The sequence below is a fragment of the Synechococcus sp. OH20 genome (assembly GCF_047502685.1).
Taxonomy (GTDB): Bacteria; Cyanobacteriota; Cyanobacteriia; order Thermostichales; family Thermostichaceae; genus Thermostichus.
In genome coordinates, this window is record NZ_JANSIQ010000014.1 from 1 (window position 1) to 55245 (window position 55245).

General features: G+C 60.5%; 48 protein-coding genes. 20 read left to right on the forward strand and 28 right to left on the reverse strand.

The window, feature by feature from the left end:
- Window positions 1-210: 210 nt before the first annotated feature.
- The 3 genes from NW826_RS03690 to NW826_RS03700 all read right to left on the reverse strand — a co-directional run bounded on the left by NW826_RS03690 (window position 211) and on the right by NW826_RS03700 (window position 4165).
- Window positions 211-1500, reverse strand: a complete 1290-nt coding sequence (locus NW826_RS03690; protein WP_414509467.1) for a M16 family metallopeptidase — start codon at window positions 1498-1500, stop codon at window positions 211-213.
- A gap of 61 nt (window positions 1501-1561) precedes the next feature.
- The gene (locus NW826_RS03695) at window positions 1562-2866 is read right to left on the reverse strand and encodes a M16 family metallopeptidase (RefSeq protein ID WP_414509468.1); all 1305 of its coding nucleotides are present in this window, start codon (window positions 2864-2866) and stop codon (window positions 1562-1564) included.
- Between the two features lie 84 nt (window positions 2867-2950).
- Window positions 2951-4165 (reverse strand): site-2 protease family protein, encoded by a 1215-nt coding sequence (locus NW826_RS03700; protein WP_414335773.1) that lies wholly within the window; start codon window positions 4163-4165, stop codon window positions 2951-2953.
- Window positions 4166-4489: 324 nt separating this feature from the next.
- On the opposite strand from NW826_RS03700, the gene nrdJ reads away from it, so the two are divergent.
- Together nrdJ and pheS are read left to right on the forward strand one after the other, a co-directional pair.
- Window positions 4490-8077 (forward strand): ribonucleoside-triphosphate reductase, adenosylcobalamin-dependent, encoded by a 3588-nt coding sequence (gene nrdJ / locus NW826_RS03705; protein WP_414509469.1) that lies wholly within the window; start codon window positions 4490-4492, stop codon window positions 8075-8077.
- A gap of 412 nt (window positions 8078-8489) precedes the next feature.
- Window positions 8490-9491 carry a phenylalanine--tRNA ligase subunit alpha gene (gene pheS / locus NW826_RS03710; protein WP_414509470.1) on the forward strand — a complete coding sequence of 334 codons (1002 nt, stop codon included), beginning with the start codon at window positions 8490-8492 and terminating at the stop codon, window positions 9489-9491.
- Window positions 9492-9703: 212 nt separating this feature from the next.
- Here pheS and NW826_RS03715 read toward each other — a convergent pair whose 3' ends face one another.
- From NW826_RS03715 to NW826_RS03775, 13 genes are all read right to left on the reverse strand, one after another.
- Complete coding sequence (locus tag NW826_RS03715; protein ID WP_414335729.1) at window positions 9704-10000, reverse strand: PipX family protein; 297 nt, start codon at window positions 9998-10000, stop codon at window positions 9704-9706.
- 197 nt (window positions 10001-10197) lie between these two features.
- Complete coding sequence (locus NW826_RS03720; RefSeq protein ID WP_414509471.1) at window positions 10198-10773, reverse strand: TIGR04376 family protein; 576 nt, start codon at window positions 10771-10773, stop codon at window positions 10198-10200.
- A gap of 82 nt (window positions 10774-10855) precedes the next feature.
- Window positions 10856-11611 carry an ABC transporter ATP-binding protein gene (locus tag NW826_RS03725; protein WP_414509472.1) on the reverse strand — a complete coding sequence of 252 codons (756 nt, stop codon included), beginning with the start codon at window positions 11609-11611 and terminating at the stop codon, window positions 10856-10858.
- Between the two features lie 65 nt (window positions 11612-11676).
- Window positions 11677-13452 (reverse strand): MBL fold metallo-hydrolase, encoded by a 1776-nt coding sequence (locus NW826_RS03730; RefSeq protein WP_414509473.1) that lies wholly within the window; start codon window positions 13450-13452, stop codon window positions 11677-11679.
- A 227-nt stretch (window positions 13453-13679) separates the two neighbouring features.
- The gene (locus NW826_RS03735) at window positions 13680-15161 is read right to left on the reverse strand and encodes a cellulose synthase (RefSeq protein ID WP_414509474.1); all 1482 of its coding nucleotides are present in this window, start codon (window positions 15159-15161) and stop codon (window positions 13680-13682) included.
- A 107-nt stretch (window positions 15162-15268) separates the two neighbouring features.
- The gene (rpmA, locus tag NW826_RS03740) at window positions 15269-15538 is read right to left on the reverse strand and encodes a 50S ribosomal protein L27 (RefSeq protein ID WP_414335737.1); all 270 of its coding nucleotides are present in this window, start codon (window positions 15536-15538) and stop codon (window positions 15269-15271) included.
- Window positions 15539-15597: 59 nt separating this feature from the next.
- Window positions 15598-16005: a 50S ribosomal protein L21 gene (gene rplU, locus NW826_RS03745; RefSeq protein WP_414335739.1), complete on the reverse strand. Its 408-nt coding sequence runs from the start codon at window positions 16003-16005 to the stop codon at window positions 15598-15600.
- Window positions 16006-16197: 192 nt separating this feature from the next.
- The gene (locus NW826_RS03750; protein WP_414509475.1) at window positions 16198-16947 is read right to left on the reverse strand and encodes a photosystem reaction center subunit H; all 750 of its coding nucleotides are present in this window, start codon (window positions 16945-16947) and stop codon (window positions 16198-16200) included.
- Between the two features lie 71 nt (window positions 16948-17018).
- Window positions 17019-17300 carry a chaperone modulator CbpM gene (locus NW826_RS03755; protein WP_414336116.1) on the reverse strand — a complete coding sequence of 94 codons (282 nt, stop codon included), beginning with the start codon at window positions 17298-17300 and terminating at the stop codon, window positions 17019-17021.
- Window positions 17297-18229, reverse strand: a complete 933-nt coding sequence (locus NW826_RS03760) for a DnaJ C-terminal domain-containing protein (RefSeq protein ID WP_414336118.1) — start codon at window positions 18227-18229, stop codon at window positions 17297-17299. The genes NW826_RS03755 and NW826_RS03760 overlap by 4 nt, the downstream gene beginning before the upstream one ends.
- 127 nt (window positions 18230-18356) lie before the next feature.
- Window positions 18357-19118, reverse strand: coding sequence for a ChaB family protein (locus NW826_RS03765; RefSeq protein WP_414336120.1), 762 nt, complete (start codon window positions 19116-19118; stop codon window positions 18357-18359).
- 303 nt (window positions 19119-19421) lie between these two features.
- The gene (locus NW826_RS03770) at window positions 19422-20276 is read right to left on the reverse strand and encodes a M28 family peptidase (RefSeq protein ID WP_414509476.1); all 855 of its coding nucleotides are present in this window, start codon (window positions 20274-20276) and stop codon (window positions 19422-19424) included.
- Entirely contained in the window at window positions 20276-21055 is a 780-nt protein-coding gene (locus NW826_RS03775) for an HAD family hydrolase (protein WP_414333766.1), read from the reverse strand. The genes NW826_RS03770 and NW826_RS03775 overlap by 1 nt, the downstream gene beginning before the upstream one ends.
- 144 nt (window positions 21056-21199) lie before the next feature.
- Here NW826_RS03775 and lpdA point away from each other — a divergent pair, with 144 nt between their 5' ends.
- From lpdA to NW826_RS03790, 3 genes are all read left to right on the forward strand, one after another.
- Entirely contained in the window at window positions 21200-22582 is a 1383-nt protein-coding gene (lpdA, locus tag NW826_RS03780; RefSeq protein ID WP_414509477.1) for a dihydrolipoyl dehydrogenase, read from the forward strand.
- A 99-nt stretch (window positions 22583-22681) separates the two neighbouring features.
- Window positions 22682-23989 carry a class I SAM-dependent methyltransferase gene (locus NW826_RS03785; protein WP_414368255.1) on the forward strand — a complete coding sequence of 436 codons (1308 nt, stop codon included), beginning with the start codon at window positions 22682-22684 and terminating at the stop codon, window positions 23987-23989.
- Window positions 23990-24054: 65 nt separating this feature from the next.
- Window positions 24055-24699: a DUF305 domain-containing protein gene (locus NW826_RS03790; protein ID WP_414333772.1), complete on the forward strand. Its 645-nt coding sequence runs from the start codon at window positions 24055-24057 to the stop codon at window positions 24697-24699.
- A 188-nt stretch (window positions 24700-24887) separates the two neighbouring features.
- On the opposite strand, the gene NW826_RS03795 is transcribed toward NW826_RS03790, so the two are convergent.
- On the reverse strand, window positions 24888-25088 hold the full coding sequence (locus NW826_RS03795) for a hypothetical protein (RefSeq protein ID WP_414333773.1): 201 nt from the start codon (window positions 25086-25088) through the stop codon (window positions 24888-24890).
- A gap of 464 nt (window positions 25089-25552) precedes the next feature.
- Here NW826_RS03795 and NW826_RS03800 point away from each other — a divergent pair, with 464 nt between their 5' ends.
- From NW826_RS03800 to NW826_RS03820, 5 genes are all read left to right on the forward strand, one after another.
- The gene (locus NW826_RS03800; RefSeq protein ID WP_414347480.1) at window positions 25553-27322 is read left to right on the forward strand and encodes a dipeptide ABC transporter ATP-binding protein; all 1770 of its coding nucleotides are present in this window, start codon (window positions 25553-25555) and stop codon (window positions 27320-27322) included.
- 148 nt (window positions 27323-27470) lie between these two features.
- On the forward strand, window positions 27471-28223 hold the full coding sequence (locus tag NW826_RS03805; RefSeq protein WP_414333777.1) for a response regulator transcription factor: 753 nt from the start codon (window positions 27471-27473) through the stop codon (window positions 28221-28223).
- A gap of 70 nt (window positions 28224-28293) precedes the next feature.
- On the forward strand, window positions 28294-30402 hold the full coding sequence (locus NW826_RS03810) for a TIGR00300 family protein (protein WP_414509478.1): 2109 nt from the start codon (window positions 28294-28296) through the stop codon (window positions 30400-30402).
- 85 nt (window positions 30403-30487) lie between these two features.
- Entirely contained in the window at window positions 30488-30841 is a 354-nt protein-coding gene (locus NW826_RS03815) for a hypothetical protein (RefSeq protein WP_414509479.1), read from the forward strand.
- Between the two features lie 45 nt (window positions 30842-30886).
- The gene (locus NW826_RS03820; RefSeq protein WP_414509480.1) at window positions 30887-31669 is read left to right on the forward strand and encodes an S-adenosyl-l-methionine hydroxide adenosyltransferase family protein; all 783 of its coding nucleotides are present in this window, start codon (window positions 30887-30889) and stop codon (window positions 31667-31669) included.
- Window positions 31670-31710: 41 nt separating this feature from the next.
- Here NW826_RS03820 and NW826_RS03825 read toward each other — a convergent pair whose 3' ends face one another.
- Window positions 31711-32157, reverse strand: a complete 447-nt coding sequence (locus tag NW826_RS03825) for an Hsp20/alpha crystallin family protein (RefSeq protein WP_414509481.1) — start codon at window positions 32155-32157, stop codon at window positions 31711-31713.
- 342 nt (window positions 32158-32499) lie between these two features.
- Between NW826_RS03825 and NW826_RS03830 the strand changes: the two genes are divergently transcribed.
- Both NW826_RS03830 and NW826_RS03835 read left to right on the forward strand, forming a co-directional pair.
- On the forward strand, window positions 32500-32718 hold the full coding sequence (locus NW826_RS03830) for a 2Fe-2S iron-sulfur cluster-binding protein (RefSeq protein ID WP_414509482.1): 219 nt from the start codon (window positions 32500-32502) through the stop codon (window positions 32716-32718).
- A gap of 203 nt (window positions 32719-32921) precedes the next feature.
- A complete protein-coding gene (locus NW826_RS03835; RefSeq protein ID WP_414509483.1) occupies window positions 32922-37046 on the forward strand; it encodes a hypothetical protein in 4125 nt (1374 codons plus the stop codon).
- 13 nt (window positions 37047-37059) lie between these two features.
- Here NW826_RS03835 and NW826_RS03840 read toward each other — a convergent pair whose 3' ends face one another.
- From NW826_RS03840 to ffh, 3 genes are read right to left on the reverse strand one after another with little or no spacing between them, the layout of a single operon-like run.
- A complete protein-coding gene (locus NW826_RS03840) occupies window positions 37060-38121 on the reverse strand; it encodes a histidinol-phosphate transaminase (RefSeq protein ID WP_414509484.1) in 1062 nt (353 codons plus the stop codon).
- A gap of 48 nt (window positions 38122-38169) precedes the next feature.
- Window positions 38170-38628, reverse strand: coding sequence for a tRNA (cytidine(34)-2'-O)-methyltransferase (locus NW826_RS03845; protein ID WP_414333789.1), 459 nt, complete (start codon window positions 38626-38628; stop codon window positions 38170-38172).
- Between the two features lie 8 nt (window positions 38629-38636).
- On the reverse strand, window positions 38637-40094 hold the full coding sequence (gene ffh, locus NW826_RS03850; protein ID WP_414333791.1) for a signal recognition particle protein: 1458 nt from the start codon (window positions 40092-40094) through the stop codon (window positions 38637-38639).
- Between the two features lie 158 nt (window positions 40095-40252).
- Here ffh and NW826_RS03855 point away from each other — a divergent pair, with 158 nt between their 5' ends.
- The 3 genes from NW826_RS03855 to NW826_RS03865 all read left to right on the forward strand — a co-directional run bounded on the left by NW826_RS03855 (window position 40253) and on the right by NW826_RS03865 (window position 43579).
- Window positions 40253-41713 carry a carotenoid oxygenase family protein gene (locus NW826_RS03855; RefSeq protein ID WP_414509485.1) on the forward strand — a complete coding sequence of 487 codons (1461 nt, stop codon included), beginning with the start codon at window positions 40253-40255 and terminating at the stop codon, window positions 41711-41713.
- A 752-nt stretch (window positions 41714-42465) separates the two neighbouring features.
- A complete protein-coding gene (locus NW826_RS03860) occupies window positions 42466-43203 on the forward strand; it encodes a hypothetical protein (protein ID WP_414333795.1) in 738 nt (245 codons plus the stop codon).
- Window positions 43204-43294: 91 nt separating this feature from the next.
- Window positions 43295-43579, forward strand: a complete 285-nt coding sequence (locus NW826_RS03865; RefSeq protein ID WP_414333797.1) for a hypothetical protein — start codon at window positions 43295-43297, stop codon at window positions 43577-43579.
- A gap of 192 nt (window positions 43580-43771) precedes the next feature.
- On the opposite strand, the gene NW826_RS03870 is transcribed toward NW826_RS03865, so the two are convergent.
- From NW826_RS03870 to NW826_RS03885, 4 genes are all read right to left on the reverse strand, one after another.
- A complete protein-coding gene (locus NW826_RS03870) occupies window positions 43772-44566 on the reverse strand; it encodes a transporter substrate-binding domain-containing protein (protein WP_414509486.1) in 795 nt (264 codons plus the stop codon).
- Between the two features lie 5 nt (window positions 44567-44571).
- Window positions 44572-44928, reverse strand: a complete 357-nt coding sequence (rplT, locus tag NW826_RS03875; protein WP_414333801.1) for a 50S ribosomal protein L20 — start codon at window positions 44926-44928, stop codon at window positions 44572-44574.
- A gap of 123 nt (window positions 44929-45051) precedes the next feature.
- Window positions 45052-45252 carry a 50S ribosomal protein L35 gene (gene rpmI / locus NW826_RS03880; protein WP_414333811.1) on the reverse strand — a complete coding sequence of 67 codons (201 nt, stop codon included), beginning with the start codon at window positions 45250-45252 and terminating at the stop codon, window positions 45052-45054.
- Between the two features lie 117 nt (window positions 45253-45369).
- Window positions 45370-46596: a class I SAM-dependent methyltransferase gene (locus tag NW826_RS03885; RefSeq protein ID WP_414509487.1), complete on the reverse strand. Its 1227-nt coding sequence runs from the start codon at window positions 46594-46596 to the stop codon at window positions 45370-45372.
- Between the two features lie 71 nt (window positions 46597-46667).
- On the opposite strand from NW826_RS03885, the gene glcD reads away from it, so the two are divergent.
- Entirely contained in the window at window positions 46668-48158 is a 1491-nt protein-coding gene (gene glcD, locus NW826_RS03890; protein ID WP_414509488.1) for a glycolate oxidase subunit GlcD, read from the forward strand.
- Here the strand turns inward: glcD and NW826_RS03895 are convergent.
- Window positions 48155-50044: an AAA family ATPase gene (locus tag NW826_RS03895; RefSeq protein WP_414509489.1), complete on the reverse strand. Its 1890-nt coding sequence runs from the start codon at window positions 50042-50044 to the stop codon at window positions 48155-48157. The two genes, glcD and NW826_RS03895, sit on opposite strands and share 4 nt — an antisense overlap.
- A 141-nt stretch (window positions 50045-50185) precedes the next feature.
- Complete coding sequence (locus NW826_RS03900; protein WP_414337170.1) at window positions 50186-50749, reverse strand: phycobiliprotein lyase; 564 nt, start codon at window positions 50747-50749, stop codon at window positions 50186-50188.
- A gap of 399 nt (window positions 50750-51148) precedes the next feature.
- On the opposite strand from NW826_RS03900, the gene NW826_RS03905 reads away from it, so the two are divergent.
- Window positions 51149-51430 (forward strand): hypothetical protein, encoded by a 282-nt coding sequence (locus tag NW826_RS03905; protein WP_414335973.1) that lies wholly within the window; start codon window positions 51149-51151, stop codon window positions 51428-51430.
- Between the two features lie 184 nt (window positions 51431-51614).
- The gene (locus NW826_RS03910) at window positions 51615-52745 is read left to right on the forward strand and encodes a murein hydrolase activator EnvC family protein (RefSeq protein ID WP_414335975.1); all 1131 of its coding nucleotides are present in this window, start codon (window positions 51615-51617) and stop codon (window positions 52743-52745) included.
- On the opposite strand, the gene NW826_RS03915 is transcribed toward NW826_RS03910, so the two are convergent.
- A complete protein-coding gene (locus tag NW826_RS03915; protein ID WP_414335977.1) occupies window positions 52736-53386 on the reverse strand; it encodes an ABC transporter ATP-binding protein in 651 nt (216 codons plus the stop codon). The genes NW826_RS03910 and NW826_RS03915 overlap by 10 nt on opposite strands.
- A 166-nt stretch (window positions 53387-53552) precedes the next feature.
- Here NW826_RS03915 and NW826_RS03920 point away from each other — a divergent pair, with 166 nt between their 5' ends.
- Together NW826_RS03920 and NW826_RS03925 are read left to right on the forward strand one after the other, a co-directional pair.
- A complete protein-coding gene (locus NW826_RS03920; RefSeq protein WP_414335979.1) occupies window positions 53553-53753 on the forward strand; it encodes a DUF3285 domain-containing protein in 201 nt (66 codons plus the stop codon).
- Between the two features lie 188 nt (window positions 53754-53941).
- Entirely contained in the window at window positions 53942-55075 is a 1134-nt protein-coding gene (locus tag NW826_RS03925) for a histidine kinase (RefSeq protein ID WP_414335981.1), read from the forward strand.
- Window positions 55076-55245 lie beyond the last annotated feature (170 nt).

Here is a 55245-nt window from a genome sequence, read left to right on the forward strand (position 1 = left end):
CTACAACGTTGCTACTAATTGGACTCCGTCCCGCTGCCGCGAACAGCAACCGGGGTTGGGAACCCGCCTCGTGAGTCTTGGATGCTTCAGCTCTACTTCACAGACCCGGTACACGGGATCAATGAAGCAACTGGGGCAGAGGAAGAGACAAAAATCTCGCCGTAAAGCGGATGGGGAAACCCCACCCGCCTGCGCGGTGGGGTAGTTCATTCAAAACACCAGCTCAACTTCTGCTAAGGCAGCTTCCGGCCCCACCAGGGCAATGGCCGGGTTGGTCAGATAGGTTTTCGCAGCTTGATGGAGCTGCTCTGGGGTGAGCTGCCTGACCTCTTGCAAGTACTGCTGGTCGAACTCCATGCCCAAGCCCAAAATCTCGTACCAGCCGGCCAGTTGCGCCACTTGGGCATTGGTTTGTTTGCTGAGGGCGTATTGGCCCAATAGCTTGCGCTGGGCCATTTCTATCTCTTCTGGGGGGAGCGGATTGGCCTGCAGACGGTGGATTTCTGCCTGCAGGCGCTCCAGGGCTACCTGGGTGTTCTCCGCCGCAGTGCCCATATAAACCCCAAAAGGAGCGGGATCCCGACGGGTGGCAAAAAAAGCCGAGACCTCATAGGCCAGGCCGCAGCGCTCCCGCAGCTCCACAAACAGGCGGCTGGACAGACCGCTGCCCAGGTAGGTGGCCAGCAATTTCAGGGCTGGATAATCCGCAGAAGCCGCAGGGGATCCGCGAAAGCCGATCAAGAGGGTCGTCTGCTGGGTGGGCTGGGGCAGCTTCAGCAGTTGCGGCTCCCTCAGAGGGGGTAGGGGAAGATCCAGGTCTTTTGGAGAGGGGCCGGGAACAACCCAGTCTCCCAAAGCAGCTTCCACTTGGGCAGCCATCTGCTCCGGCGGCTCTGGGCCGATCACCACTATCACCATTCCATCGGGACGACAGTGGGCCGCATGATAGGCTACCAAATCCTCGCGGGTCAGGGATCCCACCGTCTCCAGCCGTCCCAGCCCCGGTAGGGCGTAGGGGTGATCCCCGTAGAGGGCTTGCCGCACCCGATCAAAAGCCAAGCTGAAGGGCCGTTCCTGTTGGGCGCGAATGGCCTGCAGCATCAAATCCCGCTCCCGCGCCACCTCCGCCTCGGGAAAGCTGGGATCCCGCAGGAGCTCCGCCAGCAACCCCAGCAGCTCAGGAAAATCCGCAGCCACACAGCGCAGGCTGACCTCGAAACAGTCGGCAGAGCTGTCCACCCCCAGCGAGGCTCCCAGCGATTCCACCCAAGCGGCAATGGCCTGAGAGTTGTGCCGATGTGTCCCTTTGGTGAGGACAGCCGCCGTCAAGTGGCTCACCCCCGCCTGCTGCGGTCGCTCTGACCGGCTGCCGCCGCGGAAAAAGCAGTGGGCCGCCAAGATCTCCACCGTTGGGTTCTGGCCCAGCAACAGCGTGAGGCCATTGGCCAAAAGGACGCGCTGTAGACGGCCACGTTGGGTGGCAAACAGGGTAGCGTTCATGCAGGCAAGGGATCCCCGTCCAAAATCCGAAAATCAAGGGTCTGGGGCGTCGAGGTAGCGCTCAACGACAAGCCAGTTGCAGCTCCGAGACTGCCGCCGGATCCAGAGCAGTTGGCTTGAGAAGGGTGACCACATGAGCTTCCGGAGACAAGTATTGCTGGGCCAGTTCCCGGAGCTGAGCCGGGGTAAAAGATTGCAACAACTCCAGGTACTCTTGAATGCGTTGCACCCCACTCAGCGTCTCGTAGTAGCCATAGATACTCGCCAGTTGACTGGGAGACTCGGCGGAGAACAAGAACTCATGGGTGAGCATGCGTCGGGTGCGATCCAACTCCGCTTGGCCGATGCCATCCTGCTGTAACTTTTCAATCTCGTGCAGGATGGTCGCCTCCACCCGCGCCACATCCTCCGGCTCCAGTTGGGCACTGATACAAAAAAGCCCTCCCTCCTTCAGCACCAGCGAAGAACAGCCAATGGCCCTCACCCAGCCCCGCTGTTCCCGCAGCAGATGAACCAGCCGCGAAGTACGGCCATCTCCCAGCACAGAAGCCAACATCTCCAAGCCACAGGCCTCTTGCCAATCGTCAATGCCGACGGTGGGCCAGGCCAATTTCAGGCGGGCTTGCTCCAAGCGGACATGGGTGCTCTCCCGGCGCAGGATCCCTTGGGGACGAGGCTGCGGCGGAATGGGGGGGCTGACCGCTGCCGGCCCGGCGGCAGAGCCACCAAACTGCTCCTCCACCAAAGCCAGCGCCTTTTCAGGTTCGAGGCCACCCGTCACCACCACCGTCATGGATTCAGGCCGATACCAGCCGCGGTGGTAGGCGCGCAGCAGCTCAGGGGTCAGTTGCATCAGGCTTTCTGGCGTGCCCAACACCGGTCGTCCATAAGGGTGCTCCCCGTAGGCGGTCTCCATCAGAAGCTGATAGGCGGTGTAGTCGGGGTTGTCGGCGGCGCGGCGAATTTCCTCCAGGACCACCTGCCGCTCCCGCTCAAACTCCTGCTCCGGGATCCCGGCCCGCAAAACCACCTCTGCCAGGTAAGGCAAGGTATCGGCCAGGTCGGCAGCGGCCACCGTAATGTAGTAGTGGGTGTAGTCTTGGCTGGTGGCCGCATTGGTAACTCCCCCCCGTCCTTCAACGGCCCAGTCCAACTCACCGGGGGCCAAACGCTCGCTGCCCTTAAACACCATGTGTTCCAGAAAATGGGAGATGCCCAGGCACTCCGGCAGCTCATGGCGTGCACCTGCCCGTACCCAGACATCAACAGTAACAGAATCGGCAATCGGGATGGGATGAAGGATGACGCCTAGCCCATTGCTCAGTCGGTGGGTGTAGGCGGGCAAAAGACGAGGAGCGCGATTCAAAATTCTTAACTAATAGAGAACACTCTTAATTATAGAGGGAAAAGGTCGCCGCGAAATAGCATTTGAGACTACTTTTCTTGGCATTTAAGGCTCGTTGTGCAGATCTGGGGATCCCTGCCAAGAGAGACTGGGGGATCCCTCGCCGGCCAGATTGTCCTCCACCTGAAATCCAGGGGGCCACTCTTGGCTGTCTCGCACCCGTTGCACCACCTCTTGGGGCAGCAGAACCCCCAACTGCCGGGCAGCCATGGCCACCACATCGCCCCGATCGATCAAGCCGGCAATGGCACCGCTGGGCGTGAAGACCAAAATGCGGCGCGGTTCTGCCTGGCGCATCATCTGAATCACCTGGGGGATGGGGGTCTCCTCTCGTACCCCCTGCAGTTGCTCCATCGGCTTGAGAATGGCCTTGAGGGTGAGGCGATCCCACTGGCTGCGCTCGATGTCGTTGAGCAGTTCTGGCCTGACCAACCCGCGGTAGCGGCCGTCTTCCTCGGCGAAATAAATCTCTGCTGGCTGAGCTGGGGCTTCCGGCTTGAGGGAAGAGGGCACCAGGTAGCGATCCACAAACTCCCGCAGGCTCATGTTGGCATCCAACACCCGAAACTGGCGGGTCATCACATCGGCAGCCTTCAGGCGGGCCAACACCTGCTGGAGCTGGGCATACTGGCTGTAGCGGCGGGCGGTGTTCAAAATAAACAGTCCGATCAGTCCCAGCCAGAGGCCATTCAGGCTGCCAGCAAAGACCGCCAACAACCCTAGCCCCAACAGGCCAAAGCCGACAAATTGTCCGGCCCGAGCCGCCCAGATCATGCCCTGTTGGCGATCCCCTGTCCAACCCCAGATGGCCGCCTTGAGCATTTGCCCTCCATCCAGAGGCAGTCCCGGCAGCAGATTAAACAGGGCAATCGTCAAGTTGATGGCAGCCAAGTTGGTGAGGGTTGAGGCCAGCATCGACTCCGGCACAGCCCAAGCCCGGGCCAGGCTGAAGATGAGGAACAGGCCCAGGCTGAGGAGGGGACCTGCCACCGCCACGCAAAAAGCGCCGAGGGGACGGGGGACTTCCCGCTCAATCGCTGCCATGCCCCCAAAAATAAACAGGGTAATGGAGTTAACCCTTACTCCGTAGGCGCGGGCCACCAGGCTGTGGGCCAGCTCATGGGCCAGCAAGGAGAGAAACAGCCCCAGCGCCGTCACCACGCCGTAGGAGAGCACCAGCAACAGAGCCGCCGGAAACCAGGTGTAGTCGATGAAAAAGGGGATCCCCCACAAGCTACCGATGCGCAGGCGACTGGTCATGGCCTTCAACTCCCTACACAGCTTTTGCCCAGGAGGGCGCAGTTTTAAGACGGCAGGCAACCCTTCTGTCTGGGGATCCCTTCCTTTCCACTCTAGCCCTTTCCAGGGCTTGGTAACGGATCCTCCCACCTTGGGGGAGCTGGGGAAGACAGCCAGAGCACACGACACCCCCTGCCCCTTGACGATTGTGATAGCCTAGTTGGGCATTTGGATGGCCGGCGGGTCGGGCAACTCCTCTGGGACGGCCCTGGCCGGCAAGGAAAATCAAAACAAAAAGCCAGTTTCGTCGGGCTCCACGGGCAGCTTTGCAGGAGGGGTGTGGCTATGGTGTCGATTTCGTCCCGCTCAAGCGAACAGAGCAAAGCGGTGCCCTTGCTACAAGGGCAAGCGCTAGATTCTGGGGGCGAGTTCCCAGCAACAGCTCCGACGGCCGCTCCAGTGTTCTACCGCACCTACAGTCGGCGGCGCCCGGATGGCAGCCGCGAGACCTGGAGCGACGTCTGCAATCGCACCCTGGCTGACATTGCCCGCCTAGGACGCTTCACTCCCCAGGAGCGGGAGCTGGTGGAACGTCTGCAGCGGCAGTTGAAGGCGTTGATCTCGGGCCGGGCCCTGTGGGTGATGGGCACCGACTGGATCCAGAAGCCGGAAAACTACTCTGGCGCCTACAACTGCACCAGCACCACCGTGGTGGACTGGCGCTCTTTTGGCCTGATGATGGATCTGGCCATGATGGGCTGCGGCACGGGGGCGGTGCTGGAGCCCCAGTTCATCAACCGCTTGCCCCCCATCCTCAACCGCCTGCAGGTACAGGTGGTGGGATCCCTCGGCGCCACGCCCCGAGAGCAGCGGCAGGAGCACACCCGCATCCAGCGGCAGGGATCCCGAGTGCACATCCAGGTGGGGGATAGCCGGCGGGGCTGGGTGGAGTCCTACCAGGCGCTGCTGGAGCTGGCGGCGGATCCCAGCTTGGGCGGCGAGGTCCAGGTGACGGTGGACTTGAGCGATGTCCGCCCTGCCGGCGAGCGGCTACAGGGGTTTGGGGGGGTGGCCAACCCCATCAAGCTGCCCGGCCTCTACGAGCGCTGTGCCGCCATCCTCAACAAAGCGGTGGGCAGACAACTGAACTCGGTGGAGTGCTGCCTGCTCATCGACGAGGCGGCGGTGACGATTGTGGCGGGGAACATTCGGCGGTGCTTACCTGAAAACGCCTTGGTGCACACCTCACAAGGTCTGGTGCCCATCAAGGATGTGCAGGTAGGCGATTGGGTTCAGACCCCCCTTGGGTTTCGTCGGGTGGTCAACAAGTTTGACCAAGGGATCCAAGAAGTTTACGAAATAGAGACCAATGCCCTTCCTTTCTTTTCAACTTTGAACCACCGCCATGCGGTTTTGGCAGACGCTCGGGGGAACATCGCATGGAAAAGTACCCACGAGTTAGTCGAGGGGGATCGTCTGCTGCACAACACCCAAGTTCTCCCCGGCACCATTACCCACCTCCCTGAGGACTTTACGGCACCTCGTCCAAGACAAAGCCCCACCGCAAAGCCCCTGCACATCCCGCCCCTGACACCAGAGGTGGCCTGGCTCATTGGGTTTACCCAGGGGGATGGGTATGTTGCGCTGGGGCGCGATCTCCACGGCAAGCCCTACGGTCACCTGGAGTGGAGTGCCAATACCCTGGATCCCGAGCTGCTTTCCCGTCTCCAAGCAAAGCTGGAGCAGGCGCTAGCCGCCTTCGGGCTGACAGCTACCTGCAGCTATGGGCCAGGGGAGAACAGGGCAAAGTTTGTGTGTTCCTGCATCCCGCTGGCGGAGTATTTCGAGCGGCACATCAAGAAACCAAAGCAACCCCTGCAAGTTCCCGACTTTATCCTGCGCGGCACCGTTGAGGTACGGTCAGCTTACCTGGCAGGCCTTATCGACAGCGATGGGTCAACCCGTAGTCATCCCCCCCAATTGCTGACAACTGTCCACCGCTCCTTTGCCCTGCAAGTGGCGGCTGTTCTCTCCAGTCTGGGTATTGCAGGCCGACTCAAAATCCTCCCCCCCCAGCAGGAGAACTGGCAGGTTCAATACAGCCTTACCCTACCGGCGTTCAAGGATCGGTACAACGCCTTGGTGGCTCCCTACTCAGCTAAAGGGAAGTTGCCCCAAGGGCTGGAGATGCATGGCTTTACGATTCCGGGTTCCCTGCTGCAGGAAGTATACAGCTACACTGAGATGCGCGGCATGGGCTTCCAAGGAGCTCGGTCGGTCGAAGCCAACTATGAACGATACTTGGCTGAGTCGGGGTTGGATTTGGATATCCCCGTTACAGTTAAGGGCCTAGGCAGCCATGACTGGGTACGAACTTACGACATTGAAGTCGAAGAGGCCCATTGCTTTTACTGCAATGGCTATCTCACCCACAACAGCGCGGGCATGCGCCAATTTGCTGCCGACGACGAGCTGGGATCCAGCGCCAAGGACAACCTCTGGCAGCAGGACGAGCAGGGCAACTGGAGAATTGACCCGGAGCGGGATGCCCTGCGCATGGCCAACCACACGCGTGTGTTCCACCGCAAGCCAACGCGAGAAGAGTGCATTGCGGCGGTGCGCAAGCAGTTTTACTCCGGCGAGGGAGCCATCCAGTGGGCGGGGGAAGCTGTGGCGCGGGCCAATGCCGACCTGCTCGCCACTCCAGAATTGAAACAGACCTTCCTCAACATCTATGCTTCCCAAGACCCAGAGGAAGCTCGACGCTGGCTAAAACACCACTGGCCAACCCTGCCCGAGGCTGAACTGGAGCACCGGCTGCGGCGGTATGGGTTAAACCCTTGCGGCGAGATCATTGGATGCGACTTCCACTGCAACCTGGCTGAGATCCACCTCAACCGGCTGGATCCCCACAACCGCCAGGAACAAGAGGAGGCCTTCACAGCCGGGGCCCTGACGGTGGCGGCGCTATTGCACCATCGCTTTGTCGAGCCCCGCTTCCAGCGCTCGCGGGAGTGGGATCCCATCGTCGGCGTCTCGTTTACCGGTCTGTTTGACTTTTGCGTCAAAGCCTTTGGGGTAGACTGGCTGCGCTGGTGGCAAGAAGGGAGGCCGGACACGCCCCTGGGGCGGGAGTTCAAGCAGCAGGAGCAGGAATACCTCAGCTTTTGGAAGGAAGTTGTCCACCGCGTGGTCTGGGACTACTGCGACCGCCACGGGTTGCGCCGTCCCAACCGCTGCACCACCGTGCAGCCCGCCGGCACCAAATCCCTGCTCACCAACGCCTCGCCCGGCTGGCACCCGCCCAAGGCCCAGCGCTACATCCGCCGCATCACCTTTGCCAAAAACGACCCCGTGGCCCTCGCCTGTCTGGACTATGGCTACTCGGTAGTGCCTGCCCAGGCGGACAAGGACGAAAACGGCAACCTGCTCAACGATCCCTTTGATCCCCGCTGTACCGAGTGGCTGGTGGAGCTGCCGGTGGAGGTGGAGTGGGCCAATTTGCCCGGCGCCGAGGAGATTGAGATTGAGCGCTTCTCTGCCCTGGCACAGTTTGACTTCTACATGCAGGTGCAAAAGTACTACACTACCCACAACACCTCAGCCACCATCGAGCTGCGGGAGGACGAGATCGAGGCGCTGGGATCCCGCATTTACGAGGCCATCCGCGACGACGAGGGCTACATCAGCGCAGCGCTGTTGGCCCGCTTCGACGCCCCCTTCCCCCGCCTGCCCTTCGAGAAAATCGACAAGGCCACCTACGAGCGGCTGGTGGCCGAGGTCAACACGAGACGAAGGACAGACGACTTCTTCGCGGCCCTGGCCCGCCATGACCACCACCTCGCCCTGGCAGCAGAGGGGCCGGCAGGGTGTGATGCTTTGGGGTGTCTGTTGCCAGATACGGACTCCGCCCCGCTATCGCCAACCAATTAAGGAGTAGGTAGCCCTTTGCAACACGGTGGAGTAGCTTGGTAGCCCCTTACTAAGCGCTCCGCGCCGCTGACGCGAGTAGTGCGAGGCGGAAAAGCCCGTTCGCGTTAGCGGGACGTAGTCCTTGAGCGACTTGAGTCGCTTGCCAATGCTATAGTCGTTGCTAAGCAAGCACCTACCCCGGTGAAAAACCCGGACAGTGCTGTAAGTCAACAAGTAAGCGGAACCTCAAGGCTTTGCCTTTAGGAACCGTCTAGGGGCGTCTTGACAGCGCCTTTGCGAGTCCATCTATGGACTGCGTAAGAATCCCTCGACTTTAGTTGGGGGAGTGTCAAGACCGGGCTTCCTCCTGTGATACTTTTGTAGGGACTTATTCAGCCCTTCGGGGATCCCTTCTGCCCTTGGAATTGGCCCCATGCAAGACGCAAAAGACACGCTCCGCCAGCAGCTTCTCACCCTGCAAAGCGAGGCTCTTGCCCAAGTGGAACAAGCCGCCGATCTGGAGGCTCTGGAGCAGCTCCGCATCGACTACCTGGGCAAAAAGGGCAAGCTCTCCAAGATCTTGGGAGGAATGGGGAAGCTGCCCCCAGAAGAACGGCCTGCGATTGGCGCTTTGGCCAACACCTTCAAAGAGGCTCTCCAATCCAGCCTGGAGCAGCGCAAGCAGGCCCTTGGCGAAGCTCAACTGCTGCAGCGCCTAGAAGCAGAGCGGCTGGATGTCACCATGCCGGGGCCGCGTCGGCCTCTGGGGCGGATCCACCCTTTGCAGGCCACCATCGACCGCATGCTGGATATTTTTGTGGGGATGGGCTACACGGTGGTGCACGGCCCGGAGATCGAGACGGAGTACTACAACTTCGAGGCCCTCAACACCCCTGCCGACCACCCGGCGCGGGACATGCAGGATACCCTCTACCTAGAAAAGGGCTATCTGATGCGCACCCAAACCTCTTCGGTGCAGGTGCGCTACATGGAGCAGCACCAGCCGCCGCTGCGCATTGTCCATGCCGGGCGAGTGATGCGCCGCGATACCGTCGATGCCACCCACTCTGCCGTATTTCACCAGATGGAAATTTTGGCGGTGGGCGAGAACCTCACCTTTTGCGACCTGAAGGGTACCCTCAAGGAGTTCGTCACTCGCCTGTTGGGCCAGCGAGAAACCCGCTTTCGCCCCAGCTATTTTCCCTTCACCGAGCCTTCCGCCGAGATGGACGTGCGCTTTGGCTCCAAGTGGCTGGAGATTTTCGGCTGTGGCATGGTGGATCCCAATGTGTTTCAGGCGGTGGGCTATGACCCGGAGCGCTACACCGGGTTTGCGGCAGGGATCGGCATCGAGCGAATGGCCATGCTCCTACACGGCATTCAAGATATCCGGCTGTTCTACAGCAGCGACCTGCGCTTTCTGTCCCAGTTTTAGGTTTTATCGTCATTTCAAGGCTTCGTTTGCGCCAGCGACGCGGGGCGCTATTCTCGACTCCCCTCTCCCTCAGGGAGAGGGGCTGGGGGTGAGGGGAGTGGCGAGGGACGCGTGGGAAGTGTCTTAATCTAGTTTGAAGTGGCCATAAGCGGCTGTCTGGGGGGACGTAACCCTTGCCCTAAGGTCATGCCAGACTCTCAGAAGGAGCCCCGCTAGGAAAAGGTTTGCTTATAGATCAACTGCAGTTGTTCTAGCTCGTCTTGACGAGCGGCGCGGCGCAGCAGGCGCATCTGCTCTTCGATGAGTTGGCGAGCCTCGTTACGGCTAATCGGATCAAAGACCAGCTCCTCCACGGCAGCAGGATCCCCGTTGTTATCCGGCGGCTTGAAGTAAACCCGAAAAAAGAGCCTTTGAGCATAAAGGGTGGTGAAGATGGCCTGACTTTCGTCAACCCGACACAGGCTGTAGAGCAAACCAAATGTGGGGTGATTCAGATACAACTCATTCATGCCCAATAGCGTATCACTCTTGGTGGAGAAGAGGGGCTTTCCTTCTCGTTCGGTGGCGGAGCAAGTCTCCAAAACGATTTTGCTCCGGCTCTTAAGAGCGAGAGCTCAAATTATAGGTTCCACCCAGCTTGATTTTGGTTTGGCTGTTGCAACTGGATTCGAGGTTAACAAAGTTTTTCTGGGCACAGGTCGGGCTGCTATCGCCGCTTCTGTTCCCCCACCTTTTTCTTCATGTCATCCAATTCCTTATCTACCGCTAGCCGCATCTCCAGCCGACGAAATTCTTCCTCCAATTTATCCTCCTCAAACAGCTTTTCCCAGGGGCTAACCCGCTCGGCGGCAGTTTTGGCTTGTGCGGCTTTGACTTCTTGTAGCTTGGTTTGTACCTCTTGGCGGCGCTGGGCAATTTGCGGCAGTAGAGCTTCCAGTTGCCGGATTTTCTCCTCTAGGGACTTCCCTTGGTTGAACAACCGGCTCCCTTGCTGCAGCAGTTCGGCTTCGCGTCGGCGTGCCCCTTCGGCCAGATCGGGGCGGTTGGCCTGCTCAGCTTTTTCGATGCGAAAGTGCCAGGTCTTGATCTCCTCGCCCAGCTTGGCGAGAGCTTCGCTGAGGGCCTGCTTCTGAGCGCGGCTTTCCTGTAATAGGCGTCGAGTATCCTCTTCCTGCTGGCGCAACTGCTCGTCGAGGGCTTGCAACTCGATCTCGGGGTGAGCCCTGAGAAACTCCTCCAGACGGGTTTCCAAAAATCGGATGATATCTTCGATGAATTTCATGGGCCGATCCTGCCGAGCGCTCAGTTGCGTTTAGACTAGCGCAAGCCGGCTCGTTCCCGATAGGCCCCCGTTGGATCCCGGCCTAGGCCAGCAAATGCCCATCGGCAACTCGGATGATGCGCTGGGCGACCTGGGCCACTTTCAGGTCATGGGTAACCACGACAAGGGTAATGCCCTGGCGGTGGAGCTCGGCAAAAAGGTTGAGCACTTCCTGACCGGTGTGGCTGTCCAGGGCTCCTGTGGGCTCGTCAGCCAACAACAGTTGCGGTCGGTTGACGACGGCCCGGGCAATGGCCACCCGCTGCTGCTGGCCCCCGGAGAGCTGGGCTGGGCGCTGGTGCAGTTTGCTCCCCAAGCCCACTTGTTCTAAAGCTTGCTTGGCCCGCCGGCGCTGTTCTGGCTCCGGGATCCCGGCATAGGCCAAGGGGAGCATGACGTTTTCCAGTGCTGTCAGAACAGGCAGCAGATGAAACTGCTGGAAGACAAAGCCGATCTTTTGGTTGCGAATCCGGGCCAGCTCCCGATCCGTCAGGGTAGAGACTTCCACGCCGTCCAGCCAGTAGCGCCCTGAGCTGGGCCGATCCAAACAGCCCATGAGGTTCATCAGGGTGGACTTGCCGGAGCCCGAGGGCCCCATGATGGCGCAATACTCTCTCGGCCAGATCGTTAGGTTGATGTCGTAGAGGGCCTGAAAGCTGCCTTCCGGCAGCGAGTAGACCTTGTTCACCCCAGCCATCTGCACCACGGGCGGGCGGGGTGGGATCAAGGCGTCGGCTGATCGCTCCAGGGATCCGACTGGCCGCTGACGGCGAGCTGCCCAGGGTTGTTGCTCAGGCATGGTGGCTACCGCGACTTGTCCCATTCTAGCCTTTGGGCTGCTGTGGCTTCGGGGCTTGTTGGAAGCTAACCGGAAGAGCGGATTTCCAGCGGCTGATGGTAAGGACAGCTTCCTTGCGGATCCACCCGGAGGCGGTAGAGGGGAGAGCGCTCTTGGTCGCAGCGAAAGGCTTGGGCTTGTGAGGTCAAGATCTGGCGGGCAAAGCGGCAGTTCTGGCACTTTCTGCCACCGTTATGGGTGGAGGCAGAAGTCTGTTTTGGACGCGACATGATTCCTGCTGGGGCGGGGGCAGCCTCTGCCGGACGGATCAGCTCCCGTGGAGCAAGGCCGCGCAGCACCAGTTCGGATCCCTGCCAGCGGGCTTCCACCAGGCCGGTATCGGCCCAGGCGGCCCAGCGGGGATCCTGGGCGATCTGGGGCGGCAGACGCACCTGCACTCCGGCCAAGGCGCGGGGCGGGCCCTGTTCCTGCCAAATTTCTTCCACCTCCCCCTCGTAGCGCACCGCGGGATCCCTGACCTCGGCAGGAGCATCCGGGGGCTGGATCGGGGTTTGCAGGCGCCCGTCGGCCAGCTCTAGCCAATGGCCAGACTGGGGGCAGTGGACATGGTAGCGATTGCACAGCTCTGGCAGATCCGCCAGATCCTGCGCTTGCTGGGGGCTGGCGTGCACCAAAACCAGATGTTGGGGGCGAAAGGTGTGGATGATCTGGGTGAGATGCCCGACATCGTTGTGGCTGTGCCAGGTCATCCATTCCACCGCCAGGCGGGAGCGCAGCGGTGCCGGCCAACGCTCAAACGGGGTGGCCAGCTCCACTTCCGGCAGCCGGACCAGCAGGCAGGAGCGCTGCGGCTGGGCCAGCAACCTGGACCAGATGGGATCCCAGGCCTTGGGATCAGCATCGGCATCGCACAGCAGCAGGCCTTGGGGCAGAGGATCCGCCTCCGTGAGGGGCTGCACCTGTGGCTGTAGGCGGTCTTCCCAAAACAAGCGCTGGTAGGTGGCGAAGTTGCGCACCGGCTCCGGCAGGTAGAGGAGCAAGCGTTCGTAGAGCTCGCAGCCTGCCGCCAAACCCGGCGCCACCCACACCTTCAGTGCTTGGGGAGATTGGGTAAAGCGGTGGTGGGCCTTGAGGAGAAAGATCAGCTCCTGCCCCAGCCCCAACACCGGCAGCGGCAACAGCACCGTTTGCCCCGCTTCCAGGGCGCTGAGCAACCGCTCCACCAGGCGATTTTCCAGATGACGACGGGGCGGATGGCGGGTGGATCCCAGCGAGGCTTCGATGAGCAGCACGTCCGGCTGCCAGTGGCGCAAAGCGGCGAGATCCAGGCCGGGGGCAAAGCGAGTTGAGGCCAGGGAACAGTCGCCGGTGTACACGCAGGTTTGGGCTGGAGTGGTCTGGGTATTTTGCAGCAGGGTTGCCGCCGCCCCTGGCAGGTGCCCGGCCGCAAAGAAAGTGAGCATCAGGTGGGGCAAGATCTCCCGCGCCCGGCCAAAGGGCAGCGCCCGAAAAGGGGGAAAGCGAATATCCCGGTCGTAGCCTGGCCAAACACCGCGCTCCCACAACCCGCCGGCCAAATGAGCCGTCACCGGGGTGGCGTAGAGGGGCACCTGCGGGTAGCGACGATGAAAGGCGGGCAGCCCCTGCAGATGGTCAAAGTGAGCGTGGCTGCAGATCACCGCGTCCGGGATCCCTGGCAGGGCCTTGAAGAGGGAGGAAGCAGGCAAACCGCAATCGAGGAGCAAGCGGTGGGATCCCATCTCCAGCCAGTAGGCACAGCCTTGCTGCCGGGGATCTGTGCCCAGGGGAAACAGTCGAAGGGGGGGTCTTTCTGACTCCACAGGTGTGCCGTTCTTAAACCCAGAAAACTGCGTTCAATTCTGCAAACATCAGGGGCAACTTGGCCAGGGATCCCGCCTCTCCACCGGTACGCCTCCCCGGAGAGTTGGGGGCAACCTGTGCCGAGTCAATCGTTGTATGTTTCTCACAGCATAGCGTTTGCCCACCAGCCGCTGCGGCAGCCTGCAATTCCATCTCTGCAGCAGCCAATGGATGTTGGCTGGGCAGTTTAGGGGTTGGCGCTCTCTTCCGTCGCCGCACTGCTGCTGGACAGGGCAAAGCCGGCAAAATCGTGATCGTCGGGGCGCACTGTCAGGATCATCAGGTTGTAGAAGGCCCAAACCAAGCCAAAGATCAGCTCCGGCCAGCTCGGATCCCAGTTGCCGGCAAAGCGCAGGGATCCCACCCCCATCGCCAGCAAGGTCAGCACAATAGCCAGCGCCTGCGGGCCGAGGGAAAGCTGGGACGGCTGTTCAGGATAGGGGATCCCGCCTCGCAAGCTCTGCACCAGCGCCTGGATAGACTGGAAGAACTGGCTGCCCGTCTGCCGTTCTGACCGCCACGCGGCCCCCCACAGCGAGGGGGGGAAGGCCAGCAGCCAGGTGATCCGCCCCAGCAGGGCATAGGGCAAAAACCAGGCGAAAAAGACCCTGTCAAAGGCCGGCACCGGCATCCAGCCCGTGCAGAGAAAGAGGATGGGCACCGCCAAATAGGCCAGCTCCGCCACCCCGCCGGCGGCCCAGAGGGCCAGCCACAGGTACTGGAAGCGCTGCTGCTGCGTGGTGGCCTTGCCCCAGAAGGGGTTTTCCCGCAAGGCCGAAAAAATCGCCAGCAAAGCCACGCGACGGTTGCGCAAGGGCAACAAAACGCCGGTGACCTGGGCCTGGCAAGCCAGGTGGGACTGCCAGCCGCGGCAGTGCATCTGACACCCCAACTGCACAGGGCGGCGAATGTCAATTTGCGGGATCCCCTCCAAAGCCGCCCGCCGAATGAGACAGCCGGATCCCAGCAGCGGTGCCGCCTGGTAGCCTTGGGATCCCACCGCCAAAAGCTGCTGTAGGGGGTGGACGGCCTGGGGCCGGCCCAGGGTGCGCAGCATCGCCTGCACAAAGCCGGTGGCATTGGCGATGGGAGCCCGCTCTGGCGAGTCGTAAAACAGGGGCAACGTCTGCCACAAAAAATCCGGCTCGACAAAATGGCCCGGCTGCAACAGCAGCAGATATTCTCCCTGGATCTGGCCGGATCCCAGCATGTAAGCCAGGGGATCCAGGGTTGGCCTGGGGCAAGGCCAGTACTCGCAGGGGATGGCCCGCGCCACCTTGGCCATCTCCGCATCTTCCACCCGATCCACAACATGGACAAACAGCCGCTCCCAGGGGTAATCCAGGCGCAGGGCCGAGAGCACCGTCTGCCGGGTCGCTTCCACAGAATCCCGCTGGCGCATCACCAGCACATCCACCCGCGGCAGTTGAAAAAACGCCCGCCGCAGCACCTCCGGCGTCGGCACTCCCTTTCGCGGCACCTGGGAATAGCGGCTGAGGATAAAGCCCACCGCCGCCAGCCAAACGTACAGCTCCGCCCCCCAAAACACAAGGGATCCCAGACCGGTCAGCCCGGCTGTGATGCGCCAGTAGAGGTATGCCACCCCGGCAATGAGGTGGAGCAACCCCACGCCACGAAACAAGTACACCCGCACAGCCCCAGATCTCACAGGCGCTCCACACAGAATTGGGCATTGGGCCAAGCTGGGATCCCTCTGTTGGCTTGGGGGGGATGGGACAAATGGGCTGTCCTGGCCAGAACGGGGAAAAAGGCCACCTATTGGGCAGCCGCCTCAGCCGGGTAAACGCTCACCTTCTGCCGCCGTTTGCCGTAGCGCTCAAAGGTGACAATGCCGGTGGCTACCGCAAACAAAGTGTCATCGCCGCCGATGCGCACGTTCACCCCTGGGTGAAACTTGGTGCCCCGCTGTCTCACCAGGATGTAGCCGGGATGCACCAGCTCGCCGCCAAAGCACTTCACCCCCAGCCGCTTGGCATTGGAGTCGCGGCCGTTGCGGGTGCTGCCGGTTCCTTTCTTGTGAGCCATAATGCCTCCTGTGCAAGTGTGTCGTCGCCGAAGATAAGTTGGGATCCTAAGTTTAGGGTCTATTCCTCCGCCTCGGGGATCCCGGCTGCAGCAATTGCCATCTCAGAAGTGGATGGCGAGGCAGCCTGAGCGGCGGCCAGTGGCGCCCCGTTGAGTTCGATGGACTCGATCAGCACACGGGTGAGCGGCTGCCGATGGCCTCTTTTCTTGCGGGTCTTTTTCTTCGGCCGCATCTTGTAGACGATGATTTTGTTGCCGCGGCGGTGCTGCAGAACCCGCGCCCTGACCACGGCCTCGGCAATATAGGGACGGCCTAGGGTCACCTGTCCCTCATGGTTAATCAACAACACCTGGGACAGGGTCAAAGGGCTGTTCTCTTCTGTGCCGGGCAGGCGATCGATGTCGTAAAAGCGCCCCGGCTCTACCCAAAGCTGCTTGCCACTGGTTTCCACAATCGCGTAGGTCATGCCTTTTCCTTGCCGTACAGGTGCCCCTGCGGGTCTTGAAACCTGATCCGAGCATTGACAGCGACTTTTAATGCTAGCGGAAAAACCTGCCCTCTGTCAGCTGGGGCTATTCCCTCACCCCCGCCCCCTCTCCCAAAGGGAGTGCTCCCTCACCCCCGCCCCCTCTCCCAAAGGGAGAGGGGAGTTGGAGCATCACTCGGTTAGTTTCTCCCAGGCGGCCTGGAGGGCAGCTTGCATGCGCTGGGCGGCGCGGCTGAGGCGCTGCTGCCAGGTTGTCCATTTTTGCTGCAAAAACTCTGCCGCCTCATCCAGCAGGGAGAGGTCAAACTTGCCCCCTTTGGCCAGCTCGTCTCGCACCTGCTTGACCTTGACGCGCACCACCTCCGGCGGATCCTGGGGGCCGACCAGGGCTTTGAGGCGATCCCCCATGCGCTGGATGAGCTGCTTGACTTGGCGGGATTTTTCGCTCCAAAAGTTCTTTAGGCCCTCAGTCTCCGATTTGAGGCGCTGGGGAGCATCTTCCTTGACCACCACCGCGTCCACGTCGATCGCCTCTACATCCTCAGGTAAGAGGACGGCGCGCCCTCCCCAGGGCTCAGCAATGCTGCCCCCCAGGATGTAAGCAGCAATGGATCCGGTCTCCCAGTCGAAGAGAAAATCCTCAATCCAACCCACCGGCTGATCCCCAATGCGCACCGTGCGCCGGTAGAGGGAGCTGAGGGGCGTTGCCGGGGTGGCGAAAACGGCGGAGTAGGTCAGCAGCGCGTCCGGCCCGATGAGCGAGATCTGCTCCAGGGGAGTGTAGCCCTGCTGGCTGGTGAAGTAGCAGACCCGTCCCTGGGGATCGACCCAGATTTCTTCGACGGTGCCCAGGGCCGTGGCGGTGCTGCCATCCAGGGCCAGCAGGCCCACCACTTGGCTGCGTCGGATGATCTGTTCCATGAGGAGTTCTCCTTAATTAAAGTTGACAAGGAGCAGGGTTCAGTGGGGTTGTCGTAGGGGTTCCGGGATCCTCAAAACCCGCGGTAGTGGTGGAGCTGCGCCCTGAGGCGGGCAATTTCCTGGGCCATGTCCAAAACCATCGCCGCCCCAACCCAGTTGAGGCCCAAGTCGCGATGCAGACGGATCATCTGGAGCAGGCGCCTGAGCTGCTGGGGAGTGAGGTAGCTGCTTTCGGCTTCCACCAAACCGTGGGCCAGCAGCCACTCCAAGAGGTGGGGCGGGATCCCAGCTACTTCGCTGGCCTGCTCAAAGGTATAGAGGCGTTCTTCCAACCGCACAATGGCCAAGCTCATAGCCTCACCTCCTGCAAGTAGGCGCGGGGATCCCAGCTCCGATTTTGCCGCAGTTTCTCGTAAAGATCCCGCTCAGTGGGGGAGAGGGATTTGGGCGTGACAACCTTTAGCCGCACCAGCAGGTCGCCTCGCTGCCCTTGGGGATCCCGCCAGCCTTGGCCGCGCAGCCGCAGGGTTTGGCCGCTATCGACGCCGGCAGGGATCTTCAGTTGCACCCGACCGGTGGGGGTGGGCACTTCCGCCGTGCCGCCCAAAACCGCCTCATCGGGCGTGATGGGCAGCTCGCAGAGCAGGTTGTCGCCGTCAAAGCGGAAGAAGGGGTGGGGAGGCAGCTCCAGGGTGAGGTAGAGATCCCCCCTCGGCCCGCCGAAGGGGCTATATTGGCCTTTGCCCTTGACGCGGATGCGGCTGCCGGGTTTGGCGCCGGCAGGGATACGGATGGTGAGGGTTTCGCCATCCACGCTCAGCCGCTTTTGGGTGCCGTGGAAGGCTTCTGCCCAGGTGAGGCCTAGCGTGGCTTCTACGTCTTGCCCTGGTAGATCCACCGAGACAAACGGCCCAAACCCGGTGGTGAAACCCTGGAAGCCGCCGCGGCGGGATCCCATGCGGCCCAGCAGATCGTTGATGAAGTCCTCAAAGTTGGTGTACTGGGCAAATCCTTCCATGCCCGGCCCTGCCGCCGCACCGCTGCCCACCCGTTGCCAGTACTGGCCAAACTGGTCGTAGCGCCGCCGCTTGTCCGGATCCGAGAGCACCTCGTAGGCTTCGTTGATCTCCTTGAAGCGCTCCTCGGCTGCCTTGTTGCCGGGGTTAACGTCGGGGTGATACTGGCGAGCCAGCTTGCGATAGGCGCGCTTGATCTCCTCTAAAGAAGCATCTCGGCTGACGCCCAGGATCTGGTAGTAGTCCTTGAAATCGCTCGCAGCCATAAGCTCACCCCTACGAAATCAGGTTAAGGCTTTTCAGGATACTTCTCAGAATGTAAAGTGGATATTGAAGAGACGGAGCCACGGCGGGGCAGTTGGCTCTGCTCCTGCTGTTGAGAAGCTATCTGGGCTAGGGCTTGCGCCTGGAAAAGATCCCCTTGTCGTCCCTTGTGAAAACTTGTTTGACCTTTTCCCAAGCCTTGAGCAGCGCTTGGGCGACGGGGTTGCCCTCTGCCTTGGCCTGGTTATAGGCTTCCACAAAGGTTTGCTGGGCTTCTTCTGAGAGATCGGCGCGGATTTCTGGGGAGATGGTCTCCGGCGTCAGGTTGCCTTCTGGCTCACTGGGCAAGTTCAAGTCGGCAGTGGCCACCTCTTCGCCGCCGGCACTTTGCAACAGCAAGTAGATTTCGCCGGCTTTTTCCTCCGGCACCTGCACCACCAAGAGGAACTCACCTGCTTGCACCCGGGTTTGGTAGATGGCAGCTTTCTCCTGCGGCATGCCCAGGGCAATGAGGGCGGATCCCAGCCCCGCTCCCAGCGCCCCGTAGAGAGCGCCACCGGTTGCCCCCAGCAGCGCCGCTCCCAAAGGTCCAGCGGCCACCACCGCTCCCAAAAAGGGAATAAACAGCACCCCTACCCCTGTAAGTAGCCCCAACAGGGAGCCAAACAGGGATCCATAAATGGCGCCGCTGGTCAACCCGTCGAGAACCACATCCTTGCGCGTGATAAAGCCGCTGATTTTGGCTTCCGTTTGAAAATTGCGGCCAATGATGGAGATGCGATCGTTGGGGATGCCGCGGTTGAGCAGGCGCTGGATGCACTCCTGGACTTTGGCTTCTTCTTTAAAAACGGCAGAAACGCACTTTTTGGGGGCTTGGGCGAAGGCACTCATAAAAGCTCCTGGGAAAGTTTTGGCCGAGAAGGCTGAGGGCAGCTTTTGGCAAGCTTTTCCCCTCTTTGCCCATGCCGCCCATTATCTCCCTCGGTTGCCTCAGGGGAAGTCGAGGGATCGCGAAACTCCTGGAGCGATCTCCGTACTGAGGAGGCCTGCCCAAGCGCCCCGCGCCGCTGGCCTTCACTCCCAGCCCCTCTCCCTCAGGGACATCCCTCACCCCCAGCCCCTCTCCCTCAGGGACATCCCTCACCCCCGGCCCCTCTCCCTCAGGGAGAGGGGAGTTGGGAATCGAGGTCGCGGCTAGAGGGATCCAAGACCTTGCCTCAAGCCCTGGCAGACCCCCAGTAAAAAGTCAAGATCTAGGGTCTCAAGGGTGTCGCTGAGCTTGTGGTAGTGGGGGTTGCGCAAGAAGGCGGTGTCGGTCACCATAACCGCGGGGTAGCCTACATCCCAAAAGGGGGAGTGGTCGCTAAGGCGGGTAAGCGGCAGGATCAAACCCCGCTGGCCGGCCGGCAACCAGCAACACGGGATCCCCGCCTGCTGAAAACTGTGCTGTAGCCTCAGCAGATCCCCCAGGGCGGGCCAGTTGCCAATCAGGCCGATGTAATCCCCCCGGTCAGGGTAGAACTGCTCCAGGCCGGCGGGGTAGCGCTGGGATCCGGGCGTGGGATCGCGGTAGCCCAGCATCTCCAGAGAGAGCATCAGCCGCAGGGGTTGGCGCTGTTGTTTGAGAAAGCGGGCGTAGGCTTTGCTCCCCAGCAGGCCCCGCTCTTCTAGGTCAAAGGCCACTAGCCACAGGGAGGAAAGGGCGGGATGGATGGAAAAATGGCGGGCCAATTCTAGCAGCACCGCCACACCGCTGGCGTTGTCGTCGGCTCCAGGGGTGGCCGGGGCAGCGTCAAAATGAGCCCCGACCAGAATGGGCGATCGGCGGGGATGGGATCCCGGCAATTTCAAGATCCAGTTGCGGTGCTGGCAGCCCCGAGCCTCGAAGAAAAAAGATTCTACAAGCCCATAGCGGGAAAGCTCCTCTTGGATGTAGCGCTCCACCTGGCTGTGGCCCAGGGGCGACCAGTCGGGATCCCGCGGCTGGGCCACCTGTCGCAGATGGGCTTCTAGGCGCTGCTGCAGGTCTTCGCTCCCTGCCTCCGGCATTAGTTTTCTACCTCAGAGTGGATGGCTTGGGCATGAACCTGGCGGGCCAGCTCCAGGGTGAAGTAGCGGTGGGATCCCGCCCTTCCCGCCAGCACCTGAAACGGCAACTCAGGCTCCCCCAGGTGATCCAGCACCAAGGCTGCTCCGGAAAAGTCTTGCTCCCGGGTGTAATCGTTAACCGTCACCACGGCGGGGATGCCCGCCTGCTGGGCCGAGCGCAGCCCGTTCTCAGAGTCCTCAAAGGCCAGGCACTCCTGGGGGCGCAGCCCCATCTGTTCCAGCGTGTAGAAGTAGATGTCGGGGGCGGGCTTTTTGGCGGGGACAATATCGCCGGCAGCGATCACCTCAAACCAGCTCAGGCTCTCCGGCAGGGTGTGCTCCAGAAGGGCCGTCACGTTTTCGGGCGTGGTGGTGGTGGCGATGGCCAGGCGGATCCCGGCGGCTCTGGCCTCCTGCAAGAGGCGCTTGACTCCGGGGCGCAAGGGGATCCCTCCTTGGGCCAGCAGAGCTGTGTAGTGGCGGGTTTTGGCCTGGTGCAGCCGGGCTATTAGGGCCGTCAGGTCTTCCCCGGCAGGCAGCGGCGGCTGACAGGTCTCGACGAAGTGGCGAATGCGCTCTTTGCCGCCCGTAATAGCCAGGAGCTGGCCGTAGAGCTCCACCGACCAGTGCCAGTCCAAGCCTGCCTCGGCAAAGGCGGCGTTAAAGGCCACGCGGTGCCCATCCCGCTCCGTATCCGCCAGCGTGCCATCCACGTCGAAAATCAAAGCTTGCAGTTCCATGCGCACCCCCCGTTCCCACCCCGCCAGCCTCCTGTCAACTGGGCAGGCGACCCTATGCTACCTCATGGTTTGGATGCTCTCAGCCAGGTTCCTGGGAAGGCCAACAAGATGAGAAAATGAGGCACCGGTTATCCAAGTCTCGCCATGAGCTTCGATTTTGACTTGATCATCATTGGTGCCGGCGTCGGCGGCCACGGCGCAGCGCTGCATGCCGTCGAATCCGGCCTCAAAACCGCCATCGTCGAAGGTGCGGAAATGGGCGGCACCTGTATCAACCGCGGCTGCATCCCCTCCAAGGCTCTGCTGGCCGCCTCCGCCCGCCTGCGGCAACTGCAACACAGCTCCGAGCTGGGCATCCAAGTGGGATCCGTCCAGGCTAACCGGGAGGCCATTGCCAATCACGCCACCCAAGTGGTGGAGAAGATCCGCGCCGACATGACCCGCTCCCTGGAGAAACTGGGGGTAACACTCCTGCGGGGACGGGGCAGGCTGGCGGGATCCCAAATGGTTGAAGTCCAGGAAGAGAAGGGATCTCGAACCTACACGGCGCGGGACATTATCTTGGCCACGGGTTCCCGACCCTTTGTGCCGCCGGGGATCCAAGTAGATGGCCGCACGGTCTTTACCAGCGACGAGGCGGTGCGGTTGGAGTGGATCCCGGAGCGGCTGGCCATCATCGGCAGCGGCTACATTGGCCAGGAGTTTGCCGACGTCTACACGGCGCTGGGATCCCAGGTCATTCTCATCGAGGCCCTGGAGACCCTGATGCCGGCCTTTGACCCCGACATTGCCCGCCTGGCCCAGCGGGTGCTGATCAAACCCAGGCAAATCCAGACCTATGTGGGCGTGCTGGCCAAGCAGGTGATCCCTGGCCAGCCGGTGACGATCCACCTCTCTAATGGCGAGACACTGCAGGTGGATGGCTGCCTGGTGGCCGCCGGTCGGATCCCGGTCTCAGAAGGGCTGGGCCTGGCGGAGCTGGGGGTTATCACGGACAAGCGCGGCTTTGTACCCGTAGATAGCCGCATGGCCACCGAATTGCCCCACCTCTGGGCCATTGGCGATGTGACGGGCAAGCTGATGCTGGCCCACGCGGCAGCGGCCCAGGGGCGGGTGGCGGTGGAAAACATCTGTGGCCGCCCTGCTTACATGGATTACCTGAGCATCCCGGCGGCGGTGTTCACCCACCCGGAGATGGGCTTTGTGGGGCTAACCGAGCCGCAGGCCAAAGCCGAGGGCTACAGCGTGGGCACGGTGCGCACCTACTTTGGTGGCAACTCCAAGGCCATCGCCTCTGGCGAGACGGAGGGCATGGTCAAGCTGGTCTTCGATAAGGAGGCAGGGCTTTTGCTGGGATCCCACATTTTTGGGCCGCATGCTGCGGATCTCATCCACGAGGCGGCCCAGGCCATCGCCCGCCGCGCCACGGTGCAAGAGCTGGCCCGCCTGGTGCACGTTCACCCCACCCTGGCAGAGACGCTGGAGGAAGCCTACCGGCGAGCTGCCCACAGTTTGACCGCAGCCTAGCCGTGCCCTGCTGCCGACCGACACGGGCCGACTTGACGGCCAAAACCGGTCTAAAAACCTACAAAGACTCTTAGGATAGGGGGGAAGAGGTGGGAGGACGTGGCTTTGGCCAACGAAGCGGAGATCACCCAGGCGGTGCAGGCCCAGTACGAGGCGTTTCCCTACCCGCCCGTTCCCTACGACCGGCCCTTTGAGGGCTTTTCCAGTCTGGGCAGCTACATTCTGGCCCAATACGCCCGCACCCGCACTTTGCAAGAGCCCAGCGGGGCCAGGTTTTTGGTGGCCGGCTGCGGCACCGGCTGGGAGGTGCACGGCATTGCCGCCAGCAACCCCGGCTACGGCGCCGTGGTCGGGATCGACCTCAGCCGCCCGGCCCTGGAGATCGCCCAAAAACGGATCAAGTACCACGGCCTGCGCAACTGCTCAGTGCACTATGGGGATCTCATGGATCCCTCCACTTGGCCGGAGGGGAGCTTCGACATGATCAGCTCCTATGGGGTGATCCACCACACCGCCGATCCGGTCAAGGCTTTGAGAAACTTGGCCTCGCGCCTAGCTCCCGAGGGGGTAATGGCGCTGATGCTCTACAACCGTTCTGGCCGTTGGCACCTCTACCGCATTCGCCGCGCTCTGGAGCTGCTGGGGATTACTCCGCCGGCCACCCCGGAAAAGATCGAATTTGTGCGGCAATTGTTAAAGGCAGCCCATCCCAGTTCCATGCTGGCCCGGCATGCCAAGGCCCACGAGGAATACTACTTACCAGATGAGAACATCGTCGATAACTTCTTCCATGCCAACGACATTCCTTTTGACATCGGCGAGATCCCCGACCTTTTGGCCCAGGCGGGTCTGGAGTTTATCGATGTTGCCCCCTACTTGGACTATTGGAATGCCAAGCCCTTAATTGCCGCCACCCACCCGGAGTTCCACCGCCGCTACGAGGCCCTCGCCCGCATTGACCAACTGCGGGTCATCGAGTACTTGGAGCCCCTCTACCACACGCAAAATCTCTTTTGGTGCTGCCACCAGGGCAAGAAGTTGGCCAACTGGGATCCCTTCACAGCCGAGTTTTTCCGTAGCTCCCGTTGGCAGCTCAACCCCCTCTTTCTCCAGCACGGCCAGGTGCGCTACTGGGATCAAAAGATCCCCCTTTCGGATCTGCTGGGCAAGGTGGATCCGGCCCAGATTGTGACCCAAAAGATGGACATCTTCTGGCCCATTGCTCGGATCCCTGGCAAGATGATCGCCTCCAGCCGCCACCAGGTGGTGGAGCTGCTGCTGCCTCTGGCCAACCAAGCCCGCTCCGGCAGCGAGATTTTGGATCAGCACGCCGAGAGAGCCGAGCACGTCCTTCATCTGTTTCAACAGTGGGAAGCCGACCGCTTAGTTCTCCGAGTTGCTTCCTAACTCCCCAAAGGGAGTAGGGGAGAGGCTGTAGAATACAAGGCAGTTGTCGCCAGGAAGAAATAGCGATGCTCTTCAACAAGACTGCCCGTGGTCTCCTCCTTGCCGGCGCATTTGTCCTCAGCACTCCGTGGGTTGGCGGGGGGGTGAGGACAGAGGCCGCTTCCCACGACACCAATAGGGATCCCTCTGTCCCCATGGCTCACCTGATGAGCCTCGGCCCTGCAGATGAATCCTTTGATCTGCGCTTCCTCGACGCCATGATCCTCCATCATGAGGGAGCTGTGAGCATGGCTGAAGAAGCCCTGCAAAAATCCCGGCGGCGGGAAATTCGTCAATTGGCAGAGGCTATCTTGACGGCCCAAAGCCAAGAAATCGAGCAAATGCGGGCGTGGCGGCTGAGCTGGTACCCACAAGCTCCACAGGATCCCATGATGTGGCACGAGGAAATGGGGCACCTGATGGCCATGACCCCAGAAATGATCTCCCACATGCGCATGGATACAGACCTGGGATCCGCCGACCGAGAGTTTGACCGGCGATTTCTGCAGGCGATGATCCAGCACCACGAGGGGGCTTTGAGCATGGCCGGAGAGGCACTGAAGAAATCCAAGCGCCCCGAGATCCGTCAACTGGCAGAGGCGATTGCGGTTACCCAGCAGACGGAGATCCAGCAGATGCGCGCTTGGCAAAAGCAGTGGTATCCGCAGTAGGGTAGGGCTAGCTACAGGGATCCCTGCCCCATCCGTAGATCTATCCCAGAAGGCTGGACAGGACGGGGGCACCCTCTCAAGGGGTTCAAGCTCGTCACCATGCGGGGGGCGGAGACGGCTCTCTTGAGGGCTCTTCCGCCCCCCACTAAACTACAGGGCAAGTTCTAGACCCGATCTGGGCACTGTCTTCAATCAAGGCCGGGCTTTTTACAAGGATCGGAAGTAGCCTTCACCTCTTGGCGCAGAATGGCTTCAACCAGCTCGTCCAGAGCTTCTAGGTCGGATGGATCATAGCTTCTTTCCCAGAGGATTTGGTTAATGCTGGACTCCTGCTGTGGAGTTAGAATCGAGGATTTTAAAACTTCATCGAGGATCTCGGGAATGCTCATCTTAACCTCGCCATCTGAAGTCAGAATTTATAAACCTAGCCTATAGAATGCCGGAAGTGCCCTTGGATAGCCATCGCGAGGATCACGTATTTTGACGATCAAAATCCGGGGTGATCCATGCAAAGCTTTCGGGGAAATCGTCAATGGTAGTTTTACCGAGTTTGGCTATGGGTGCTGTCTAAATCTACGAGCTTCTCAGGATCTTCTCCGATAAGCGTGTCTAGCGATGAGGGCAGCTTGTGCCTCACAATCTAACCTATATATCTATATCTATATCTCTCTATAATCTCTCTATATTATCGACACTTCCTGGACACCTGCTGAAATCTCTCATTTGAGTTCTTAAAAGGCAAGCCTGCTGCAAACCCCAAAGCCCTCAACCTCCCCTTGGGAACTGGAGAGAACTTGGGCAGCCGGGGTCAGTGGTCTATAATCCTGCCAATCCTCCTATTGCCATAGTCGCCATGGCTGATGCTGCTCTTGTTGCCGAGGCTGCCCTGTTGACTGTACAAGGGCTACGGGTTTTCTTGCCCAGCCGCCCGGTTGGTCTTGGCAGGACAGAGGTGGTGGATGGGCTGTCTTTTCGGATAGGGATCGGCCAGACTTTGGGCCTGGTGGGGGAGTCGGGATCCGGCAAAACCATGACTGCCCTGACGCTGATCGATCTGTTGCCCAGCTCGGCCCGGGTGGAAGGCAAAATCCTCTTCAGGGGCCCCAACGGCACGGTGGACTGGCTGCGGTTGGATCCCCAGGAACGGCGGCGCTACCGCGGAGCCCAGATCGCCATGATCTTCCAAGAGCCGAGCACCGCCCTCAACCCCCTCTACACCTGTGGCCAGCAATTGCAGGAAACCCTGCGGGCCAACACCTCCCTAACCCCGACGGAGATCCGCGCCCAAGCCATCCGCCTGTTTGAGGAGGTGCAGCTTTCTCCCCAGATGCTGGAGCGCTACCCCCATCAGCTCTCTGGCGGCCAAATTCAACGGGCGGCTATTGCCTGTGCCATCGCCTCCAACCCCAAACTGTTGATTGCCGATGAGCCGACCACCGCTCTGGATGTAACGGTACAAGCCGAGATCTTGCGCCTGCTCCGGGATCTGCAACAGCAGCGGCAGATGGCGATCCTCTTCATCACCCACGACCTCAATTTGGTGGCGGAATTGGCAGATCAGGTGGTGGTGATGTGCCGCGGCCAAGCTGTGGAACAAGGATCGGTGGAGCAGATCTTTGGCAATCCCCAGCACCCCTACACCCGCGGCCTGCTGGCCTGCCGCCCGGTGTTGGAGCGGCGGTTGCGGCGACTGCCCACGGTCCAGGATTTTCAGGAGAAGGGGGGATCCCTCGAGGAGCGGTGGCAGCAACTGGAGATCCCAGCCGCCGAAGAGGAAGAACGGCTGCGCCGGATAGGCAGCCAGCCCCCTCTGTTGCAGGTGCGGGATCTGCGCACCCACTATGCCGTCCGTCGCGGGCCATTGGGCCGCCAGGTGGGCGAGATCCGGGCTGTGGACGGGATCAGCTTCGACCTGTATCCGGGGGAAACCCTGGGGGTGGTGGGAGAGTCCGGCTGCGGCAAAACCACCCTGGGGCGAACCCTGCTGCGCCTGATCCGCGCCAGCTCCGGCCAGGTAATCTACAACGGGGAGGATTGGCTCCGCCTGCCGCCTCAACGCTTACGCCGCCGCCGCCGCGAGATTCAGCTTATCTTTCAGGATCCGGCGGCTGCCTTGGACCCGCGCATGAGTGTGGGAGCCAGCGTCATGGAGCCGATGGCGCTGCACGGGATTGGGAGAAACGCCGCCGAGCGCCGGGCACGAGCCCAACGCCTGTTTGAACGAGTTGGGTTGGATCCCGAGGCGCTGGATCGGCTGCCCCACCAATTTTCGGGAGGACAGCGGCAGCGGATCTGTATTGCCCGCGCCCTGGCCTCAGAGCCGCGCCTGGTCGTCTGCGATGAAGCGGTGTCTTCCCTGGATGTCTCCGTGCAGGCCCAGGTGCTGAACTTGCTCAAGGATCTGCAGGAGGAACTGGGGCTGACCTACCTGTTCATCTCCCACGACTTGAGTGTGGTCAAGTTCATGAGCGACCGCATCCTGGTCATGAACCGAGGCCGCATCGAAGAAATCGGCCCTGCTTTCCAGATCTACCGGCAGCCGCAGCAGGACTACACCCGCCGCCTTATCGCCGCCATTCCCAAAGGGGATCCGAAAAAGCGTGGTGCCCGCCAAGCCGGATGAAGGGTTTCCCCTGGAGCCGCACCCACGCACCTCCCGGCCAGATTTGCAATGAGGCTAGAATTAAGTAAACTTTGAGTCGTAAAGCTTTGGACTCCTTGTTAGCTGATTTAACAAAACGTTTTATCCGCAGTGTGGGCTGCAACCGGCTATGGCTCGCATACTCATCATTGAGGACGACCCTTCGATTCTGGATATTCTGCGTATCAATCTGGAGTTGGCGGGCTACGAGGTCGTGAAGGCCACCGATGGGGTACGCGGACAAGCACTGGCTCTGCAGGTTCTCCCGGATCTCATCATTCTCGACCTGATGCTGCCCCAGGTGGATGGCCTGACGGTTTGCCAGCGCTTGCGGCGGGAGGAGCGCACCAGCGAGATCCCGATCCTGATGCTCACCGCCCTTGGCCAAACCCAAGATAAGATCGAAGGCTTCAATGCCGGTGCCGACGACTACCTAACCAAGCCTTTTGAGGTGCAGGAGCTGCTGGTGCGGGTGCGGGCCCTGTTGCGTCGCTCGGATCGGATCCCACAGGCGGCCAAGCACGGCGAGATCCTCACCTATGGCCCTCTCACGCTGGTGCCGGAGCGGTTTGAGGCGCTGTGGTTCGGCAAAACCATCAAGCTCACCCACCTGGAGTTTGATCTGCTCCACTGCCTGATGCAGCGACATGGCCAGACGGTTTCCCCCAGCGAAATCCTGCAGGAGGTGTGGGGCTACGAGCCTGACGACGACATCGAGACCATCCGCGTCCATATCCGCCACCTGCGCACTAAGCTGGAGCCGGATCCGCGCCACCCCCAGTACATCAAGACCGTCTATGGGGCGGGCTACTGTCTGGAGCTGCCCAACATCGCCGATCCCGGCCCACCGCAGCCAGAACTGGCGAAAGAGTCCCTCAAGTAATGCTTGAGGATGTTGCTCACACAACTGCTAATCTAGGGGATGCCCTGCTGCGGATTGCGGTCTGAGGTTTATGTCTGGTGCAATTCAGTATCTGATGTGCCCACCCGACCATTACGAGGTGGACTACGTGATCAATCCCTGGATGGTGGGAAATGTCCACCGCTCTTCGCGAGAACGGGCGCTGCAGCAGTGGCAGGCTCTCTATCGGCATCTCTCGCAGTGGGCGGAGGTGAAACTGATCCAGCCGGTGCCAGGATGGCCGGATATGGTCTTTACGGCGAATGCTGGGCTCATCCTCGGATCCACGGTGGTGCTGAGCCGTTTTTATCACCCGGAGCGGCAGGGGGAACAGCCCTATTTCAAGGCCTGGTTTGAGGAACAGGGCTACACCGTCCATGAGCTGCCGCCGGCCCTGGCTTTTGAGGGGGCGGGAGATGCTCTGCTGGATCGGGCAGGGCGCTGGCTGTGGGCGGGCTATGGCTTTCGCTCCATGCTGGAGTCCCATCCTTACCTGGCCAAGTGGCTGGGGATCGAGGTGTTGTCTTTGCGGCTGGTGGACGAGCGGTTTTACCATCTGGACACCTGCTTTTGCCCTCTCTCCGAGGGCTATTTGCTCTACTACCCGCCGGCCTTCGATGCCTATTCCAACCGCCTGATCGAGATGCGGGTGCCCCCCGAAAAGCGGATCCCGGTTCAGGAAGCGGATGCCGTTCACTTTGCCTGCAACGCCGTGGATGTGAACGGCACGATCCTGGTGAACCGGGTCAGCCCAGAGCTGGAAGCCACCCTACAGGAGCGGGGCTTTACGGTCGTGCAGACGGAGCTGACGGAGTTCCTCAAGGCTGGCGGGGCGGCCAAGTGTCTGACGCTGCGCCTGGACGAGACGGTGGCTCCGCAAAGTGAGCCGGTAGCCACGGTGCTCAGCCGGACGGTGACCCTGGAGGGACACTTGGTGGACAGCGACCTGCTCACCCGCGCCGTCGATTGCATTGTGGACAATGGCGGCAGCTTCCAGATCCTCAAGTTTCAGCTTGGGGAAAAGCGGCAGAGCACTTCCAGAGTAGAGCTGGCCGTTTCGGCTCCCACCGAGGAGGCGCTGGATACCATTCTCAGCGCCTTGATCGAGCGGGGGGGGCGCCTGTCGGACGAGACCTTGCAGGATGCCCGCCTGGAACGGGTGGAGAAGGCGGGGGTGGCTCCCGACGATTTTTATGTCACCACCATCTACCCGACACAGGTGCGGGTGGCTGGCCAGTGGATCCCGGTGCAGCGGCAGCGCATGGATGGGGTGATCGTGGTCAAGGGCTCCACAGCCTATTGCACTCTGATTCGCGATCTGCAGGTGGGGGATGCGGTGGTCTGCGGGGTGGAAGGGATCCGCACCGTGCGCCAGGCCAGCAAAGAGCGCTCTTCCCAGGAGTTTACCTTTATGGGATCGGGGGTCTCCAGCGAGCGGCGGGTGGAGCTCCTGGTGGAGCAGATCGCCTGGGAGCTGCGGCAGATCAAAGAGCGGGGCGGCAAAACGGTGGTGGTGGCAGGGCCGGTGGTCATTCACACCGGCGGCGGCTCCCATTTGGCTACCCTCATCCGCGAGGGCTATGTACAGGCCCTGTTGGGGGGCAATGCCATTGCCGTTCACGACCTGGAGCAAAATCTCTACGGCACCTCGCTGGGGGTGGATCTGTCGCGGGGCACCCCGGTCAAGGGCGGCCATAAGCATCACCTCAAAACCATTAACCTCATCCGCAAGTACGGCAGCATTCGGGCCGCCGTGGAAGCGGGCGTGATTACCGGCGGGGTGTTCTACGAGTGCATTCGCGCCCAGGTGCCTTTCTCGCTGGCCGGATCCATCCGCGACGATGGGCCGCTGCCGGATACGGAGATGGATCTGATCAAGGCCCAAGAGGATTACGCACGGCTGCTACAGGGGGCCGACATGGTGCTGATGCTCTCCAGCATGTTGCACTCGATCGGGGCCGGGAACATGACGCCTGCCGGGGTCAAGTTGATCTGTGTGGACATCAACCCGGCGGTGGTGACCAAGCTGGCGGATCGGGGATCCCTGGAGTCGGTGGGGATCGTCACCGATGTTGGCCTGTTCTTGAGCCTGCTGGTGCAGCAGTTGGCCCGTCTGGGACAGGTGTACAAGCGACCAGAACCCGCCCTTGCCGCCCGCTAGCCACCCCATCCCCAATGGCTGCTACCCTGTAGGTGTCTTTGCCGAAGTTTCAATTGGCCTTGGTTAATTTCAATGAGGAGACCCTATGCCGCTGCCTCCGGATGCTGGAGCTTGGTGGTGGGTATTGTTGGCCTCTGTAGCGGCTTGTATTCCTCTATTCTTTCCGGGGTTTTGGCTGACCAACTTTTATTCCAACCTGTTCAAAGCCTGGTTTGGACACGCCTTTGCCGAGGGGTTGGGACTGGGGGGCCTGTTTCTCACGATAGTGCTGAGTGTTCTCTATCCTCTGGGATTCTTTTGGGGATACTTGGCGATGTTGCTGCTGCGTTCTTTGGGATCCTGGGTGTGGGGAGTGGGGATCCTGGTGGCCGGCCTGTGGACGCTGCTGGTGTTTGCTCTGTTGTACTTTGACGCTCTGGATCAGGCGCGTCGATTGTAGGCAGAGGTCAACGCTCGAGATCTTTAATCTTTTTTTCTTTAAAGTATGCCTTTCGTTAGCCTGCTGACGGATTTTGGCCTGCAGGATCCCTATGTGGGCATCCTGAAAGGGGTGATCTGGGGGATCGCTCCCCAAGCCCAACTGATCGACCTCAGCCACGGGATCCCGCCCCAGGATGTGGCGGCAGCCCGCTTTGCCCTGATGACCGCCTATCCCCATTTGCCTTCTGGAACCATTCACCTGGCGGTGGTGGATCCGGGGGTGGGGAGCCATCGCCGGGCGGTGGCCATCCAAACCCAAGAGGGCTATTTGGTCGGCCCCGACAACGGCCTCTTCAGCGGCGTTTTGGAGCAATCTCCACCTCTGGCTGCTGTGGAACTCAACCGGCCCCGCTATTGGCGCACCCTTTCCCCCAGCCGCACCTTTCACGGGCGGGATATTTTTGCCCCCGTGGCCGCCCACCTGGCCAACGGGATCCCGCTTCTGGAGCTGGGAGATCCCTTCGATGTGGCGGAGCTAACTCCCTGGAATTGGCCCCAGCCTCAGGAGGAGCCCAACGGCTGGCGCGGCCTCATCCAAGCCATCGACCACTTCGGCAACGGCATCACCAACCTGCCCGGCCACTGGGTGGAAGGTCGAAGCTGGAGCGCCTGGATCAAAGGGATCCCTGTCCGCTCCGCGGCTACCTTTGCCGAGGGAAGGCAAGGGGAGCTGCTGGCCCTGGTGGGCAGCTCCGGCTGGGTGGAGATCGTGCAAAACCGGGGCAACGCCAGCCGCAGCCTCGATTTCAAAGTAGGGGATGAGGTGCGCCTGCAGTGGAATGGCTAGCTCCCTCACCCCCGACCCCTCTCCCAGAGGGAGAGGGGAGACTAGGCAGGTTGGCTTTCCACCGTCACCGCTTCCGAGGGGGTTGAAGTGCCCACTTGAACTTTGACCACCCGCGCGGCGTCGGCCTTGGGCAGGGTGAGGGTGAGAATGCCGTCTCGATAGGTGGCCGAGACTTTTTCCGGCTGAATAGTTTTGCTCAGTTTGAGGGTGCGTTGAAAAGGTTGCGCTTCTACCTCTTGATAGAGCAATTCGGCACCTTCAGGGCCATGAACCTGGATCTCGCCGCTGATGGAAAGCTGCTGGGCTGTGGCCTCAATGTGGAAACGCTCTCGATCGGCGCCGGGCGCCCACAACTGGACGGTGTAGGCCTCGCCGCTCTCCCAAACCTGCAGCGGTGTAGGGAAGACTGGGCGAGGTCGCTCTCTCGAGCTCTGCTGCCTTGGTTGCAGCCGCACGTCGAGCACCGGTGCAAAGTAAACCAATGCCATAGCCCCTCCTTCCGTAACAGGGTAGATAGATAGACAACCCAACAGGAACAGCGCTTCGGATCCCGCCGCTCGACGAACCCCCCACCTGGAAAAGCCGCCATCCAATGGGATCCAAAGCCAATCCTGCTCCAATCATCCAAGAAAGCTATTTGAACGAGGGCGGGCAAACCGATCTGCGAGAGACAGGATCCCCTCACCTCATGGAAAAGCGGCATGAGAAGCAACGGAACCATCCATTGTCCATGTAAAGCATCTTGGTCAAAACAGATGAGGTAGAGGTGAGTCAAAAAAGAGGACCGTCATGGATCCTGCTCCCATCCCCATCCGATTTCAGTGCGGCTTTTGCACGCCCTCCTGACTGCCCGCTGGCTTTGGGAGCAAGGGATCCCTGCTGGCTCCGCAACGCTGACACCCAAGGAGGCAGAATTGTGGGATCAATTGCGGGGCAACCTTTGCCGCTGCACGGGCTATCAAGCGATTTTGGAGAGCATTCAAGGGATCCAATCCAGCATTTGCTTAAGCATTGCGGAGCAATATGGCACCTCAGCCCGTTCGCGCTAGCGGCGCGGAGCGCCAACCTAGCTCCTAGCTCAATCAGAATTGCAAATAGTTTCACAAAAACTTAAATCAAGATAACCTGATTGATTCATAGATTTTTATGGGCGATAAGCGGAGCGCAAAAAAATTAAGACTTTTGGCATACGGATCATTCCCAATGCTTGACCGGCACTAGGATAGTTATCAGGTATACCTGGCGAGATCCCATGTACGTCTACTGCACAAGAGAAGTTCTGGAAGAGGGCGCTCAATATGATCTGAAGGTATTGATAGAACGGCTGGAGCAGGGGGATCGCACGCTTTTGAGCCAGTTGTTCGACGTTCGTTATCCTTACTGGAAGCGCAACCTGCGCGACAACATTCGCTTGGTGGGCGAGCTGCGCCATCTGGGAGAGGAGTCGGTTTTGGTCTTGTTTGGCCTCTGGCCAAGAGGTAGCCATGAGTACCAGGAATTTTTAGATCGGCGGGAGGCTCGCGACTATCAAGAGCGGGTGAGAAACTGGGCTCCTGACGGCCAGTTGCAGGATTGGCTGGCAGAAAGGCGGTGTAAAAAATTACAAGAGGAAAATGGACAAAACCGGCTTCCTCCTTTGCCCGATGAGCTGTATGAATGGACACAGTTTTTGAATGCTCCCAATCGGCAGGAGCGGCTGGTCTTGGAAAGTGGGGAATGGGTGTGGCAAGTGCAAGCCCTTTCTCCAGAGCAGCGGCGCCAGGTTTATCGGGCGGTGGCCGAGTTTGTTGCCAATGAGACAGGCGAGATCTACCGCCAGCTCCCCAGCTTTTATCCAGGGGCAGAGGTTAAATGCTGGCAAGAGGGATCCCTGCATCTGGCCCTCAGCCTGGTGCGGCTGTGCGAGCAGCAAGGGGTCTTCTTTCCATTTCTCGTCGGGGTTTACGACCATAGCCCAGAGCAAAAAGAACGGTTTGAGCTGGGAGGTCGAACCTGCCTCTTTGGGATGGGGGCCAAGCAGCCGGATATTCTCCAGCACCCACAACCGTTGGAGGTATGGAAGCGGTACGCCCGTCGCGCCTACCCGGACTACATCGTGGCGGATGAGACCCTTTGGCTGGAAATGCAGGAGAGCACAGAGGGAAACCTGGCTTTGTCCATGGAGGAGGAAGAAATCCTGCAAAGCACATCTATGCCCCTGCTGATCAACGGGCGAGCCGGCAGCGGCAAGTCTTTGATGTTGTACTATCGCTTTGCCGACTATTGTAGCCACTACCTCAAAATTTCAAGGCAGGGAACTTCTCCCTACCACCCTCTCTTTTTGACCTATAGCGCCAGTTTGGTGCAGCAAGCTCGCGACAGGGTGAGCACAATTTTGCGCATTAGCCATCGCTATCGTGAGGAGGGCTATAGCTTTTCAGCCGAAGAAATTCGGCAGTGTCGAGCTTTTTTTAGGACTTTTCAGGATTACCTGTTGGGCTGTCTTCCCCCTGAGCGACAGGAACGCTACCAGCCGGATCAGTATATCAATTTTTATCGATTTCAGAACTGGTATCGCTGTCGCCATGATGTGGATCTAGAGTTGGCTTGGCACACCATTCGCACCCTGATCAAAGGCTATGAGGTAAGCGATTACTTGGATCCCGATGGCTATCGGGAAGTGCCCGAGGCCGACCGCAGTGTGGATGAAAGATCCTTTGAGCAGATTTACAAAGGGATTTGGCCAAGCTATCAGGAACGCATCACTCGCGAGGGCTACTGGGATGATCAAGACTTAGCTAGAGATGTGTTGCAAAATGGCACGCTTAACCCCATCCATCCGGTCATCTTTTGCGATGAGGTTCAGGACTTTACCCAACTTGAGCTGAATATTATTTTCTGTTTATCCCCTTGGGGGAAATACAAGTTAGATTGGGCCGTTGAGCGCCTGCCCTACGCCTTTGCCGGGGATCCCTTACAAACCATTAACCCAACAGGATTTCGTTGGGCTGCCCTGAAAAAATATCTCTACGAGCATATCCGCGCCTACCTATTGCCAACCCATCCCTTTAAGATCGAGGATCCTCAAGAGCTGAAAAATAACTATCGTAGCAACCCCCAAATTACTCGTTTTAGCAATGTGGTCAATCTATGGCGGCGGGTCCTCAGCGGCAATCGAGAAATCTATCCCCAGCAGCCCTGGCGTTCTCAAGAGCAAGGTATACCAGTTCAACAATTTGTGCTGGATGGCCAGGAAAAAAATTTAATTGAAAGTGAATTGAGAAATATGCTTAGCGACCTCACAGGAACAGTTTGTGTCTTACCCTGTTCTACAGGGGATGAGCTAAACTATGTGAGGCGGGATCCCGAACTTCAAAAAGTCTATGCCGAGGAGTTAGAGCAGAATCTCAAACCACCTCTTCTACAAACTGTTACAGCCGTCAAGGGAATGGAGTTCAAAAAAGTTATTCTCTACAAATTTGGAGACTACTACCGGCAGAAATTCGATCAAAACCTTAAACATTACACCCGGAGAGGCAGAGGAGAACTGGGCTTACAGTACTTTCTCAACCAATTGTATGTTGGTATTACCCGCCCCACTCAGGCTTTGGCTATTGTGGACACTTCTGCTGGTTGGCGGGAATTCTGGAACCCGAGCTTAGAACTTAACTTTTGGCTCGATCATCCTTCTCTGGAAGAGGATTGGTCAAAATGGAACACTGATCCGCCACTGCTGGGCTGCCCCGTCAAAGCCATGAATATCCAATACTGGACAAATACCAGCCTGAAAGATTTGCTGGAGTCGGCTCTTGAGCTACTTGGGCGCGGCGTAGAAGAAGGTAACCTTTCGCTGCTTGAGGATGTTCAAACTCTGGTGCAGAAAGCAGATAACCCGCAATTAGAGCAAGAATGTCGGGCTTGGATCTTCAAGCTCCGGAAGGAATATCTTTCAGCAGGACAACAGTTCCTGAGCTTGGAGAAGTCGGCTCTGCCCGGTAAAAATCTCAAACGAGAAGCCTGGGAGTGCTTCTGGAGAGCAAGGGCTTGGTCGGAGCTGCAGCAGCACACTGCCACCCACTTTGCCGGGTGCCCTGGGATCCCAGACTACAGTCCTCTGGTGGATTGGATGGTGGTGACTCAAAAAACCTCTGCCAAGCCTGTGGAGCGCTTCCGACAACTGGTGCGGGTGCGAGATTGGCTGAGCACTGAAGTCATCCCCAAGAACAACGACTCCGTCCCGCTTACGCGAACAGATCCCACTTGGAAAGCCTGTGTGGAGAAGTTTTTGGCGGAACTCCAAGAAGTCCTGGACAATTTGCAAACGTTTTGTCCTGAGGTGGAGGCCCGCAGCCGGTTTTTGCAAGAGACGCTCGCGGCTTTGGGGGGAAACTTGGCCTTTCTCGGCCAGCGGCAGCCGTCTGCGGATCGGTATTACCGGATTTGGGGCACCTGTCATTTTCAGCAAGGGCAATTTAAAGAGGCAGTTGCCATTTGGGATCAAGGTGGCCAAACGGAGCATTCCCGCTACTACCGGGCCAAGATCCAACTGGAACCTTTTCCCGGCAAGGTGAGGTGGCTATCCAAAGACCGGCAGGACGCAGCAGTGGTGAGCAAATGGCAGGAGGCGGGACGTCCCCTCGCGGGCGAGTGGGAGGAGTACATCGACGATGTCATCCTCAGCCTGGAACGCTTGAAAGAGTGGCCGCTGCTGCTGCGAGTCCTGATCCGGCGCCGCCAGTGGGAGAAGCTCTGGAAAGCGGTACAGGCCCACCCGCAGGCGTGGCAGCGGGGACACGATTACGAGCTGGTGGCCTGTATGGCTCGAGATCTCCAGACCAACTGGGAAGAGCTGAGGCGGAAATCCCCTGGGCTGCGAGATTTTCTTCAGGAAGTGGTAAGCAGTGTGCGCGGGGAGCACGCTTGGTGGCTGCAGCCGCTGGAGGTGGGCCTGGCCTACGAGCGACTGGGCCGCTACCGAGACGCGCTCAGGTTTTATGAGCGCTTCACCGAAGGCAGAATCGGTAGAATCCCAAGATGGCAACGCTCTCAGATTCGGCAGCGCTGGCTTCTGGTTCACAAGAAGTATCGAGATTCTCTGCAGGCGGAGGGGCGACCGACCGATCTTTTGGCGGAGGAGTTTAGCCGCGCTCAAGAGCGCTGGCGTGAGCAACTGCCCCAGGCAGAGCCTGAGCTGGAGGAACGGGATCCCTGGGCCTATGACTTTCTTGAGTACCCCAGCCCTGTTCAAAGTTGGCTGCTGCAGCAGGCTCAAACCGACGCCCAGAGACGACTCAGAGCGGAAATTGCCCAAGCGCTGGAGCAACTGGACGAACGACAATTGCAGCAGGTGCAAAGCTGGATCCAGCGCTTCTTGTCCATAGATCCACCCCGGCTCTAGAGGCAGGTTAGAGCTATGGCAAGAGCTGCCGCAGGCGCTCCAGGGCGCGTCGGTTTTCTGCGGGGGTGCCCACCGTCAGGCGCAGCCCGCCGCCGGTACAGCGCACGCAAGTTCCCAGCTCTTGCCAGGCCCGTTGTAAATCTTGGGGATCCCATCCTGCCACCCGGAAGTAGAGAAAATTGGCCTGGCTAGGCCACACCCGCACCCCCGGCAGCTCCTGCAGGGCTTGGTAGAGGGCTTCCCGCTCCTGACGGATAAGGGGTAGGTCGGCCAAAAACTCCTCGGCATGTTCCAGGGCGATCTGAACGGCCCACTGGGAGATGGCCGAGAGATTGTAGGGCAGGCGGATGGCATCCAGCACCCGGACGAGCTGCGGGTGGCCGATGGCATAGCCCACCCGGTGGGCCGCCAGGCGAAAGGCTTTGGAGAAGGTGCGCAAGATAACCCAGTTGGGGTGCTCCGCCAGCTTGGGCAGGGCCGTGTGTTGGCTGAACTCGAAATAGGCCTCATCGAGGATCACCAAAATCTCGGCGGGCAACCCTTCCACCCAGGCCCACTCGGCAATGCTCAGGCCGTTGCCGGTGGGCGAATTGGGATCCACCAAACACACCACCCGCACCCGCTGCTCCACTACGGCCTGTTGACACCGCTCCAGATCCAGGGCAAAGGTCTCGGCATGGCGCGGCACCCGCACCACCGGGATCCCCAGGCTCTGGGCCAGGATGGCGTACATGGAGAAGGTGGGCTCGGCAACCAAAATGCCGCCCCGCCCGCCCACACAGGTGGCGATGAGCAGCGAACGGATCAGTTCATCTGACCCATTGCCCAGGCTGATTTGGTCAGGATCGGCTCCGGCATAGGCGGCAATGGCCTGCTTGAGGCCCCGGTGCTGGGCATCGGGGTAGCGGTTGCTCGGGATCCCTTTTTCCCAGAGCAGCGAGAGCTTTTGCTTGAACCCTTCCGGCCAATCGAGGGGAAACTCATTGGCGTCCAGCTTGTCGGCAGCTGGGGTGGGCACGGCGTCGTAGGGCTTGAGATGAAGCAAATCGGGACGCAGATACTGCAAAGCACACATCTTCCTGACGGAGAGAAGCTCTGATCATAACAGGATCGGCCCGACCCCTCATGCCTTTGTCAGGGATCCCTGTTGACGTAATGCCTCAAAAAGGGCGATGGCTACGGCATTGCTGAGGTTGAGGCTGCGCACCGGCCCCCGCAGCGGGATGCGCACGCTGGGATAGGTTTCCAAGAACACGGGATCCAACCCCCGGCTTTCGCTGCCGAACACCAGCCAATCTCCCGGCTGATAGGACACCTCGGTGTAGAGGGCCTGGCCGCGCACGCTAAAGCACCAGAAACGAGCCTCAGGATGGGCCTGCAGCAAAGCCGACCAGGAGGGGTAGCGATAGAGCTGGACGTGCTGCCAGTAGTCCAGCCCCGCCCGCTTGAGATAGCGATCCGAGAGGCGAAACCCCAAAGGATCTACCAGATGGAGAGGGGTATCGGTGGCTGCACAGGTGCGGGCGATGTTTCCCGTGTTGGCCGGGATCTCTGGGGCAACCAAAACAACGTGGAAGGGCATGTCTTATTTTACTTGCCCCCAAAGCCGCGGTTACTGCCCCCTTTTTTGCCTCCACCTTTGCCCGGTTTGCGGCTGGGCTGTGGCCGGGCAGGAGGGGCTGTCGAACGTCCGCGCCAACTGGGATCCCCGCCGGGAAGAGGGGTGCGCCCGCCCCCCCACCCGGGAAAACCACCGCCCATGCCCATGTTGCGCATCATGTCGCGCATGCGCTGGAAATCGCTCACCAGTCGGCTGACATCCTCCAGCTTATGGCCAGATCCACGGGCCACCCGTCGTTTGCGGCTGACACTGCGGGCCAACAGGTCGGGATTGCGGCGCTCTTCGGGCGTCATGGAGTTGATCATGGCCTCGGCGCGGGCCAGTTGGTCTTGCCCCTTTTGCAATTGTTCCTCGCTGATTTTGCCCATCCCCGGCATCAGCCGCAGCAGCCCCGCCAGGGATCCCATGCGTTTGATCAGGCGCATCTGCTTGAGGAAATCGGTGAAATCAAACTGGGCGGTCATCATCTTCTCCGCCATGCTGGCGGCATCGCCCAGGTCGATCTCTTCTTGGGCTTTTTCCACCAAGCTGAGGATATCCCCCATACCCAAAATGCGCGAGGCCATGCGATCTGGGTAAAAGGGATCCAGCGCTTCCACTTTTTCGCCGACACCGACGAACTTGATCGGCTGGCCGGAAACTTGGCGAATGGAGAGGGCCGCCCCGCCACGAGTATCCCCATCCAGCTTGGTGAGGATGGCGCCGGTGATGCCCAGGCGCTCATGGAAGGCTTGGGTAAGGCTGGCCGCCTCTTGGCCGATCATGGCGTCCACCACCAGCAAGATCTCGTGCGGCTGCACCGCCGCCTTGATCCGCTCCAGCTCAGCCATCATCTCCAGGTCGATCTGCAGGCGACCGGCAGTATCTAAAATTACATAGTCGTAGCCCTGTTCCCGCGCGGCTGCTACCCCCTGCCGGGCGATCTCCACGGGATCCGTCTTGCCCAGATCGAAAACGGGGATCTGAATTTGCTGGCCCAGAGTTTTGAGCTGGTCGATAGCCGCCGGACGGTAGATGTCTCCGGCCACCAGGAGGGACTTTTTGCCCTGCTTGCGCAAATACAAAGCCAGCTTGGCGCAGGTGGTGGTTTTGCCGGATCCCTGCAGGCCGGCCATGAGCACAATGGTGGGGGGCTGCTCCGCTTGGGCGATGGGCACGTTGGCCTCTCCCATCACCTTGACCAGCTCGTCATGGACGATCTTGATGAACTGCTGATCCGGCGTCACCCCCAGGATCACCTCGGAGCCCAGGGCAGCTTCCCGCACATCCTCGATAAACTGCTTCACCACCTGCAGATTGACATCCGCATCCAGAAGGGCGCGCCGCACCTCCCGCAGAGCTTCCTGAATGTTGGTTTCGGTGATTTTGTCCTGGCCGCGCAGCTTTCTCCAGGCCAATTCCAACTTCTCGGAGAGGGCATCAAACATGGGTGCTGTTTATCCTGTCAGGCGCTTCTGGGGCATTTCCTACCATAGTCCAGTTGGGGCAACTTCAGCCTGGGGATCCCAAGCGAGGCTGACCCAGAAAAACTGGTAACTTTACAAAAGTTTAAGCAACAATAGAAGGCGTTGCTTGCCGATCTCCCATGGTCAGTATCGCTTCTCTCTCCTACAGCAGCACCGACTGGCAGTTGGGCTATCGCTCTTTGCGCCAGGAGTACGACTATTGGATTACGGAGATCGAGGGGCGGATCCCGGAGCGGCTGCGGGGAACCCTATTTCGCAATGGCCCCGGCAAGCTGGAGGCGGGATCCCAGCGCTACGGCCATCCTTTTGACGGCGACGGCATGATCTGTGCCATCACCTTTGTGGCGGGGAAGGTTCATTTTCGCAACCGGTTTGTGCGCACCCCTGAGTTTGAGGCAGAGGAGAAGGCGGGCCGGGTGCTCTACCGCGGCGTGTTTGGCACCCAGAAGCCGGGAGGCTGGTGGGCCAATTTTTTGGATCTGAAATGGAAGAACCCCGCCAACACCAACGTCCTCTGCCTGGGCGACAAGCTGCTGGCGCTGTGGGAGGCCAGCGCCCCCTACCGCCTGAACCCGGCCACCTTGGCCACGGAGGGGATCGAAACATTTGCCGGCGGGATCTCCGCCAGCCAGCCTTTTACCGCCCATCCCCGGCGGGATCCCCACACGGGAGATCTCATCGCCTTCGGGGTGCGAGCTGCCCTCAACTCCACCTTGTTGCTGTACCGTCTGGATGCGCGCGGGCGCTTGCTGGAACAGCGGGACTACCGCCTGCCGGGCTTTGCCTTCCTGCACGATTTTGTCTGGACACCCCGCTACCGCATCTTTTTCCAAAATCCGGTGGCCTTCAACCCCTTGCCGTTTGTGTTGGGCTGGCGGCCGGCGGGCACCTGTCTGACCTTGAAGCCCGGAGAACCGACCCGCATCTGGCTCTTTCCCCAAGAGGGCGAGCCCCTGCAACTGGAAACAGAGCCGGGGTTTGTGTTCCATTTTGTCAACGGCTACGAAGTCGGGGAGCAGGTGGTGGTGGATGCCGTCCTCTATGAGAACTATCCTGCCCTGGAGCCAGATGCCGACTACCTGCAGATCGACTTTGCCCAGGTGCCAGCCGGCAAGCTGTGGCGGTTTGAGCTGGATCCCAAGGCGGGCAGTGTGAGGCGGGAACTGCTGCTGGATCGCTCGGTGGAGTTTCCGGCCATCCACCCAGCTCAAATGGGGGGATCCCACCGCTACATCTACATTGGAGCCACCCATGCGCCTGGCCCCAATGCTCCCCTACAGGCCATTCTCAAGTTGGATACCGCCACAGGCCGCACGCAGCAGTACAGCTTTGCCCCGCGCGGCTTTGTGGGAGAGCCGGTGTTCATCCCGGATCCGGAGAACCCAGCAGAAGAGGCGGGGTGGATCGTGACGGTGGTTTTTGATGCGGCCAGCCAGCGCTCTCAGGTGGTGATCCTGGATGCCTCAGACCTGGTTGCCGGCCCGGTGGCGCGGATCCCGTTGCGGCACCACATTCCCTATGGCCTACATGGCAGTTTTACTCCCCAGGTGTGGGTAGATGCCGATCCGAACAAAGGATAGGGGAGCGATCTGGGGATGGTTAAATCGATTTCTCTGGCTTGGAAAGCCAGACACGTTAAGTAGGGCACTGGGCGAGGCCAGGCAAGAGCTCTGCTCAGCAGATAGAGTTATGGCAAACAGCCATGGAACAGCTTGCTGGTTGAGCTCTAGCTCCCCTCTCCCACAAGGGGAGAGGGGGCGAAGCGTCTTAATTTTGCTTGCAACGACTATATTGCTTTTCCTTTTCCTGGAGCAGTTGCTATTATCTTCAGCTACGCTGGTGACAACAACAGCCGTTCTTTTGGCCGACAGACGCCTCCGACGCGAGGGAATGTGGGTTGGCCAACTGAGACGAACCAGGAAAAGCGTTGTTAGGCTGGGTGGTGTGTTGGGCAGGTCTTGGGTCGAGGGCAGAAGTAGGGCCTGTTTTTGCAACAGCAAATGTCTTGCGCTGCCAGACGAGCATCACTGCCCCTTCTTGAGCACTTAAGTTAACCTTCTGGATCGATTGCAACGGAACCGTCACAATGTCCTCAGAGCTAAAACCTCCCTTTCGATCTGTGCGGCCCCCCAGACCCAGCTCAACTGGCGAGGCCAGGGCCTCCTCCCTGCCGGGAAAAGCTGAGGATTCGGTGTCAACCGCTGGCTCTGCTCGCGGTAGCGGGACGGAGTCTTTGCAGCCTGTTGTCGGTACCACTGCTACTTTGGCGACGACGAAAGCGGCGGAAAGAGAGCGAGTCTGTTTGGAACCCATCCCGCCGCCTGGGGAGAAGATGCAATACCGGGCGATTGGCCTCATCGAGGGACAGTACATTCCTTCCCCTGGGCACTTTACCCGCGGGGTCTTACGTACCTCAGATGGCTTGGAGCTGAATGCCGTATTGCTGGGCCGGGTGATGAGTCTGGTACGTAAGCACCTACAGCCAGACCGCAACTACCTGTGGGTGGTCTATCCTCGCACCCGCGACAAGAGCGAAGATCTGCACGTGCAGCTGATGGGGGTGTGGGCCCCCGAAGAAATGGGGCAGACGCTCCCTGAGGGCTCCCGTCCGGCGGTGGTGCCGGATTGGTTTTCCATTCGGGGCGAGGTTGTTTTTCAGTCCCAGGAGAAAGGGTTTATCATCGTCAAAATTCGCCAATCGGGCAAAAAAACCTCTGCCAGCCCTTCTTCTCAGCGGAGCAAGGATCCCGTCCCGCCTACCCGAATAGCTCCCAAGCCCCAAGCCTTCAAATTGCGCCTGATCGGCTCCCTGCCGGGCAAGGAGGTAGGCAATTTCTGGGATCTACAGGTGCGTCGCCGCGGATCCCTGCTCTACGTGGAGGCGGGAACTCCCATCGGCCCTGTGCTCAAAGCGCCGCCGCGCCCCCGCCTGAAGCACTCAACGCCCCGCCCCAAAGTTAAGAAGGGCTCTCTTCCCTCGTCTTCAGGTCAGCAGTCTATTTCAGATCAACTTTATCCGCCGCGGGATCCGGCCAAAGTTCCCAAACCGGTCAAGAAAAAGCGTCCATAATCTCTTCTATAGATTCTTCTCTGGATTAGAGCTCAGTAGAGTTCTCCTCCCAATCTTCCGGTTTTAATAGCCCTTTTATCTTGGTTGTGCCGTGACAGAGTCAAACCTACCCCCCAACAAAGATGAGTTTATTTCGCCTCGCTATCCCTACTGGGGCGAGGTGAGACCCCAGAATTTGGTTTTCGATGCCAATTTACAAGAATTCAGCAACAGGGTGTCTTTGATCTGTGGCCTGGAAACGGGGGGCAAGATCACCCCGGAGGAAGCCTATCGGCAGATCAAACAGCTCTGGAAACAGCTCAAAGAAACCAAGAAAGCCATCTTGGACGACCCGCAGTGGCAGGAGCCTCCCCCTGAATTGCCGGAGGAAGAGTAGCCGGCTGGATCCCTTGGCTCGCAACCCCTGCTGGCTAACTGCAAACGGCGTCTGGTGGGCGCGGAGCCCTTGCCATTGCCAACAAGACAACGCTCAAGCGCTCTGTGCCGCTGAGACCATCACTTTCAGCTTCTCTCCCAAAAGGAGGGGAGAGTTGGAAGCCCAGGGCTGTGAAGGGTGTCTGTAACTGGCCTAGGGCAGGCCCCAAGCTCTGGCCTGCTCCGCCAGCCAGCCCTCGGCGCGCAGGTTCTCCAGTTCTCGGCGCACCCGCAGCCGCAATTCAGCATGCTCCAGCCCCTTGGGCAGGGCAATGGCCAGCCCCACCGTCGCCAACGGGGATCCCAGAAACTGAAACTGGGGGTGCTCCGCCAGCCACCCCGCCAGCACCGAGCGATCCGCTGCCCAGGCCTGCACCGCCCCTTTTAGGAGCAATTCTGCCCCTTCCTGGTAGGAATCCACCGCCACCAACTCAACCCCTGGGAGGTAGCGCTGGAGGTGGGGAATGGCGGCCGATCCGCGCAGGACGGCAATCCGCGCGCCGCGCAGCTCTGACCAGCTCGTCCAGTTTTGGGAACGGGCCACAACCAGGCTGGGGCCATCCGGGTAGTAGGCCGAGGTGAACTCCACCTGGCGCGCCCGATCCGGTGTGATGCCGATCTGAGCGATGGCCAGATCCACTTCCCCTGCAGTCAGCACCTGTAGCCGCTCCACATTGGCCACTGGCACCAGCTCCACCGCCGCCGGGGATCCCAGCAGCCGGGATCCCAGCTCGCGGGCTAGGTCAATCTCAAACCCCTGCAGCTTGCCTTCGGCATCGCGAAACCCCAACGGCTTCAGGTTGTCTTTGACTGCAACTCGCAACTGACCCGAACGAACAATCTCTGACCAGGGACGGGCAGCGGCAGGGATCCCTAGGCAAACTAAGGCCAGGCTGGCCGCCCAGCAAGACCTCTGGATCGCCGAGGCCAACGGAGACCGAGATCCCATCCCCTTCAGGCGGTGCGGGACTGGCGGGCCGCAGCCACCACTTGGGTGAAGGCTTCGGGATCCAGGAAAGCCAAGCGGGCCAACATTTTGCGATTGAGCTGGATATTGGCTTTTTTGAGGCCGTCGATGAACTCGCTGTAGCGCAGGCCCTGGGCGCGGGTGGCGGCATTGATGCGGGCAATCCAGAGGCGGCGAAAATCTCGCTTCTTGCGGCGGCGATCCCGGTAGGCACTGCGCAGGGCCTTCATCACCTGCTGGTTGGCGGTGCGGAACAGCTTAGAGCCGGCTCCGCGAAAGCCTTTGGCCAGCTTGAGGATCTTCTTGCGACGCTTGCGGGCAACATTGCCCCGTTTGACTCTCATGGCGGTAACTCAATGCAGACAGATGGATACAAGGGCGAACAAGCCTTGAGACCTTTGGCCTGCCGTGGCGATCGGCTCACCCTAGGCTGAGGGAGTGGAGGAAGCGGCGCAACGGGATCCCACCTAGTGGGTGTTGGGCAGCATCAGGCGCACGTTGGCCAGATCCCGTTCATCCACCAGGGCCACGCCGGCCAATTTGCGTTTGCGGTTGGTGGTTTTGTGCTCAAGCAAGTGGTTGTGCCCGGCCCGGCGACGCATGAACTTGCCGCTGCCGGTGAGGCGAAAGCGCTTGGCGGCTGCCTTGCGAGTTTTGATTTTGGGCATGGCAATAACCCCAGAAATGGCCAGGGGAAAGGTCACAGTCTCCTAGCATAAGCTAGGGAAGACCAAGAAAGCAAATGCCGCAATGGCCTCTTCCTGTCTCAAAGCCGCCAAGAGCCCTCAAAAACTGTTCCCTTGCGGCTCCAAAAGTAACACTTGCCAGCGCAGCAACTGCTGCAACTGCGGCCAGCTCAGGGGAGAGTCTAGGCTTTCTTGAAGGGCTTGGACGGTGCGGATCCCGTCCACCTGCTGCAGGAAGGCGAAGGCTTCCTCGCTGAGGGAGATGGCCTCATAGGCGTAGTTGAAGAGGCTCCGCCCCGGCCACAGGCCCAGGCAGGGGCTGAGGTGGGCAACTGCCGCGGCCACATCCTCTGGATGGGTCCATTCCCAGCGGCGAATAGGGGGCTTGCCGAGAAAGAGCTCGTAGTGGGCCACCACCGGATCCAACAGCTCGATTAGGCGGTAGCGCTCCGGCTCCGGCAGTTGGGCTGCCTGGGCCAGTAGGGTTTCATCTTTGCCCAACACCCGCTCCAGCCGCCAGAACTCTGGGTTGGAAAAGCGCAAAAACTGCAGCCCTGAAGCCTGAATTAGCTCAAACAGCGTCTCGATGGTGTAGTCCACTTCCTGCGGGTGCAGGTACATATCGGCAAAGCATTCGTCGTCCACGTTTTCGATGGCCCAGCGGGCGCGTTCCTGCTGCTGGATGCGGTTGCTGTCTGGCAAAATCTGGAAAAGGCGGCGGCCCACCTGGAGCCCTTGCTGTAGGTGTTCTGCGGAAGCTAGCGGCTGATGCTCTGAGCCAGTGACCAAGAGGCGGATGGCCTTCTGCATCAGGCGGATCTCGTGGCGGCCCAGCTCGCCGTACACAAATAGGTGCAGGATCCCGCCGGGAGCCAGCTTGTTTGCCAGAGCCTGCAGCCCCGCCACCGGATCCGGGAGGTGGTGGAGCATGCCTACGCAGTTGATGAAGTCGAACTGCCCCGGCAGTTGGTCAATGTCGTAAACGTTGAGCTGGCGAAAGTGCACCGGTGGTGCCTGGGAAGCCCGGCAGCGGGCCTCGGCAATCTCCAGGGCGCGGCTGCTCAGGTCAAAAGCCCAGATTTCGGCGTTGGGGTTTTGGTGGGCGATATACTCCGTCCCCACCCCAGAGCCGCAGCCGGCGTCCAGGATGCGCACTGGGCGGCGGCCTGGATGAGCACCTGTGCAAAAGGCATAGGCCTGGGGCCAGCTCCAGCGCCAGTTCCACCCCGGCGGGGGAACGGTGCCGATGGGCTGTGGCGGGAAGGGGTAGAGGTCGTAGAGCTGCCGCACTTGTTTGAGAATCTGTTCGGCGCTGCGGGACTGCATAGGCTCTCCGGCCAGACTATCCAGACTATAGTGACGATATCTCCCCTAAGCACATTTCTCGCCAATGCTCTATGGTTGTCCGCGCTTCCCATCCTCTGCAAGCTGGCCTCACCTTCGACTGGATCAAGCTGACGGCTGAGCTCAAAAAAATTCTCGATCCCCGGCGAGTGATCAGCAAGCCGGAGGAGCTGTTGGTTTACGAGTGTGACGGGCTGACCAGCTACCGGCAAAGGCCGGCTTTGGTGGTGTTGCCGCGCACCACAGAAGAGGTGGCGCAGGTGGTGAAGCTGTGCAGCCGCTACCAGGTGCCCTTTGTGGCGCGGGGATCCGGCACTGGCCTTTCGGGAGGGGCGCTACCCCTGGAAAATAGCGTCGTCATTGCCACCACCCTGATGAAACAGATCCTGGAGATTGACCTAGACAACCGCTGCATGGTGGTGCAGCCGGGGGTGATCAACGCCTGGATTACCCAAGCGGTGGCCGACCAGGGCTATTTTTATGCGCCGGATCCCTCTAGCCAGTCGGTTTGCTCCATCGGCGGCAATGTGGCGGAAAACTCCGGCGGCGTCCACTGCCTCAAGTACGGGGTAACAGCCAACCACATCCTCGGCTTGACGGTGGTGCTGCCGGATGGGGAAGTGGTGCGCTGGGGGGGCAAGATCCCGGAGATGCCCGGCTACGACTGGGTAGGTCTGTTTGTCGGTTCCGAGGGCACCCTGGGCATCGCTACCGAGATTACCCTGCGCCTGCTGAAAACCCCGGCCCAGGTTCAGGTTTTGCTGGCGGACTTCGACAGTGTAGAAGCAGCGGGATCCGCCGTCTCTGACATTATCGCTGCCGGGATCATCCCCGCCGGCCTGGAGATCATGGACAACTTCAGCATCAACGCCGTCGAGGATGTGGTGCAGTTGGGCTGCTACCCGCGGGATGCGGCGGCCATCTTGCTGGTGGAGGTGGACGGGCTGGAGCTGGAGGTGGAGGAAGCCGGCCAACAGGTGAGGGCGCTGTGCCTCAAAAACGGGGCCCGCCAGGTGCAAGTGGCAGCCGGCCCAGAAGAGCGGGCGCGGCTGTGGAAGGGGCGCAAGGCGGCCTTTGCTGCAATGGGCAAGCTCAGCCCCAACTACTACGTCCAGGATGGGGTGATCCCCCGCAGCCAGCTAGCCTATGTCCTCAAAGAAATCGAGCGCCTCAGCCGCGAATACGGCTACCCGGTGGCCAATGTGTTCCATGCCGGCGACGGCAATCTCCATCCGCTGATCCTCTATGACGAGTCGGTGCCGGGATCCCTGGAGCAGGTGGAGAAACTGGGGGGCGAGATTCTCAAACTCTGTGTGCGCCTGGGGGGTAGCCTTTCTGGCGAGCACGGCATCGGGGCGGAGAAACGCTGCTACATGTCGGAGATGTTTACGCCCACGGATTTGGAGAGCATGCAGTGGGTGCGGCAGGTATTTGACCCGCAGCACATCGCCAACCCCGACAAGATCTTTCCCACTCCCCGCACCTGCGGCGAGGCGGCCCACGCCCACCAGCGGCCGGAATGGCAAGCGATCCCTGTCTTCTAGCCGGCCTGCCGCTGCTGCTGTAGCTCGGCAAAGGCCTGGGCAAAGTCTTCCTGGCAGATGACCAGGGTTTTGGCATCCACCGTCTCGGCAGTGGCGCGGTGGCGGCGGATGGCGGCAATGGCGGCACGGTTGCTCAATAGAGCCAGATCGGCACCGCTCCAACCTTGGGTCTGCTCGGCCCACCCCTGTAAATCCACATCCGGCCCCAGGGGACGCTTGCGGTTATGTACAGATAAGATTTCCCACCGCCCGGCGCGATCCGGCAGCTCCACACTCAGGTGCAGCTCCAGCCGTCCGGCACGGGTGAGGGCGGGATCCAAACTGGCTTTGCGATTGGTGGCCGCCACCACCAGCACCCCCTGGCTGGGGCGGATCCCGTCCAGTTCGGCCAGGAGTTGCCCCAGGACACGGTCGCTGACGCCACTATCGCCGGAGTAACTGCCTCGCGCGGGAGCGAGGGTGTCGATCTCATCGATGAAGATGACGCAAGGGGCACACTGGCGGGCGCGGGCAAAGAGTTCCCGCACCGCCTGCTCGGAGGATCCCACCCATTTGCTGAGCAGCTCCGGGCCGGAGACGGCGATGAAATTGGCCTTGGCCTGGGAGGCGATGGCCTTGGCCAGCAGCGTCTTGCCGGTGCCGGGGGGCCCGCTGAGGAGGATCCCTTTGGGGGCCTGGGCCTGGGCCTGCTCGTACAGCTCCGGGTGCAGCAGGGATCCCTCGATGGCCTCCTGCAAAATCTGCTTGGCGTGCTCCAGGCCGCCGATCTGATCCCAGCTCACCTGGGGCGACTCAATTTCCACCGAGCGCAACACCGCCGGCTTTACCTGTTGCAGAGCCTGCTGAAAGTCCGCCGCCGAAACCGTCAGCGACTCAGGGACAGGGGATCCCAAATCCGGCACCTGACGCCGCAAAGCTGCATAGGCGGCCGCCTGGCACAGGCCGCGCAGATCCGCCCCCACAAAGCCCAGCGTCTGATCCGCCAGGCTGTCCAAATCCACATCCTCCGCCAGCGGCATGCCGCGGGTATGGATGGCCAGGATCTCCCGCCGCCCCTCCCGATCCGGCACCTTAAAGATGATCTCCCGGTCAAAGCGCCCCGGTCGCCGCAGGGCCGGATCCAGGGCCTCAGGCCGGTTGGTGGCCGCCAGCACCACAACACCTTTTTGAGCCACAAAGCCGTCCATCAGCCCCAGCATTTGAGCCACCAGGCGTTTTTCCACCTCCCCCTCGACGGTGGCGCGGTTGGGGACAAGAGCATCGATTTCGTCGATGAACACCAGACAGGGGGCAGACTTAGCCGCCTTCTCAAATAGCTGCCGCAGGCGCGCCTCCGCCTCCCCGTAATACTTGCCGATCAGTTCCGGGCCGACAACGGCAATGTAGTTCACCCCCAGGCTCTCGGCCAGGGCGCGGGCAGTCAGAGTCTTGCCGGTGCCTGGGGCTCCCACCAACAGCACGCCACGGGGCGGATCCAGTCCCAGCTTGGCCAGCAGATCGGGCCGCTTGAGGGGGATCTCGACCATTTCCCGCAAAGCTTGGAGCTGTTCCCTCAGCCCCCCCACATCCCTGAGGCGCGGCCCTGGGCCGGATTCCGTCCCGCTGAGGCGGTCAGCGGCCAAATCAGGCGAAGGAGCGGCCTTGGGCTGTTCGCGCCAGCTTGCTGTGGACATCACCTGAGGCTCGCTGCTCCAGGAGGGATCCCCCGTCTGGGCGCTGCTGCGGCGACGGGGGATGGAGCCGGAAGGGGGGATAGAGCTGCCCAAAGGACGGGCCTGGATGCGCACCTCGGTTCGCAGCTCCCCCGTGTTTCTTTTCTCGTCCAGTTTCTGGGCTAGCTCGATAAGCTGCTCAATACCCTGGATAAAATCGCTTAGATCCGCCACAGCCGGGGTTTTCCGTCTACAAATAACCCACCAACAGAGGTTTTAGCCCATCCCTTGCCGGCTGAGGCTCTCCCCAGACCCAAAAGCAGGCAACTTTCAGCCAGGGATCCGGCGCCGGCGAGCTTTCTGGTCAGCACACGCCTAGGGAGAGCGGGACTCGGCCATGGCCGAGAGGGGGGAAGGGCTGGCCGAAAGTTTGCGCACCTCAGAGCAGAAAGAAGCCATGCTAAAGCCACCAAAGCGCTTGACGGTGCTGGCCCGCAGGCGCAGGTTCGGGCTGGCAAACCAGATGCGCTCCTCTGACTCGGTCATCTCATATTCGGTGTAGAGGGTGAGGGCGCCGTCAGATCCCATCACATAGGTACCGGCCACCGGTATTTTTTCGGCATAGCCCTGATCCCGCAGCAATTGCCCGCGCATGGGATCGACCTCATCGGGGATGGGAACCAGCACCACATCGCCTTTGTACTCTTCGTTGTCCCACTCCTGCTCGCCATCCCACCGCACCCGCGCTGCTCCCACAGCTCGCTGCGGATCCACCTTGAACAGCTCACAAACCCGGATGACGGCTGGATCGGTTGGCGCAAGCGTGGCAATCTGGACTTTCGACCTCCCTCCCTCAGAGCGGCGAAAAGCCAAGTGATGGCTGGTGCGCTGGCACATCCACTCCCCAGCACTGAGGGCGAAAAACTCCATTACGGTCATCATGGCCGACGCGGATCCTCTATCGATAGACAGGATTTGCCGATCTTAGCTTGCGTGGCAACTCACCCTTAACTCTCAATTTAGCTTTTAAGGGGTTCGGGGAGCTCTCAGTCCTGCGCTCTGGCATTCCCCATGGCACGCTACGCCAACCGTGGGGTTGGGCCAGACCAATCCACCTCATGTTGCTCACGCCCGCAGCGACTTCCATTGCCAAACCGCACCTAAACTTTGCCCTCAGGCCCAGACCACGAAACCCAACAGGGATGTGGGGCAGCCGGCGTCGTACCGCTGGCGGTCGGTGAGGGGAGAATGGCGCTTAGAATCCAGAAATAACAAAACCGGCTTGTCGGCAAAACAAGAATAAATTGTAAAAATCCCCTTTTGGGAGAAGGTTAACAGATGAACAGAGAACGGGCAAAGCTGGTGTTTATGGGAGCAACTGTTTGTGCGTTTACAGCACTGGTTGGAGCGTTTGCTTTTCCCATTCTTTCGTGGCGTCGCTGGTTCCTCCTTTTGTCAGCCATCTGTGGCCTTGTTGTCTCTCTAGCCAATATTGAACTGGGCAGAGAGGAGGAAGAAGCCCCCCAGACTCGCAAGTGGCGCATGGTGTCCCGTTTGTATGAGATGGCTCTTGGGTCAATTTTTGTCATTCTCGTATTATTTTTACTATTTTTAGCCTGAAGTTTTGCCGATAGGCGGGCGGCCAGCCCATCGCCATTTGGAGTAGCGAGACCGGGGGGCAACAATCCAGTTGGGCTCGGTCAGATCCTGGCAAATCTTTGTATCCTTAGGGTCGGTAGGTCTGTTGCAGAGGGTGTGGGGAGTGACAAGTCTGAGTCGTGTGGCACACAGGCTGAAAGGGTGGATGGTGTTCGGATTGCTCGCCCTCTGTCTGCTGCTGTGGGAAATGGCCCCGTCTCAGGCGCAGAATGTTAACCAACTGCAGCAGCGCCAGCAGCAGATCCAGCAACAAATCCAGAGCACTCAGCGCCGCCTCGGAGAAGTGCGCCAGGCCGAAGAAGAGGCCCGCCGCCGCATGGGATCCCTGCGCCAAAACATTCGCCAAACCGAAGCCAGCCTGCGCGACAACCAATATCGTCTGGAACAGGCCCAGAAGGCCCTAGAGCAAGCGCAGCAAGAGCTCCAGGAGCTGCAAGACCGCCTGAGGCGGCAGCAGCAGGGCACGGCCGCCCGCTTGCGCTACATGCAGCGGCAGGGGGCAGAACATTGGTGGGCTTTGCTGCTCACCAGCCGCGACCTGAACGAGTTTTTCGATCGCCGCCACCAGTTGCAATTGCTGATCGAGGCCGACCGGCAGTTGATCCGGGAGCTGCAGGCGATGGCTGAGGAGGTGGAGCAGCAGCGCGTTGCTCTGGAGATGCAGCGCAACGAGATTTCTTTGATTTTGCAGGAGCTGGCCGCCCAGAAAAACCAACTGCAGCAGCAGGCTGCCGCCCAAGAGCAACTGGTGGGCCGCCTGGCCAACGAGCGCGCTGCCTATGAAGCAGCCCAACGGCGTTTGGAAGCCGATTCTCAACAGTTGACCGTCCTCATCCAGCAACTGATCGCCCAGCAGGCTCAGCAGCGAGGGGGTGGGGATCCGGTTCAGGGGACGGGCCGGTTGATCCCACCGGTGCGCGGGCCGATCACCAGTGGCTTCGGCTGGCGGGTTCACCCCCTCTATCGCAGCCGCCGCTTTCATGCGGGGATCGACTTCGGTGTGCCCACCGGCACGCCAGTTCGGGCATCAGACCGGGGCACGGTCATCTACGCCGGTTGGTACGGCGGCTACGGCTACACGGTGATTGTGAACCACGGCGGCGGCATCACCACCCTCTATGCCCACAACAGCCGCGTCGCCGTCGGGGTGGGCCAGCAGGTACAGCGGGGGCAGGCCATTGCCGCTTCTGGCTCCACCGGCCTCTCCACCGGGCCTCATGTTCACTTTGAAGTGCGGGTCAACGGCCAACCGGTGGATCCGCGCCGCTACTTGTGAAGCAGCGCCTCTGCCGGCACCGGCTGTAGGGATCCCGCCTGCAACGTCCACTGCACATCGGCAATAGAGGACAGCTCCTCCGGGTCGTGGGAAACCACCAACACCGTCCAGGTGGATTTCAGCCGGGCCAACAGCTCGATCAACTGCCGCCGCACGGACCAATCCAGCCCCGCCGTCGGCTCGTCCAGCAGCAGCAGAAACGGGCCGCGAATGAGCTGCACCGCCAGGGCCAAGCGCCGCTGTTGCCCGCCGCTGAGGTGGTTGGGGAAGGTGTGCAGAGGGATCCCTGCCAATCCCACCTGCTGGAGGACATTCTCGATCTCCTTTTGCTGCAGTTCCGGGTGGCCGAAGCGCATTTCCTCCAGCACCGTCAAGCCACAAAAGTGCCGCTCCGGGAACTGAAACACCAACCCCGCCAGGCTGCGCAACTGGTTGAGGGAGAGCTCCGTCCCGCCCCAGGCAATCCGTCCCTGGGTGGGCCGCGCCAAGCCGGCCAAGATTTCCAGCAGGGTGCTCTTGCCGGCCCCACTTTTGCCCACGATCAGCCCCAACTGGTTCGGGCCCAGCTCAAAGGAGAGATCCTTGAGAATCGGCTGGGAAACGGCTGCCGGATGGTAGGAAAGATGCTGAACCTGCAACATAAGCGCCAAGGAGGGGGATGCTGTCGTTATTTTGGCACCGGAAGATCCCCGCCCAACAGCCATCGCTTCGCTGCAATCGGCAGGTTACCCCAAAACGATGCCGATGTCTGGCAGGCAGATTGAGCTAGCCTGGAGACAGGGTTAAGTTATTGCTCTGGTCATTCGGATGGCGCAGCCTTCTTCTGCAGATTCTTCTTCGACCGGCATTCGCGCAAGCGTTGCGGAGCAGCAGGGATCCCCCCCGAGCTATACCCGCCTGGCCATGCGCAACATGGTGCGCAAAGGCAGGACCTCTCTGCTTCACTTCACCCTGACAGCGGTGGGGTTGGTGGCCCTGCTGGTGGGGTTGGCCTACCTGTTTCACTGAGTTCCACGGTTGTCAGTTGGGCGGAAAAGGTGCACTCTGGGGGTCTCTCGCTACGTTCGCTGTTCCTTTTCAGCTTTTCCCCAAGGTTAAGTGTTAGGAAAGAACAAGCAGCAGTGGATCCCCCAGCTCGAGCAGATGGCAATCCCGGCTGCTGAAACGCCAACCTCTGGCCTTTTGGATTTCGGCCTATGCAGACTTCGCCAGATCTCACCTCCGCTCGTTCTGTCATTCGCCTGCTGTTGTTTGCCAAGAGTCGAGCCGTCGTTGCTGAACTTGAGAAGCATCTGCTTCAGCACATCCAGGGGTTACCCGGCCAATACCCTGCCCAACTAAAAGTGGTGCTGCTGGAGGAGCACCCCTACCTGGCGGAGCATTACAAGTTGGTGGCGACTCCAGCTCTGGTCAAGGCCGAACCTCTGCCCGCTCAGGTCTTGGCGGGGGCCGACTTGGCAACACAGTTGGAAGTGTGGTGGCCCCGTTGGCAGGGCCAGGCGGCCTTGGCCTCCCAACAAGAAGGTGCAGGACAGGATCCCACCCCTCCCCCGACCACCGAGGCGCTGTTGCAAATGTCGGAAGAGGTGTTTTTGCTGCGGCAGGAACGGGCCCAATTGCAGGAGCAGTTGGACTTCAAAGACCGCGTTCTGGCCATGTTGGTACACGATTTGCGCAGCCCCCTGACGGCCACGGCTCTGGCGGTCGAAACCCTCCAGCAGGGGCGCGAGGGATCCCTGGACAAAGCGCTGGAGCGGCAGTTGTTCGACCACGCCCGCCAGCAACTGCGCAAGATGGACAGCATGATCACCGATATTCTCGAGTCAGCCCGGGGCGCCGCCTCGGAGCTGAGGATTCGAGCCGTAGAAACCCAGTTGCCCAGCCTGTGTCAGCCGGTGATCGAAGAGCTACAGCCGCGCATGCAAGCCAAGCGGCTGCAGTTTCAAGCGGATATTCCCGTCGATCTGCCTTCTGTTCATGTGGATCCCGACAAGATCCGCCAAGTTCTGTTCAACCTGCTGGATAACGCCATCAAGTACACCCCTGCCGAGGGATCCATCCGCCTCGATGTCCTCCATCGCACCAGCCAAAAGGTGCAGGTGACCGTCAGCGATACCGGCCCCGGGATCCCGGAAGCCGACCAGGAGAGCATCTTCTCCGATTCCGTTCGTCTGTCCCGGGATCAACAGCAGGAGGGCTATGGCATCGGCCTTTCCCTCTGCCGGCGGATTGTGCGCGCCCACTATGGCCAGATTTGGGTGGAATCTGTCCTGGGCAAAGGCAGCAGCTTTCATTTCACCTTGCCGGTATACCGGCTCTGCAAGCGCTAGCCAAAGGCCCCGGCAGGCAAGCAGATATCTGGCAACAAGGACTCCGTCTCTGCCGGGGTTGAGGCCGCAACGGTTTGATTGATGTCTGGGTCGGGTCAGGTTGGCCAATTTGTGTGTTTAACGTAAGGTGCGGAATTCCCCACCCGGGTGGGGATGGATAGCACCCTCTG

Excerpts from the sequence above, each read along its gene's own strand:
- NW826_RS03870 (WP_414509486.1), bottom strand. The coding sequence starts at position 44,566 with ATGGGATCTCGGTCTCCGTTGGCCTCGGCGATCCAGAGGTCTTGCTGG.
- NW826_RS03760 (WP_414336118.1), bottom strand. The coding sequence starts at position 18,229 with ATGGCTGCGAGCGATTTCAAGGACTACTACCAGATCCTGGGCGTCAGC.
- NW826_RS03820 (WP_414509480.1), top strand. The coding sequence starts at position 30,887 with ATGCCTTTCGTTAGCCTGCTGACGGATTTTGGCCTGCAGGATCCCTAT.
- NW826_RS03920 (WP_414335979.1), top strand. The coding sequence starts at position 53,553 with ATGGCGCAGCCTTCTTCTGCAGATTCTTCTTCGACCGGCATTCGCGCA.
- NW826_RS03825 (WP_414509481.1), bottom strand. The coding sequence starts at position 32,157 with ATGGCATTGGTTTACTTTGCACCGGTGCTCGACGTGCGGCTGCAACCA.
- rpmI (WP_414333811.1), bottom strand. The coding sequence starts at position 45,252 with ATGCCCAAAATCAAAACTCGCAAGGCAGCCGCCAAGCGCTTTCGCCTC.
- rplT (WP_414333801.1), bottom strand. The coding sequence starts at position 44,928 with ATGAGAGTCAAACGGGGCAATGTTGCCCGCAAGCGTCGCAAGAAGATC.
- NW826_RS03765 (WP_414336120.1), bottom strand. The coding sequence starts at position 19,118 with ATGAGTGCCTTCGCCCAAGCCCCCAAAAAGTGCGTTTCTGCCGTTTTT.
- lpdA (WP_414509477.1), top strand. The coding sequence starts at position 21,200 with ATGAGCTTCGATTTTGACTTGATCATCATTGGTGCCGGCGTCGGCGGC.
- glcD (WP_414509488.1), top strand. The coding sequence starts at position 46,668 with ATGGTTGTCCGCGCTTCCCATCCTCTGCAAGCTGGCCTCACCTTCGAC.
- NW826_RS03855 (WP_414509485.1), top strand. The coding sequence starts at position 40,253 with ATGGTCAGTATCGCTTCTCTCTCCTACAGCAGCACCGACTGGCAGTTG.
- NW826_RS03800 (WP_414347480.1), top strand. The coding sequence starts at position 25,553 with ATGGCTGATGCTGCTCTTGTTGCCGAGGCTGCCCTGTTGACTGTACAA.
- NW826_RS03775 (WP_414333766.1), bottom strand. The coding sequence starts at position 21,055 with ATGGAACTGCAAGCTTTGATTTTCGACGTGGATGGCACGCTGGCGGAT.
- NW826_RS03815 (WP_414509479.1), top strand. The coding sequence starts at position 30,488 with ATGCCGCTGCCTCCGGATGCTGGAGCTTGGTGGTGGGTATTGTTGGCC.
- NW826_RS03900 (WP_414337170.1), bottom strand. The coding sequence starts at position 50,749 with ATGACCGTAATGGAGTTTTTCGCCCTCAGTGCTGGGGAGTGGATGTGC.
- NW826_RS03750 (WP_414509475.1), bottom strand. The coding sequence starts at position 16,947 with ATGGAACAGATCATCCGACGCAGCCAAGTGGTGGGCCTGCTGGCCCTG.
- NW826_RS03805 (WP_414333777.1), top strand. The coding sequence starts at position 27,471 with ATGGCTCGCATACTCATCATTGAGGACGACCCTTCGATTCTGGATATT.
- NW826_RS03845 (WP_414333789.1), bottom strand. The coding sequence starts at position 38,628 with ATGCCCTTCCACGTTGTTTTGGTTGCCCCAGAGATCCCGGCCAACACG.
- NW826_RS03770 (WP_414509476.1), bottom strand. The coding sequence starts at position 20,276 with ATGCCGGAGGCAGGGAGCGAAGACCTGCAGCAGCGCCTAGAAGCCCAT.
- NW826_RS03720 (WP_414509471.1), bottom strand. The coding sequence starts at position 10,773 with ATGAAATTCATCGAAGATATCATCCGATTTTTGGAAACCCGTCTGGAG.
- NW826_RS03795 (WP_414333773.1), bottom strand. The coding sequence starts at position 25,088 with ATGAGCATTCCCGAGATCCTCGATGAAGTTTTAAAATCCTCGATTCTA.
- NW826_RS03810 (WP_414509478.1), top strand. The coding sequence starts at position 28,294 with ATGTCTGGTGCAATTCAGTATCTGATGTGCCCACCCGACCATTACGAG.
- NW826_RS03690 (WP_414509467.1), bottom strand. The coding sequence starts at position 1,500 with ATGAACGCTACCCTGTTTGCCACCCAACGTGGCCGTCTACAGCGCGTC.
- NW826_RS03910 (WP_414335975.1), top strand. The coding sequence starts at position 51,615 with ATGGTGTTCGGATTGCTCGCCCTCTGTCTGCTGCTGTGGGAAATGGCC.
- NW826_RS03725 (WP_414509472.1), bottom strand. The coding sequence starts at position 11,611 with ATGCCTGAGCAACAACCCTGGGCAGCTCGCCGTCAGCGGCCAGTCGGA.
- NW826_RS03835 (WP_414509483.1), top strand. The coding sequence starts at position 32,922 with ATGTACGTCTACTGCACAAGAGAAGTTCTGGAAGAGGGCGCTCAATAT.
- rpmA (WP_414335737.1), bottom strand. The coding sequence starts at position 15,538 with ATGGCTCACAAGAAAGGAACCGGCAGCACCCGCAACGGCCGCGACTCC.
- NW826_RS03860 (WP_414333795.1), top strand. The coding sequence starts at position 42,466 with ATGCAATACCGGGCGATTGGCCTCATCGAGGGACAGTACATTCCTTCC.
- NW826_RS03840 (WP_414509484.1), bottom strand. The coding sequence starts at position 38,121 with ATGTGTGCTTTGCAGTATCTGCGTCCCGATTTGCTTCATCTCAAGCCC.
- NW826_RS03915 (WP_414335977.1), bottom strand. The coding sequence starts at position 53,386 with ATGTTGCAGGTTCAGCATCTTTCCTACCATCCGGCAGCCGTTTCCCAG.
- NW826_RS03715 (WP_414335729.1), bottom strand. The coding sequence starts at position 10,000 with ATGAATGAGTTGTATCTGAATCACCCCACATTTGGTTTGCTCTACAGC.
- NW826_RS03700 (WP_414335773.1), bottom strand. The coding sequence starts at position 4,165 with ATGACCAGTCGCCTGCGCATCGGTAGCTTGTGGGGGATCCCCTTTTTC.
- NW826_RS03925 (WP_414335981.1), top strand. The coding sequence starts at position 53,942 with ATGCAGACTTCGCCAGATCTCACCTCCGCTCGTTCTGTCATTCGCCTG.
- nrdJ (WP_414509469.1), top strand. The coding sequence starts at position 4,490 with ATGGTGTCGATTTCGTCCCGCTCAAGCGAACAGAGCAAAGCGGTGCCC.
- NW826_RS03790 (WP_414333772.1), top strand. The coding sequence starts at position 24,055 with ATGCTCTTCAACAAGACTGCCCGTGGTCTCCTCCTTGCCGGCGCATTT.
- NW826_RS03755 (WP_414336116.1), bottom strand. The coding sequence starts at position 17,300 with ATGAGCTTGGCCATTGTGCGGTTGGAAGAACGCCTCTATACCTTTGAG.
- pheS (WP_414509470.1), top strand. The coding sequence starts at position 8,490 with ATGCAAGACGCAAAAGACACGCTCCGCCAGCAGCTTCTCACCCTGCAA.
- rplU (WP_414335739.1), bottom strand. The coding sequence starts at position 16,005 with ATGACCTACGCGATTGTGGAAACCAGTGGCAAGCAGCTTTGGGTAGAG.
- NW826_RS03885 (WP_414509487.1), bottom strand. The coding sequence starts at position 46,596 with ATGCAGTCCCGCAGCGCCGAACAGATTCTCAAACAAGTGCGGCAGCTC.
- NW826_RS03905 (WP_414335973.1), top strand. The coding sequence starts at position 51,149 with ATGAACAGAGAACGGGCAAAGCTGGTGTTTATGGGAGCAACTGTTTGT.
- ffh (WP_414333791.1), bottom strand. The coding sequence starts at position 40,094 with ATGTTTGATGCCCTCTCCGAGAAGTTGGAATTGGCCTGGAGAAAGCTG.